This is a genomic window from Hymenobacter negativus, from assembly GCF_017571495.1.
Classification (GTDB): Bacteria; Bacteroidota; Bacteroidia; order Cytophagales; family Hymenobacteraceae; genus Hymenobacter; species Hymenobacter negativus.
Window position 1 is genome coordinate 57,383 of record NZ_JAGETZ010000017.1, and the last position, 57,671, is coordinate 115,053.

Sequence of the window (57,671 nt, forward strand, 5' to 3'; positions counted from 1 at the left end):
CACGCAAAAGCTGGTGGTAGAGTAAGCACAGCGAAGAGTCTGCGCACCTTACGCCAACGGCATGGCGTAGAGGTCGAAAGGGAGTAGGGGAGGGCCAAGACGTCGTGCATCTTTACGCGTTACGTTTGTCCTTCAGCTTTTCACTTTGCCTGGCATGCCCTACTTCTACTTCCGGAAAAACACGTTCACCTCTCTTTGGGCCACGGCCTGGCTGCGCGGGCTGTGGCTGGTGCTGCTGACCCTGCTGCCGACGGCACCTTGCGCCCCGGCGCCAGCGGCTCCTTTGATGCCCGCAACTTCACGGTGGGCACTGCGCCCGATGGCCGGCCGGTGTTTCGGCCGACCAGCACCGCAGGGGCCGATGACTACAAGTGGCAGGACGGTTTTGGGCTGCCCGAAGGCGTGAGCAGCAGCCCCGTGGGCGGCAACGTGAAGGCGGTGCTGCAAGTGGGCAGCGACATTTATATCGGCGCCTACACCGTGCGGGTGGGCGCCGCCGGCGCGGCCGTCGGCCAGCAGCTGGTAGAGGAATAAGCCTGCCCGCCGGCCGCCAACGCACCGGCTTGTATAAAAAAAGAGCCCGCAACAGCGGGCTCTTTTTTCTGCGAGACTTACAGCGACTTTGGGGCTTTCGGGGGCTGCGGCGAGTCGTTTACGGTGAAGCCGTAGTCGCCCATCTCGCGCAGGCGATTTTTGCCCAGGTTGCCTTGCAGGGTTTTCGAGGCGCGTTGGTTCAGGGGCACGCACACGGCCACGGCGGCATCGCGTTTTTCGTAGAGCTTTTCGAGCTGCAGTTCCAGCTTTTTGGCTTCTGCGTGTGCCGCTAGGGCATCGGGTATTGCGGCGGCAGCTGCTTGTAGCTCGCTGGCCAACTCGCCGGCAATCAGCGAATCTTTGCCCTTTTCGGCAATGCCTTTGGCCACAGCGGCCGTAAGGGTGAGCGTTCCGAGGGGGTCGGTAGCGCCTGGGATGGGAATGCGGGCTTGCGCCATGAGGGGTAGCCGCCGGAGAAAGTAAATCCGGTAGAAATCAAATATAGTAAGCTCGGCTATATTATTGAACGCTAACACCAAAATTGGATGGCCCTCTCCAAGCGTTGGGCGATGCCCGTCAATTCTCTGCGGGCCTTGCTCAAGCCTTTGCCGACCCTCCTCAAAGGCTAAAGGGCCTGCCTTGAGTCTTTGAGGTGCCCCGTCAGGCCTTTGAGTACCTTCCTTAAACGCTTGATGCCCTTCCTCAAAAGCCTGCGGACCCTGCTCAAGCCTTTGCCGGCGCCTCTTAAACGTGTAAGGCCCCCGTTAAAAGCTTGCAGGCTCCTGCTCCAACGAGCAGGCCCGCCTACTGCCGGGGCGGGCGGTGCTCGTGGTCCTGGCTATCGGTCAACCACCCGCGGGCAGCGGTTTCGTCATGGAAAAAGTAGGGATAAAACTCGTGCTCGGCCTGCTGGCGGAGCAGGGTTTCGGTGCTGATGCTCTCTATTTCGGCGCGGTGGCTTTCATCGGCCACGCACGCCATGAACACCGGCGAGCCCAGCACCGATACCACTTGCTGGGCTAGCAGCTTGCCGAGCCACTCCAGAAGCAGGGGCGAAAAGGCGTCCTGGGTGCGCATGTCGAGCAGCCAGAACCGGCAGTTGTTGTGGTGCAGAGCGGCGCTCAGCAGTTCCTCCTGCGGGGGCAGCAGGCTGCGGTCGGGCACCTCGCGCAGCCAGCGGCCCACCAGCAGGTTGGAGGCGTGCTCGTACTGAAGGGCAAATACGTCGGAGATAATCGTATTCATAAAAAGTGCTTGAACGAAGGAGAAACGAAGGTAGAGCCGGCCAGGCGCCGGTTGTGCGGGGGGTATACGGCGCAGCGGCTTCGATGTCGGCCCCACCCGGCTCAAGCGGAGCCCGCCGAACCCGCCGTACCTTTGCCCCATGACGCTCGCCGCCCAAATCGACCATACCCTGCTGCGCCCCGATGCCACCGAGGCCCAGATACTCCAGCTCTGCGACGAGGCCGCCGCGCACGGTTTCGCCACCGTGTGCGTGCCGCCCTGCTACGTGGCCCTGGCCACGAGCAAGCTGGGAGGCACGCCTGTGGGCATCTGCACCGTGGTGGGGTTTCCGTTGGGCTACTCGGCATCCAGCGTAAAGTTTAAAGAGGCCGAAGTAGCGCTGTATGATGGTGCGACCGAACTGGACATGGTCATCAACGTGTCGGCCCTGAAATCGGGCAAGACCGAAGCCATTCAGGCCGAAATCCTGGATTTGGCCGATTTGTGCCACGTCCATCAGGCCTTGCTCAAGGTCATTATTGAAACCGCTTTACTTACAGAAAAAGAAATTGAGCTGGCCTGCCGCCTGTGCTTAGAAGGGGAGGCCGATTTTGTGAAAACCTCCACCGGCTTTGCCAGCCGGGGCGCTTCCGTGGCCGACATTGAGCTGATGCGCCGTGTGCTGCCTGCTACCATGCGCATAAAGGCCGCCGGCGGCATCCGCACCCGCGCCGCCGCCGAGGCCCTGATTGCCGCCGGTGCCGACCGCATTGGCTCTTCCAATAGCATAGCCCTGATTTCTGAAGCCGATGAATCGACCACTGCTCAATAGCCTGCTGGCCTCGCTGCTGTTCGTTATGGCCGCCTGCGCCAGCACTGCCCAGCAGGCCCCGCAAGCCAGCGCCCCCCCCGATACCGCCGTGCGCAAGTCCGCCACGCCCCCCATGCCCGCCGAGGACGTAACCAAATACCGCCCGGTATTTGCCGCGCCCAAAGCCACGCCGCTGCCCGCCACTGCGCCCGTCAAAACAACCGTGCTGCCCACCAACCAGGTCAATACCCAGATGGAGCAGCGTCTGCGCGACCAGGCCTACACCAACCAGAACGTGAAGTACGCCCAGGGCTACCGCGTGCTGGTGTATTTCGGCACCGAGCGCGACAAGGTGATGGCCCTGCGCCGCTCCATCATCGGCCGCTACCCCGATGAGACGGACTACATCGTGTTCAAGTCGCCGGTTTACCGCCTTTACATCGGCGATTACCTCACCCGGCTCGACGCTGCCCGCGGCATGGCCCGTCTGCGCCCGTTCGTGCCGAAGCCCGAGCTGGAACCCACGCAGGTGCTCCTGAATAAGAACCCGTAGTTAGGCACCGCCGCTCATCTACAAAATCCGTGAAATCCGATAAATCCGCCGAATCCGTGGTTCAGACAATCCAGCGCCTCGCCGCCCAGTTCGCCGCCGACACCGTGGCCGTACGCCGCCACCTGCACGCTAATCCTGAGCTCTCCTTTGAGGAGGTGAACACGGCCGCCTTCGTCACAAAGGAGCTGGAGAAGCTGGGCCTGCGCCCGCACCCCATCGCCAACACCGGCGTGGTGGCCCTTATCGAAGGCCTGCCCGGCGGCCCCACCATCGCCCTGCGCGCCGACATGGATGCGCTACCCATCCAGGAAACCAGCGATATCCCCTACAAATCAACCAATCCCGGTGTGATGCACGCCTGCGGCCACGACGTACACACTGCTTCCTTGCTGGGCGCGGCCCGCATTCTGAATGAGCTGAAAGGCCAGTTCAAAGGCACTGTCAAGCTCATGTTCCAACCCGGCGAGGAGCGGCTGCCCGGCGGTGCTTCGCTCATGATTAAGGAAGGTGTGCTGGAAAACCCGGCCGTGGGCCAGGTGCTGGGTCAGCACGTATTTCCGCACCTGCCGGCCGGCAAAATTGGCCTGCGCCCCGGCCGCTACATGGCCAGCACCGACGAGCTCTACCTGACCATCAAAGGCAAGGGCGGCCACGGCGCCATGCCCGAAATGAATCTCGACCCGGTGCTGGTGGCCGCGCATCTCATCGTAGCCGCTCAGCAGCTGGTGAGCCGCCGCGCCAGTCCCAAAATTCCTTCGGTGCTGAGCTTCGGCAAAGTCATCGCCAACGGCGCGACCAACGTCATCCCCAACGAAGTGTACATTGAAGGCACCTTCCGCACCCTCAACGAGGAATGGCGCGCCGAGGCCCATCAGCACCTGCGTCGCCTCTGCGAAGGCCTGGCTGAAAGCATGGGCGCCGTGTGCGAGCTGGAAATCCGTCACGGCTACCCCTACCTCGAAAACGAGCCCGCCCTCACCGCCCGCGTCCGCGCCGCCGCCGAAGAATACCTCGGCTCCGAAAACGTGGTGGAGCTCGACCAGTGGATGGCCGCCGAGGACTTCGCCTACTTCTCCCAAGCCGCGCCGGCCTGCTTCTACCGCCTCGGCACTCGCCACGAAGACGGCCGCTTTGCCGCCTCTGTGCACACGCCCACGTTTGATATCGACGAGCAGGCGCTAACTACTGGCCCGGGCCTCATGGCTTGGCTGGCCATCAAGGAATTAGGAGAATAGCGCTGTAGCGTGGACGCTGCGAGCCTGCGTATTGACCGAATAACGCGCCGACTCGCAGAGTCCACGCTACTTTATCATCATGAAACGACTTCTGCCCCTTGCTCTGCTTTTGGCCAGTTTGGCTGCCCAGCCTGCTGCCGCTCAAACCCGGCGCGCCCTATCCGGCCTGCAGCTCTGGCCCGAACTACAGGCCGAGCTGGCGCTGCCCGACAGCGAGAGCGACTACGTGCTGCTGGCCGTGCGCGGCCAAAACAACACGGACAACAATGGTTTCGACGACCCCAACCGCTTCCTCGGATTCGATGAGCGGCGCGTGACGCTCAACTTTGAGCATTTCTGGAACGAGCATTGGAGCGGCGGCGGCGGCTTGGGTTACTTCTCGGCCAACAAAGCCTACGTGCTGATTCCCGAAGTGCTGCTGCGCCACCGTAGCAATGTGGCCTCGTTCACCTTCGGCCAGCGCCTGAGCTTTGAGCGCACCTTTCCCAGCCCTGCCAACGCCAAAGGCCAGACCAATGCCCGCCTGCGCGCCGACTTGGAGAAAATATTTCCCCTCACCGCCAGCGTGGCCCTGCGCCCCCGGCTGAGCTATGAAGCTGCCACCCATTTCCGCCTGCTAAAGTCCGACACCGACCCAGATGAGCGGTTCATCCAATTCACCAGCCTGCGGGCTGAGGTGGGCTGCCGCGTCGGCAGCAACTTCGATTTTACGCCTTGGTTTGCCTACCAAACAAACTACCTCGTCACCCTGCCGCAATACGACAGCATGGGCAATCAAACCTCCGGCGGCAACCTGAACCTCGTGAGCCCAGTGCTGGGCATTGACCTGCGCTACACCATTCTGCAGGGGCAGGACGCAGCCAAACGCAAGCAGCTACCAACGCAACACTAGCGTCTGCTGATGTAATAGAGATGATTGGCTGCCAAAATGGCCGATGCGTATTCTGGCTAAATATTGTCAATGCGTACTACTGGTGCTGTTTTGTCAAGATTGGTGGCAATGTTCTAATCGCATAACTTTAAAATTTAAGACAATTTGTCGCAATAATTATTGCCAAAGCCGATTGGTATAGATTTTAAGGAAGTGAAGTGTGCCGCAAGACGGCAGTCATTCTTTCACAACTCTTAAACTATCAATATCACCATGGCAACTTTGCTGTATAACCCCCGCCCTTCTCTCCGTCCGAGCCGTGCCTTGAGCGCCATGCTTGCCGACATGCTGCAGGCCCCGCAAACGGCTGCCGCGCAACCCACGCCGGCCTTCGTGCCCGCCGCCGATATCCTCGAAACCGCTGAAGGCTTTGAATTGCACTTGGCCCTGCCCGGCGTGAAAAAAGAAGCCGTCAACCTGGAATTCCTCGATGGTGAGCTCGTGGTATCCGGCAACCGGTCGAACCCGGCTGCCGCTGCCAAGGAAGCCGCTGCTACCGCTACCGAAGCTGCGCCGGTTAATGAGAATGCCTCGGAAAACACGTCTGCAGTAGTGGTCCCCGAAGCTCCGGCCGTGCCCAAGTTCCGCCGCACCGAAACCAACTACGGCAGCTTCTCCCGCAGCTTCCGCTTACCCGAAACAGTGAACGTGAAAGCCATCTCTGCCGAGTTGACAGACGGTATCCTGCGCGTAACGTTGCCCTTCGACACTGAGAAAGTGACCAAGCAGCATATTGAAATCCGCTAATTGCGGGTCGCTCTGTAAAAAAGGCACCCCACGGGGTGCCTTTTTTGCCGAACGGCGTGTTGTATTCCTGACAGCCCTGACTTGGCCTGTTTTCTGCTAAAAGCAACCTTCAGAGACGAAAGCGAATCATTAGCGCGTTGTTGAAAATAACCTGACCTAGCTCATGCGGTTTTCATTCGACCGTTTTTAAATTAGGCCCGTCGTTCACCCCATTAATCCTTTTTCATTTTTCCCTTACCCATGCAAGCAAAACAAATGATGCTCGGCCTGCTCGGTTCTGCCATTCTTGGCGGCGGTGTGGCCGTGGGGGGGTACAAACTGCTGGAGCCGGCCCCCTCGGTGCAGCAGGCTGTAGCCGCCGACCCCCAGGTGCGTTACACTTCCGAGATGCGGAGCTCGCCTTATACGGTGCCCGAAGGCTTGAACTTCGTAGCCGCTGCTGCCGCTGTGACCCCCGCTGTGGTGCACGTAATGACTGAATACGCCGCGCCGTCCGTCGACCAGCGCCAGCAGCAGATGGACCCCTTCCTACGCCAGTTCTTCGGCGACCAGATGGAGCAGTTCCGGGGCCAGCAGCCCCAGGGCGGTGGCCAGGGCTCGGGCTCGGGTGTAATTATTGCTGCCAACGGCTACATTGTGACCAACAACCACGTTATCGACAAGGCCTCCAAAATTGAGGTGGTACTCGACGACAAGCGCAAGTTCGACGCCGAGCTGGTAGGCGCCGACCCCAACACCGACCTCGCGGTACTGAAAGTGAAGGCTGACAACCTGCCCTTCATCAAGTACGGCAACTCCGACGATGTGAAAGTAGGCCAGTGGGTGCTCGCCGTAGGCAACCCTTTCAACCTGAACTCAACCGTGACGGCTGGCATTATTTCGGCCAAAGGCCGGAACATCGACATCCTGCGCCGTAAGGACAACATGGGCATCGAGTCGTTCATTCAGACTGATGCTGTGGTGAACCCCGGCAACTCAGGCGGTGCCCTCGTCAACCTCAACGGCGACCTCATCGGCATCAACTCGGCTATCGCTTCGCACACCGGCAGCTACGAAGGCTACTCGTTTGCTATCCCCAGCTCGCTGGCCAGCAAAGTGGTCGATGACCTATTGAAATACAAAGTAGTGCAGCGCGCCTTGCTCGGCGTACAGATTCAAGAAGTGGATGCCAAGCTAGCTTCTGAGAAAAAGCTGAACACCCTTAATGGGGTGTATGTGCAAGGCCTAAGCGAGAACAGCGCCGCCGCCGCCGCCGGCCTGAAAATGGGCGATATCATCACCCAAATCAACGGCGTAGCGGTAAACACCTCCTCGCAATTGCAGGAGCAAGTGGCCCGCTTCCGCCCTGGCGATAAGATTAAAGTGAACTACCTGCGTAGCGGCGCTGCCGGCGTGACGGAGGCCGTTCTGCGCAACGCTACCGGTACCACCGCTATTGTGCGCGAGGATGCCGCTGCGGCGTCCATCAAGTACGAAGGCGCAACCATTGCCGCCGTGCCGCCCCGCGACTTAGCCAAGCTGGGCCTGGAAGGCGGTGCCAAAATCAGTGGCATCAAGGGCAGCAACTTCCGCGAAACGGGCATGGCCGATGGCTTCATCATCACCCGCATCGACAAGAACCAGGTGAGCAAGCCAGCTGACGTGAAAAATTACCTCGACCAGGCCCGTCAAAATTCGGGCGCGCTAGTCGAAGGCGTATACCCGGATGGTCGCAAAGCCTACTACCCCATTGGGCAGGAGTAAGTAGTATCTTTTGCTTAAAAAAAGCCTCTGCCGCCTCGGCAGAGGCTTTTTTTTTGGCGGTAATTGGACAGGAGCATTATCCCATTTCGGGACATAAAAAGGCTGCATTATAATTGTCCAAATACCCTTGTTTGAATAGGGTGATGAGATTAAATATACGACTGGGAATCAGGGTAGATAAATTTGATAATGCAGTAAAAAAGGCTGCATATTTAAGGCCGAATGACGGATTGCTTCGTAAATACTTTTCCCAGGTCGGGAGCTTGTTGACGTGGAATTATCAACTGGCTCACTCCCCCGATTTGGTCCGCCTTCGTTAGTGCATGGAAAACGTCATCAACACCCTATACATCCAGAATTTTAAGTCGATTCGGAGTGCCATCCTGCACCCACGGCGAGTGAATATCATCATTGGCGAGCCCAACGTGGGCAAATCGACGGTGCTGGAAGCCATGAGCCTGCTGGGCAGTTTCCCCTACGAGCAGAAGAAAAAGTTTATGCGCAGCTTTATTCGCTACGAAAAGCCCGCGCAGCTCTTCCACGATAGCCTGATGACCAGCCCGATTCGGGTGGAAACCGACCGCGACGTGTGCTTGCTGGGACGGGTGAACCAGAATGGGGAAAAGCGCTTCAAGTACGCGGTATTCAGCCAGACAGCTTACCTGTTGTTGCGTGCCCAGCTGGGTTTGCCGTTGCTGGAGGGCCGCGGCAAAAACCGCACGAGCGATGATGCCCAGCTATTGGGCCGCATCTACGACCACTTAGCCAATGCCGGTACGCTGCCCGAACCGGGTTTCCTCTATACCGAGTTCGACCGTGATGGCTACGTGGACCAGCCGGGAGCCGGCGGCCACTACCTGACCTCTGTTCCGGCTTGGCAGCCGCGGGCGGTGAAATCGTACCGCTTCAAGCACAAAGGCCACCTCGACCGCCGCTACTCCGATGCCTCGCTACGCCCACCCCACGGCAACAACCTGGTGCAGGTACTGGAAGCCAACGTCGATTTACGCCAGGAATTTGCTACCCTGTTTGAAAACCACAACCTACGCCTACGTGTGCGGCCCGACACTCGCCGCTTCGAGGTAATGAAGGAAGTGGATGGGCTCAGCTTTGCCTATCCGTACTCCAGCAGCGGCGATACGTTGCGACGCTACGGCTTCCACCTGGCCGCCATGGAATCAAACCGCAACACGGTTATTCTGCTGGAGGAACCCGAGGCTCATTCTTATCCGCGCTACGTGAAGCAGCTGGCTGAACGCGTGGCTACGCAGCAGACCAACCAGTATTTCGTGACCACTCATAGCCCACAGTTCTTTAATGAGCTGTTGGAAAACATGGTGCCCTACGAAAACCGGGTGCCAGAGCTTGCCGTGTTTATAGCATACTACAAGGACTTTCAAACCAAAATCCGGCAGCTGTCGGATGAGGAAGTACGCGGCCTGCGGCGTGATAGCCTCGACGTATTCAACGACCTGAGCCAACTGGCCCAGGAGCCCGTGGGGCGTAAGGTATAGTAAAGCTTTGCCGTCATCCCGAGCGTAGCAAAGGACCTTGTCACGACTCAGTGGCTTGCGATAATCCTGAAAATGCAGACGTGACAGTGTTCAAGGTGACAGATGTTGGGTCAGAATGAATAGGGCTGACGCGCCAGCCCGCCGTCAACTCCCCGGCAAACCGTAGCTTTGCCCCTGCATCATCCCACCTCATTTTCCCATGAAGCAGGCCCTCGAAGAAGCTACCGCGCCCGACGTAACCGTAGCGCATCCCCACCACGACCCCCACGGCATTCAGGACGTACTGCGCCAGTTGGGTGTAGAAGACGATAATGCCGCCTACAGCACCGGCCGCAGCTGGGGCGTCAGCGCCAACGCGGAGCGCCGCGTCGTCAACGCGCCCGCCGATGGCCGCCGCATTGCCAGCGTGGCCTTTGCCACTGCCGATGACTACGAAACCGTTGTAAAATCTGCTCAGGAAGCTTTCAAAACCTGGCGTTTGATGCCCGCACCGAAGCGCGGCGAAATCGTGCGTCAGATTGGCAACAAGCTGCGCGAGTTCAAGGAGCCGCTGGGCAAGCTGGTGAGCGCCGAGATGGGCAAAATCCTGCAGGAAGGCCTGGGCGAAGTGCAGGAGATGATTGACATCTGCGACTTCGCGGTGGGTTTGAGCCGGCAGCTGCACGGCTTCACCATGCACTCGGAGCGCCCGGCGCACCGCATGTACGACCAATACCATCCGCTGGGCATCGTGGGCATCATTTCGGCCTTCAACTTCCCGGTGGCCGTGTGGAGCTGGAATGCCATGCTGGCGGCCGTGTGCGGCGACGTGAGCATCTGGAAGCCCTCGGAGAAAACGCCCCTCACGGCCGTGGCCGTGCAGCACATCATCAAGGACGTGCTGGCCGAAAATGACATTCCCGAAGGTGTGTTCAGCGTGGTGATTGGCGATGCCAGCATTGGCGCGGCCATGGCAGCTGATAAGCGCATTCCGCTGGTTTCGGCCACGGGTAGCACCCGTATGGGCCGGAAAGTGGGCGAAGTAGTGGGGGCCCGCCTGGGCCGCGCCCTGTTGGAGCTGGGTGGCAACAACGCCATCATCGTCACCAAAAACGCCGACCTCGACATTGCCATTCGCGCCATCGTGTTTGGAGCCGTGGGTACGGCGGGGCAGCGCTGCACCAGCACGCGCCGCGTTATCATCGAGGACAGCGTATTTGAGGAGGTGAAAAACCGCCTGCTGGCCACCTATCCGAAGCTGCCCATCGGCCATCCCTTGCAGGAAGGCACACTGGTGGGCCCACTGATTGACGCTGACGCAGTGAAGACGTTTGAAGACGCGCTGGTGCGTGTGCAGGCCGAAGGCGGCAAGCTGCTCACCGGCGGGCAGGTGCTGAGCGGCGCCGAGCTGCACGGCGGCCACTACGTGCAGCCTGCGCTGGTGGAGGTCGAAAACCATTACCACACAGTGCAGGAGGAGACGTTCGCGCCCATCCTTTACCTCATTAAGTACAGTGGCGAGGTGCAGAATGCCATCGACATTCAGAACGACGTGCGGCAGGGCTTGTCAAGCAGCATCTTCACCCTGAATATGCGCGAGGCCGAAGCCTTCCTGGCCGCCAGCGGTTCCGACTGCGGCATTGCCAACGTGAACATCGGCACGAGCGGGGCCGAAATCGGCGGCGCGTTCGGCGGCGAGAAGGAAACCGGCGGCGGCCGCGAATCCGGCTCCGACGCCTGGAAGGTGTACATGCGCCGCCAGACCAACACCATCAACTATTCGACGGAATTGCCGCTGGCGCAGGGCATCAAATTCGACATATAGCGCAAGGGTTTATGTGTCAAAAAAGCCCTTTTCAGTTGCGAGAAGGGCTTTTTTGATGCGACTGCTGAGGCTAGTTGACTTTAATGTCGCCGTGCCCTTTGTAGTAAAGGGTAGTGCCATTGTAGAGCACATAATAGATTCGGTAACGCTTCCCTTTTGGAAATGCATTGAGGTCGAGGGGGAGCACCAAATTGCGAGCCGGAGTGGAAAAAGTCTGCAGGTAATACGACTGGTAGGTGTCGCCTACTACAATTATTTGGCACTTCACTGCATCTGGTGTGTCGTAGCGAAAAGAAGTGGCAGTCGTGGCCGGGTTAGGATAGGCACTGATGTCGGAGGCAGTGCCCTGCGCCGCGCCGTTCAAATTGAGGCCAAGCGAAGCAAACAGGCTTTGTTCGGGTTCATTCCACGTGCGGTCCAGGGTCCAGTCGGAGGGGTCTTGTGGACCAGTAGCAACGTTTTGGTCCGTGCGGTAGCTGATGCCTTCGTCAGGCCCAAAATCAATAGTTTCAGGCAGGGGTGGATTTTTATTCAATTGGCAATCACCAAAAACGAGGGCACTACAAAGCACCGCCAGTACCAGCAGTTGCCACTGAAACGGTTTCTTTTTCACCATTGCCGAAAAACTTGTTATTCAGACAAGTTACGGCTTTATATAAGACGGCGCAAAAATAGTAAGGCTACAGCAGCTTGCGCAATGCCCAGAGGCTCCAAACGATGACCATCAGGCCGACGCCCACAAACATCCAACGGGTAGGGAGGCGGCCGGCGAGGCGGGCGGCCAGCGGCGCGGCGGCCACGCCGCCCACGATGAGACCGGCCACAATCTGCCAGTGCGACAGGCCTTTCATGGCGAAAAAGGTGAAGGCGCTGGCGAAGGTGACGAAGAACTCCACGAGGCTGACGGTGCCGATAACGTAACGCGGGGTGCGCCCGTTGGTGATGAGCGTGCTGGTAACCAGCGGGCCCCAACCGCCGCCGCCGAACGAATCGAGAAAGCCGCCGGCCCCGGCCAGCCAGCCGGCGTTTTTCACCTTGCGGCGCTTTTCGCGCTGCTTGCGCACGGCCTTGCTGATGATGCGGATGCCCAGAATGAGCAGGTACGCCGCCAGGAGGGGCTTGACGTAGTTGGCGTACTCCTCACCGAAGCGCGAGAGTAAATAGGCCCCGCCAATGGAGCCGGCAATGCCCGGCAGCAGCAGCACCCGAAACAGGCGCTTATTCACGTTGCCGAATCGGTAGTGGTGGTAGCCCGAGGCCCCGCTGGCAAACATCTCGGCCGTGTGAATACTGGCGCTCACCGACACCGGACTCAGCCCTAGAGACATCAAACTGATGGCCGAAACCACGCCATAACCCATGCCTAGCATGCCATCCACGAGTTGGGCGATGAAGCCCACGGCCACGAACGTGTAGAACGTGCCCGACGAGCGCGCCACGTCCCAGACCTGCTGCCAGGTGAAGTAGTAGGAGAGGATGTTGAGGACGATGAAGAACGCAAACGTGGCCAGTGCACCCGTGGCCACGCGTCGCCAGTAGGTGGTGGCGGGCGTTTCGTAGGCGGGGCCGTTGGCCAGCTCGGCGGTCACAGCGTTCAGGGATTTTACTTTTTGGGTGAAGTCGCCTTGCAGGCGGCTGCGGATAACGGTCATCTGGCTGAGCACGTTGGATAGCTCGGCGGGCAGCACTTCGGCCAGTACTTCGCGCAGCCGCTTGCCGATAGTGGGCGACTTACCATTGGTGGAAATGGCAATTTTTAGGTCGCCCTTTTGCAGCACCGACGAGAGGTAGAAGTCGCACAGCTCGGGCGTATCGGCTACGTTGGTGAGGAGCTGGCGGGCGGCGGCGGCGCTGCCGATGTAGCGGTGCAGGGCCACGTCGTCGGTGGCCAGAAACAGGATGTCTTTGCCGTCGAGGTCAGAATCCTGGTAGGGGCGCTGGTGCAGTTGCACTTTGGGGTGGCGGGCAGCCAGCTCGCGCAGTTCGGGGCGGATGTGGGGGGCCACGACGGTAACGGCCGTGGCAGGGCTGTTGCGCAGAATGGCACCCAGCTTTTCGAGGCCCACGTTGCCGCCGCCCACCAGCAGCACGCGCATGTTCTCCAGCTTCAGGAAGATGGGAAACAAGTTGTTGGCCGGTGGCCCGGACCCCGGCGCAGTAGTTGCCGCCGGGGCCGTTGGGGTCGTGAGGTCAGAGTTCATAGCTCAGAAAGATACAAATGGGTAGGGGTTCGTTGCTAGTCTTCGAATCGCCTTATGGGCAAGGTTCCGACTAATGGAACGTCATGAATGAAAGTCCAGCCCGTATTGCGTGGCTTTCACAACGCCGGTGCGGACTACAAAGTCGCCGAAGCCTTCGCCGGTTTGGCGGTTGGTGGCATAGGCGGCGAGCAGGGGAGCGAGCTCGCGGAGGATGCCGTCTTCGTCCAGCATTTCGCGGTAGAGCTTGTTGAGGCGCTCGCCGGCGTGGTTAGCGCCGAGATAGAGGTTGTAGCGGCCTAGGGATTTACCCACGAGGCCGATTTCGCCGAGGTAGGGGCGGGCGCATCCGTTGGGGCAGCCAGTCATGCGGATGAGGATACCAGCCTCGGCCAGGCCATGGGCGCGGACGACGGCGTCGAGCTTGTCGAGCAGCTGAGGAAGGTAGCGCTCGGCCTCGGCGAAGGCCTGGGAGCAGGTGTTGAGGGCCACGCAGGCCAAGGCGTTGCGGCGCAGGGCGGTAAGCTGCTCAGCTTTGGGGGCCGCGCCGTGGGCTTCGAGAATAGCCTGGACGCGGGCGCGGTGGGCGGGCTCGATGTTGGCCAGAATCAGGTTCTGGTTGCCAGTGAGGCGGAAATCGCCGGTGTGGAAGGCGCTGATTTCGCGCAGGGCGGTTTTGAGGCGGTAGCCGGGGCGGTCGAGCACGCGCCCGCCTTCTACGAAGAGCACAAGGTGGGAGGGACCGTCGGCCGGGCCGGTCCAGCCAAAGGCGTCGCTGGAACTGTGGAACTGGTAGGGGCGGTTTTCAGCTAGTGCATAGCCCAACCGCTGGTGCAGTTCGGCCACGAAGGCGGTTAGGCCGGCGCGGTCAATAGTGTATTTGAGGCGCGAGAGCTTGCGGTTTTCGCGGTTGCCCCAGTCGCGCTGGATGGTCACGATTTTCTCGCACACGTCCACCACGTTTGCGGTGGGCACGAAGCCGATGAGGTCGGCCAGGCGGGGGTAGGTTTCGGGCTGGCCGAAGGTCATGCCCAGGCCGCCGCCCACGGCCACGTTGAAGCCCAGCAGCTCGCCGTTTTCCTCGATGGCGATGAGGCCGATGTCGTTCGAGAAAATGTCCGAGTCGTTGTAAGGCGGCAGCGCCAGGGCAATCTTAAACTTGCGCGGCAGGTAGGTTTTGCCGTACACCGTCTCCGCGTCGTCCGTCGCTTCGGTGGTGTTTTGCAACTCGCCGTCGAGCCAGATTTCGTGGTAGGCGGTGGTGCGCGGCGTGAGGTGGGCGCTGATGGCGGCGGCCACGGCCTGCACCTCGGCGTGTACCTGCGACTCGTGCGGGTTGGTGTTGCACATCACGTTACGGTTCACATCACCGCAGCCCGCGATGCTGTCCAGCAGCGCATCGTTGAAGCCCTGGATGGTGGGGCGCAGGTCACGCTTGAGCACGCCGTGCAGCTGGAAGGTCTGGCGGGTGGTGAGCTTGAGGGTGCCGTTGCCGTAGGCGTCAGCCAGGGCATCCATGCGCTGCCACTGGGGCGCGGTAGCTACGCCGCCGGGCACCCGCACCCGAATCATGAAGGAAAACAGCGGCTCCAGCTTCTGGCGCTTGCGCTCGGAATCGAGGTCGCGGTCGGTTTGCTGGTAGGAGCCGTGGAACTTGATGAGGTGGGTATCGTCGTGGTTCAGCGCGCCGGTGAGGCGGTTGCCGAGGCTCTCGACGATGGTGCCGCGCAGGTAGCGGCTGGCGATTTTGACGTGCTCAACTTCGGAGAGTTTCTGCGGAGCGGTGGTTTCGGACATAATGTTCTGGCGGGTAACCTCACCCCCCGGCCCCCTCTCCCGCGGAGAGGGGGAGCCACGGCGGCGCGGATGTAACACATGTGCTAACTTGTGTAGTGAGGAAAGTAAATCAGTTGGAAAAAGCACGAACTGAAAAACAGGCGCTGCAAATCGTTTGGCTCCCCCTCTCCGCGGGAGAGGGCCGGGGGGTGAGGTTAATTGTGAGGTTAATGCAGCACCGTAGCGTCGAAAACCACGCTCACGTAATACAGCGCGCCGATGGTGGGACCGGCGGCGTATTGGAAGTAGCGCTTGTTGAGGATGTCGGTGCCGCCGAGCTTGACGGTGGATTTTAGGGTGGGCACGCGCAGGTTCACCTGGGCATCGAGGGTGGCGTAGGCGGGGACTTGACCGTTGGCCAGCGGGCTTTCCCAGTAGAAGGAGTCCTGCCAGCGCCAGTTCACGTTGAAGCCGAAATTTTTCATGACTTCGCGGTTGCCGATGGACACGTTGGTGGCCCATTTCGGGGTGTTGAAGCCGGTCACGAACACGTCGGCTTGGTTGTTCTTCGACAGGGCGTTGTAATTCACGTTGCCGGCCACGGTGAACTTCTGGTAGAAGTTGTAGGTGAGGCCCAGCGTGGAGCCGTAGCTGTGGTAGTCCTGGCGCGAGTTGGTGTACACGCGGTAGCGGTCCTGGCGGGCGTCGCGGTTGCTGCGCAGGGCAGCCAGGGCGGCGGCATCGGAGCCCACGGCTACTTGCTGGCCGTTGGCGTCCTTGGGCACACTCACTTCCACCTGGCCGAGGAAGCCGGAGTAGACGTTGTAGTAGGCATCGGCGTCGATGGCCAAGCGGTTGTCGAGGAGCACGCTGCGGTAGCCCACTTCATAGGCGTTGATTTGTTCGGGCTGCTCGGTGGGAAGATTGGCGACTTGCAGCAGGGCGCGGTTCTGGGGCAGAACGGCGGCCTGAGCGGCGGTGCTGCCGGCGTTGGCGGCCAAGTAGGCATTCACGGCCGCGTTGAACTGGTCGATGCTGGTGCGGGTGTAGGAGTTTTGCAGGTAGTTCAGGCCCTCGTTCACGCGGGCCAGGCCGCCCACGCGGCGCACATTGCCGTTGTTCACGAACGACAGCGCCTCAAACAGGGAGGGAAAGCGCCAGCCGTTCTGGTAGGAGGCGCGGAAGTTGTGCTTCTCGGCCACGGTGTAGACGGCGGCCAGACGCGGGTTCACTTTAGCGGTGAACTCGGGGTTGTAATCCACGCGCAGCGAGCCGGTCAGCTTCAGCTTGTCGGCAAACAGCAGCTTGGTGCCCTGGGCGAACGCGCCGTATTTCTTGTAGTACACATAGCCGCCGCCGGGCTGGTTGCGCTCGGCCAGCGGCAGGCTGAAATCAACGAAATTGTTGCCGTCGGGGATGATTTGGTACACGCGGGCATCGGCCCCCAGTACCACGTCCAGGAATTTGATGCGCGGACCCAGATTCCAGAGGCCCTCGGTGTGGTAGGTGCGGCTGCGCTGGGTGAGGGCCGCGCCGCCGGGGATGGGCGCGCCGGCCACGTTCACGCCGCTGTCCCAGTTGTTGGTGTTCACAATCTGTGCTTTCAGGTCGTTGAAGGCCGGCGTGCCGGGCTCGGCGCGGCCGGCATCGGCGGCGGCGCGGGCGGCGGCCATGGCGGGCGCGAGGGCGGTGCCGCCGGCCAGCTGGCTTTGCAGGGCGGTGCGGAACTTGTTGCCCCACACGGTATTGGAGCCATTTTGCAGGTCCAGGTTCAGGGCCAGCGGGTTGAGGTTGTAGGAGTTGCCGGTGTTTTCGAGCAGGGTGTAGGCGCGCACCACGAAGTCGCTGCCCTTCAGCTCGAGCTTGTGGTTTTGCACGGTCACGCCGTCGAGCTGAATCTTGTTGCCGCGCTGAAACACGCCGTCCATCAGCCCGAAGCGGTAGCCGTAGCTCAGCTCCAGCTTGTCGGTCAGCTTGTAGTGCAGGCTGCCGTCTGCCTTGATGTTGCGCACGATGGGGTTCACCAAATCCCTCTCGTAGTAGCCGGTGCGCGTCACGGTGAAGGTTTGGTTCTTGCCCTGGTAGGGGATGGTGATGGACAGCGAGGAGTTGGTGTCGTCGCCGTAGCGGTTCCAGAGGTCGGCAGCGGGGTTGGCGGCACCCGCCAGCTCCGGGAAGCCGGGGTTGGACGTGCTCAGGCCCTGGGGGTTCTGGTCGGTTTGGTTGTTGGCCAGCCAGTCGGTGCCGCGCAGGTAGTCCACGTTCACCTTGTAGGCCCAGCGGCTGCCCAACGCCTGGGCGTAGCGGATGGCCGTTTCGGTGAGGGCGCTGGTATTGCGGTCGGCGGCGCTGCCCACGTGGTTCACGCCCACTTTCTGGTACACGCTCAGGCCCTGGTAGGTGAAGGGGCTTTTGGTGGTGAGGTTGGCCATGCCGTTGATGGCGTTCATGCCGTAGAGGGCCGAGGCCGCGCCGGGCGTCACTTCCACGCTGGCAATGTCGAGCTCGGTGGGGCCGATGGCGTTGCCCAGCGGCACGCCCAGCGTGGCGGCTTGCATGTCCACGCCGTCCACCAGCTGCATGAAGCGGAAGTTGTTCGGAATATTAAATCCCCGGGTATTCGGCACTTTAAAGGTGAGGCTGCTGGTGAGCATCTGCACGCCCTTCACGTTCTCCAGCGCGTCGTAGAAGCTGGGCGCGGGCGTCTCCTTAATGGCTCGAATATCGAGCTTCTCAATGGCCACTGGCGATTTCAGCCGGCTTTCCTCCACTCGCGAGGCCGATACCACGACCTCGTTGGTGAGAATGCCCTTGGCTTCCAGCGTGATGTTAAGCGGCTGGCTGCTGCCCACAATTTGCAGCTCGATGGGCTCGTGCCCCAGGGCGTTAAAAACCAGCGTAAACGGATAAGCCAGCTTGGCTTTCAGCTCAAACTTGCCTTCAGCGTCGCTCTGGGTGCCGGTGCTGGCCCCTTTCACGCTGACGCTTACGCCGGGCAGCGCCTCGTTGGTGCCCTTCTCATGCACCACGCCGCTGATGGCAATGAGCTGGGTTTGGGCAAAGGCTGCGCTGATGCTAGCCAGAAACAGCAGGAGAAAAAGGAGGAATGAGGGGTAATAGGATTTCATGAATTGGGGTGGTTGAAGTCGATGGGAGAGGACCGGGGTGAGGGCGCAAGCGACAACAACAAGGGGTATTGAGCGTTTTCATAGGCTCTAGTGGGGGCCTCACCCCCGGCCCCTCTCCGATGGAGAGGGGAGCCGCGGCGGCGCGGAGGCAGATGTTAAAAGTTTATAAAGAGTGCTAGAACGTTTTCGTTGAATCGTCAGGCTCCCCTCTCCATCGGAGAGGGGCCGGGGGTGAGGCCCCAACGTCAGGTCCTAATACACGTCTTCCAGATAGCGGCGCTGCTTCTTGAGGTTCTTCACGTAGGCCGCCGCATCCTCGGCCGAGAGGCCGGCTTCCTTTTGCACGACTTGCGTGAGAGCCGCTTGCACGGCGCTACCCAGGCGGGTTTTATCGCCGCACACGTAGAGTTGCGCGCCATTCTCGAGCCAGCCGAACACGTCGCGGCTGCTTTCGAGCAGGCGGTCCTGCACGTAGATTTTCTCGGCTTGGTCGCGGGAGAAGGCTACGTCGAGCTTGGCGAGGCCGCCTTTTTTAAGGTGCTGCTGCCACTCGGCCTGGTAGAGGAAATCGGTGGTGAAGTGCGGGTTGCCGAACAGCAGCCAGTTGCGGCCGGCCGCGCCCAGCTCCACCCGCTCCTCCACGAAGGCACGGAACGGCGCGATGCCGGTGCCCGCGCCCACCATGATGATGTCGGTGCCGGGGTTCTGGGGCAGCTTGAAGTACTCGTTGTGCTCCGCGAACACGCGGGCCTCGTCGCCCACCGCCACGCGGTCGGCCAGGAACGACGAGCAGGCGCCGTGCTTGCGGCGGCCGTGGGCCTCGTAGCGCACGGCCCCCACGGTGAGATGCACCTCGTCGGGGTGGGTGAGGAGGCTGCTGGCTATGGAATAGGCGCGGGTGGGCAGCGGGCGCAGCGTGTCGGCTAGCAGTTGGGCGGTGAGCTGGTCGGTGGGGAAGTCGGTGAGCAAATCGGCCACGTCGCGGCCGTAGAGGTAGGGCTGGAGGCGCGAGGTGTCGGCCAGCAGCCCTTGCAGCTCGGCGTGCGGGGCTAGGATGGCGTAGCGCTCCAGCACGTCGCGGGTGAGCACAGTAAGTTCGCGGCGGCTAGCCAGGGCGGCGGCCAGCGGCAGGCTTTCCGCGCCCAACTGTACCGGGGCCGAGTCGGAGAGCCGGGCGGCGCGTAGCACTTCTTCCACCAGCGGGTCGTGGTTGCGGGGGCGTACGGCCAGGGAATCGCCGGGGGCATATTGCAGCCCGGAGCCCGCCAGGTCCAGCTCAATGTGGTACGTCTCCTTATCCGAACCGCGCCCGTTCAGCTGAATGCTTTCTAGCACCCGCGCCGGCCAGGGGTTTTCCCGTGTGAATGAGGGACTGAGTAGCTGTGTGACGGAGGTGGTGACACCAGCTTCCGAAGCAACTGAGGCTGTAGAAGTGACGCCGGCTTCAGCAACCGTTGCGCCGGCAATCTTCGCCAAAACGGCCTCAATCCATTGGCTGGCGGCGGCTTGGTAGTCCACGTCCGTATCCACGCGGTCGAGCAGGCGGGTACCGCCCAGGGTGGCCAGCTGCTGGTCGAAATCCTTGCCGGTCTGGCAGAAGTGCAGGTAGCTGGTATCGCCCAGCGCCAGCACGGCGAAGCGCAAATTCGGTAGCTTCGGCGCCCGGCTGCCCCGGATGAACTGGTGCAGCTCCTCGGCGGCCATGGGCGGCTCGCCCTCGCCGTGGGTGCTCACGATGACGAGCAGGTTTTGCTCCTGCGCGAGCTGCCGGGTGGGGTAGTCGTTCATGTCGCGTACCTCCGCCGGGAGTCCGCGCTGCTTGGCGGCCTCGGCGGCTTGCTGGGCCACTTTCTTGCCGTTGCCGGTGTGCGAACCGTAGAGGAGGGTCAGCTTCTCCACCCGGGCAGCGGCCATGGCGGGGGCAGGCGCGACAGCTGCAACTGCCGCGCCGCCGCCGGTGGCCTGTCCGTAGAAATAGCCACTCAGCCACACCAACTGGTGCGCCGATAGCCCGGCGCTAAGCTGCTGAAGATGTGCCTCGTCGAGGTGAGGGGGGAGGATGGGGAGCGTAGACATAGTTGTTCTGGTGGTTCACCTCACGGGACCCCTTCGGGGCGGCCCCTCTCCCTAGGAGAGGGGAGCCACGGCGGCGCGGGTGAAGTAGCGTGGACTCTGTGAGTCCGCGCATTGTGGGTTCGATGTGGTTTGTTTTAGGCAAGCGCGGACTCGTAGAGCCCACGCTACAGTCATTAGGCTCCCCTCTCCTAGGGAGAGGGGTCGGGGGTGAGGTTATGCCACCTGCGCGTAAGGCAGCAGTTCCGCCGGTACTTCCGCGGCCGAAGTGGCCGACGGCTTCATCAACCTCACTACTTCGCCCAGCACGATAACCGCCGGGGCACCCAGACCAGCCGCGTCGGCGCGTGCGGCGATGTCGGCCACAGTGCCGGCCACGGCGCGAGCATTGGGCAGTGTACCATTTTGGATGACGGCCGCCGGAACCGCCGCCCCACCGTAGCGGGCAAACAGCCGGGTGATTTCGGCTAGGCGGCTCATGCCCATGAGGATAACCGTGGTAGTATGGGGCGTCTGGGCGGCTTCCAGCAGGGCGGCGGAAAGCTGCTCATCGGCGGTGGTGGCCGTCAGGACCCGGAAGCCTTCGCTCAGGCCCCGGTGCGTGGCCGGGATGCCTAGGCTGCCCGCCGCCGCCACCGCGCTGCTAATGCCGGGCACGTAGTCCGTAGCCAGGCCGTGCGCCTCGGCGTACAGCATCTCCTCGCGGCCCCGGCCGAAGATGAAAGGGTCGCCGCCCTTGAGCCGGACTACGTGGCCGTGCCGGTAAGCCTGCTGCACAATCAAGTCGTTGATGCCTTCCTGGGTATAAGCCTTGAAGCCGCTGCGCTTGCCCACAAAAATCAGCGGGACGCCGGGCCGGACGTGGGCCAGCAGCGCATCATTCGCTAGCGCATCGTAGAGCACCACGTCGGCAGCGGCCAGGGCCTTAGCGCCTTTCAAGGTCAGCAGCTCCGGGTCGCCGGGGCCTGCGCCCACTACGGTCAGGCGGGGGATGAAGAGAGAGGAATCAGCCATGATTAGTTGTCAAGTTTTATTGGGGCCGTTATGCAGCGCGTAGTGAAGCATGACGGACTCTAGAACCGATAAATCAGATAGAAAACGCCGCTTCAGCTGGCACTTCCTCCGTGAAATACTCCCGGTCGGTAGCAGCGACGAGGCCAGCGGCAAGGGTGGCTCCGGTCTGCTCATCGACTAGGATAAAAGCGCCGGTGACACGGTTTTGGCGGTACTCATCCACCACCAGCGGGAGGGCGGTTTTCAAGCGCACCCGCACGATGTCGTTGAGCTTGGCCTCGTCGGTACCCTGGCTTTCGAAAGTTTCAATGTTGGTTTTTTGCAGGATGGTGGTCACGGCAGCTTTCACCATGGCAGAATGGTGCTGGACCAGCAGCTTGCGGCCGGCACGCAGGGGCCGCTCATCCATCCAGCACAGCGTAGCTTCCAACTCGCGCACCACGGCCGGGTGGGCGGCGGTGGGCACGATGGTATCGCCCCGGCTCACGTCCACGTCGTCGCGCAGGCGTAGCACTACGCCCTGCGGCGCGGTGGCGCTGGCTACTTCCTGCTGGTTTACTTCGATGGCCTCAATCACCGTTTCCAGGCCCGAGGGCCAGATGCGTACCCGGTCGCCGGCCTGGTAGGTGCCGCTCTGGATGCGGCCGGCGTAGCCCCGGTAGTCGGGCAGCTCCTCGGTCTGGGGCCGGATGACGTACTGCACCTGGAAGCGCGGCTCGTTGGGGTTGGCATCGGTGGCAGCAGGCACGCTCTCAAGATGCTCCAACAGGCTGGGACCCTGGTACCAAGGCAGGAAGCTGGAGCGGCGTACCACGTTGTCACCGTTGAGCGCGCTGAGCGGAATGGCCACCACGTTCGGCAGTTTCAGTTGCTCCGCAATGGCCTGGTAGTCGGCCACAATTTTCTGGAAAATCACTTCCTCGTGGCCCACCAAATCCATCTTGTTCACGGCCAGCACGAAGTGCTGAATGCCCAGCAGCGAGGCCAGCAGCGTGTGCCGCCGGGTCTGTTCAATCACGCCCTGGCGGGCATCCACGAGCACAATGGCCAGGTCGGCATTGCTCGCGCCCGTCACCATGTTGCGGGTATACTGCACGTGGCCCGGCGCATCGGTGATGATGAATTTGCGGCGCGGCGTGGTGAAATATTTATGCGCTACATCAATGGTGATGCCTTGCTCGCGCTCGGCCTTGAGGCCATCGGTGAGCAGCGCCAAATCCACATCGCCGCCGGTGGTGGCGCGGCGCTTTTCCAGCGTCGCCAGCACGTCGAGCGAAACGGAGTCGCTGTCGTAAAGCAAGCGGCCGATGAGTGTACTCTTGCCGTCGTCGACACTGCCGCAGGTGATAAATCGGAGAAGGTCCATTGTGGTATTAGGTTGCGGCTGGCGGGCAGGTGGCCCCATACGGGTTAACCTTACCCCCGGCCCCTCTCCCTACGAGAGGGGAGCCAGTCGATTATTTTTGATTAATGTTGCTTACTTACCCTCCGTCGTTAGGCTCCCCTCTCCTGGGGAGAGGGGCCGGGGGTGAGGTTTTTGCCTAGAAATACCCGTTCCGCTTGCGGTCTTCCATCCCCGTTTCGGAGAGGTTGTCATCGAGCCGGGTAGCGCCGCGCTCGCTCACTTTGGCCAGCAGCAGGTCCTGGATGATGTCATCGACGGAGGAGGCGTCGCTTTCCACGGCGGCTGTGCAGGTAGAATCGCCCACAGTGCGGAAGCGCACGCGGCGGTTCACGATTTCGTCGGTTTCATCGAGGTTCAGGTGCTCGCTGAAGCCGAGGAGTTGGCCGCTGGGCAGCACCACGCACTGGCGCTCGTGCGAGAAATAAATCTCGGGTAGCTTGATGTTTTCGCGCTGGATGTAGTTCCACACGTCCAGTTCAGTCCAGTTGGAGATGGGGAATACGCGCACGTTTTCGCCCTTCTGAATGCGGCCGTTGTAGATGTTCCACAGCTCGGGTCGCTGGCGCTTAGGGTCCCACTGGCCGAAGTCGTCGCGCACCGAGAAGATGCGCTCCTTGGCCCGGGCCTTCTCCTCATCTCGCCGCGCCCCGCCGATGCAAGCGTCAAACTCGAATTCCTCAATCACGTCGAGCAAGGTGTAGGTTTGCAGCGGGTTGCGGCTGGGGTATTTGCCGCCCGGCTCACGCAGGCCGCGCTCCCGGATGGTGTCCTCCACCTTGCGCACAATCAGCTTTTCGCCCAGGCGCGCCGCCAACTCATCCCGGTAGTTGATAATTTCCTCGAAGTTGTGGCCGGTGTCGATGTGGACCAGCGGGAACGGAAATTTGCCGGGCCGGAAGGCTTTTTCGGCCAATCGGGTAAGGGCGATGGAGTCTTTGCCGCCCGAGAACAACAGCGCGGGCCGCTCGAACTGGCCAGCTACTTCACGTAGGATATGAATAGCTTCGGCTTCTAAACGGTCGAGATAATCGAGATAATGAGCGGTTGGCATGGGCAATAGAAAGTCAGGGCCCGAAAAAATCGGGCGAAATGGAACAGCAGGAAAAGGATGGGTGGGATAAGGCCCGCGGGAGGTGCCTTTGGGGAAGGATGTGGTGCGGAGAGTCGGAACTCGCTTTGCTCGTCGCGAAATGAAATTTCGCGGTATTCCGCCTAGCCAGGCATTTGCTCCACTACCGGGTCGAGGCCCTGGTGGGCGGCGGTGGTGTGCAGTCCGCACTCCTTAGCGGCGGCATCTTCCCACCACCAGCGGCCGGCGCGGAAGTCCTCGCCCGGCGCGATGGCCCGGGTGCAGGGCGCGCACCCAATGCTCACAAAGCCCTTCTGATGCAAAGGGTTAACCGGGATGCCGTGGACTTGCGCAAAATTCCAAGCTTGTTCCCACGTCCAGTCGAATAGCGGGTGCACTTTGATGAGCTGGTGGCCGGCGTCCCACTCGGCCGGGTGCATGGTCTGGCGGTTCTGCGACTGCTCGGCGCGGATGCCCGTCACCCACACCTGCTGGCCGGCCAAGGCTCGCGCCAGCGGCTCCACTTTGCGGATGTTGCAGCATTCCTTACGGTTCTCAATGCTCTCGTAGAAGCTGTTGGGGCCCTTTTGGCGGGTCAGTTCCTCAATAGCCGCGCCGTTGGGCGCAAATACTTCGATGGACTTGCCGTAGCGCAGCAGGGTCTTGTTCCAGGTGGAATAGGTTTCCTGAAAATTGCGGCCCGTGTCGAGCGTAAACACCCGGATGGGGAGGTCGTTTTCGAAGATGAAATGGGTGATAATCTGGTCTTCCAGTCCGAAGGAGGTGGAAAACGAAGCGCGGCCCGGGAAGTGGTCGGCTAGCAGGGCCAGGGTTTCGCCCACTGAGTGTTCGGGCAAGTAGCGGCGCAGGTCAGCGACCTGGCTTTCAAGGGGTAATGCCATGATAAATAGGGGAGTTTCTTTCCGAAGAAAAAACCAGGATGGGCCGCGAAGGCCGCAAAAACCCGCTACGCGTCGCGCAATGAATCAATCACCACAAAAGGGGAAGCGGGGTGGCCGCCGCAGCAGCCGCAGGAAGAAAAGCCCTAGCTCAACAACCAGCAATTGCCCCCAGCATACAGGCCAGAGGACACGGCATGCAACAACACAGCTGGCGCGATGCGGCAGAGGTGGCAAGTTGCAGACGGCGGTTGATGGAAGTATTCACGGCGTTTTTATATGTCAGGACTTGGCACCGTTCCAACTATGTGGGGGTTGCCGGCGTTTCGTCGAGCCTGTCTCTCCGCGCCTCTGTATAAAATTTGCAGCAATCCGGATGGAATTGCAATTGCAAAGATAAAGATTGAATCTGCGAAATGCCAAAATTTTATTTCGCGGTGTTGTAACTGGGCAGAGGAGGAAAGGTTTGGCGGGGCGGAGAAATAGTGGCCGTTGTGCAGCACATAGTGCAGCGTCTCGTTCGCGTTGCTTGACGCCGGAACCTCACCCCTGGCCCCTCTCCCGCGGAGAGGGGAGTCTAACGATTGCAGACAACCGCACCACTTTGGCTCCCCCTCTCCGTGGGAGAGGGGCCGGGGGGAGGCCCATGCAAGACTGCTTCTTGCTACATCCTCTCTGCTGCGTAATTTGCCGTGCAACCCCTGAACCTAGCCGGTAGTCTATGGGTTGCTTAAGCACTTCTAAGACCTCGTTTTCTGCATGGAAGCCCTGTCCATTTCCGCCTACGTTGATATCAATGCGCCACTGGTGGAGCGCTGCCGCCTCAACGACCGCCAAGCTCAGGCCGAGATATACCGGCGCTATTCCAAGGCCATGTTCAACGCCGCCCTGCGCATCACCGGCGACTATGCCGAGGCGGAAGATGTGCTCCAAGAGTCGTTTCTGAGCGCTTTTCGCGAGCTCAGTAGCTACAAGGGCGACTCCTCGTTTGGGGCTTGGCTAAAGCGGATTGTGGTGAATAAAAGCATCAACTGCTTGCGGCAGCGGCGGCTGGCGCTGGTGCCGCTGGGCGAGCAGCACCACGAAGAACCAGCCGAAGCCATCACTTCCTCGCCCGAGGACGAAGCCGACATGCACTACCGTGCCGACGTGCTACGCCGCTGCATTCAGGAACTACCCGACGGCTACCGTGTTGTCCTCAGCCTGTACTTGCTGGAGGGCTACGACCACCTCGAAATTGCCGGTATTCTGGGGATTTCCGAGTCCACTTCCAAATCCCAATACAGCCGGGCGCGCGTCCGGCTGCGCGAACTGGCTGCCCAGCGCGGCCTGAGTTAGTGCTTGGTTGTGGATGCCTGATGCTTGGTTTTAAAACGATAATAAACCAAGGGTAAGCACCCGGCACCAACAGCCAAGCACCAATAAAACCTATCCAATTATTTAATTAACCGTTCAACTACCCTTCATCCTCTTTCGCCCGGCCGCGGTTTTCAAGATAGCCCCGCAGCCCTTTGAACCTGGACGAACCGTGCGTCTGCTACTCATTCATGGATACCCCGAACAATAAATCTCTTGAAACTTTTGTCGAGCGGCACCGCGCCGATTTCGATACCCATGAGCCACGCCCCGACCTGTGGGCCGCGCTGGAGGAAAAGCTGAATGCCGCCACGCCCGAAGCGCCGGTAATGCGGCTGGCTGATGAGGCAGCTGCTGCGCCTGTTGCGACGGTTGCTGCTACCACACCGGCAACCCGCCAAAACTGGTTTCAGCGCTATGGGGTAGCAGCGGCGCTGGCCCTGCTGGTTTTTGCGGCCGGCGCCAGCGAGGCCTGGAAATCCCGCCAAGCGACCCCGGAGGTAGCAGTAGTTACCACCAGCCCTGCCGCCAGCACCTTAGCTGCAAGTGCCGATGACGCGGCGCTGTATCAGGGCGGCAACCCGCTTTCCCTGACCGCTGCCGAGCACACCACCGGGGCCGACAGCCAGCTGGTGCGCGCCGTGCGTGGTATGGAAGCGTACTATACCAATCAGCTGGCCCGCCGACAGGCCGAATTAAGCCAGCTCAGCGGGCCCGGCATGGCGGCCATGAATGCCGACTGGCAGTTAGAACTGGCCTCGCTCGACTCGAGCTACCGCGAGCTGAAGCAGCAACTACTACACCACCCGCAGCCTGACGCTGTGCTCACGGCTATGAACCGCAACCTGCAAGTGCGCCTCGATATTCTGGACCGTCAGCTTAACCTCGGCAACGACCGTACGGTGGCCGACGACCGTAGCACCGGAGCCTACGTACTGGCCGACAGCCGCCACTTGGGAGAATGAAAATGACCCTGGCGTTTCGGATAGGGCAGGTGCTGGGCCTCGTCGGTGTGTTGGCCGGGCTGCTGAAGCCCGCGCCTGCGCAGGCTCAGCAGGGCTTGTGGGTGACGGTAGACCGCGGCATGGCCATTCGGGTACTCACGCCCGAAGCTCGCCGCGCCGAAGAATCGTTATTTCGTTCAAATGAGCGGGAGCCGGGCCCTGACCAGCCCTGCCAAAATCCCCAGAATCCGGCCCAAAACCCACTCATCGACCAAGCTGATGGACAGCCCGGCAGCGCCTTGCAAGTAGAGCAGCGCCGCCGCATCAGCCGCAGCTACAACGTGCCGAAAGGCGGCCGCCCCTTCGCGTTGGATACCCGCTACGGCCGGGTGCAAATCAATACTTGGAGCAAGCACGAAATCAAGGTAGATGCCGAACTGGTGGCTCGTGCCGAAACCGACGCCGGTGCCCGCGTAGTGCTCGATGCGCTGGGTGTGCAGTGGCTGGACTACGACTGCAAAACCGGTGGCGTAGCTGTGAGCACGCAGTTTGGCCCCGCCTTGCGCGGACGGGCTGGCGGCTGCCGCTACGAGGTGAACTATACCATATGGCTGCCCCGCACCACGGCCCTGAAAGTGTATAACAGCTTCGGTGAGGTAACGCTGAATGGCGACACCAGCGGCCCCACCGAACTAGCCGTGGAGTACGGCACCTTGCGCACTGCCCGCCTCGAAGGCCCGCACAACCTCGTGCGGATTGGCAACGGCAACTGCCGCATTGCCTTCGCAGGCCGGGCCAGCATTGATGCCAGCTACTCCCAGTTGCGCCTTGATACCGGCACCACGGTAGACCTGCGCAACAATTATTCCGATGTGGACATCGGAACGGTGCAGGACCTGACGGTGCACAGCAAGTACGGCGACGTAGCCCTGGGTACCGTGCGCAACCTGCGCGGCTCGTCGGGCTACTCGCGCTTCACCATCGACAAACTGGACGAGGCCCTGGATATGGCCCTGCGCTACTGCCCCGATTTCGTGGTGCGCGACATGGGTGCCAACTTCCGTCAAGTGAATCTGGATGGCGGTTTTAGCACCATCCGGCTGGGTTTTGCCGAGGCTCCGGGCTTCCGGTTTGATGTGAGCACAGAGCAGGGGCAACTACTGGTTGATAAGGAACTGGTGCGCGTGCTTTCGCAGGAGAATGGTCCGCAGACCAGCGACGTGCTGGGCACCTTTGGCGCTGTAGCGCCGGCGCGCCGGGCTGGAAACGTGAATATTAAAGTACGCTACGGTACGGTGCGGTTTAGCAAGTAGGAGCGGAGGTAAATAGAACTTTTGATGGAAGCTATTAAAGTTGGCCCGTCTGGCAGTAAGCCAGGCGGGCCGCTTGGCTTTGGAGGAGTTTGCGGGAAAAGGCGGAGGTATGACTCAGCTGGTAAAACTGGCCGCTTGCATATAGGCCAGTCTATTATCGAGCAAAATCGCGTTTTCAACCAGAATAGAGTGAGAACGGGCTTGGTGATGTTGCAGAAGGGTAAGGATACGATAAATTGCTGACTGCCCTCTTTGATTTAGATAAGCGGTTGGCAGTTGGTCAATTATCACAGCACTCACTTCTTTCATTCTGGTTACCTTTTTTTGCCGCCTTTTTTATGATTAAACCATTACTTGCTGAATTGCAGGCGTTGCGGCCCACCACTGTGAGGCTAATCCGGCTCCTGATTGTAATGCTGCTGAGCCAGGCGGGCGACGCTTGGGCACAGCTATCGGGTACTAAAACCATTCCAGGCGATTATGCTACCCTGACCGCCGCCGTAAATGCCGTCAACGCGCAGGGTATTGCCGGCTCGGTGGTGCTGGAACTGCAGAGCAATTACTCAAGCGCCGGCGAAACATTTCCCATCAACTACACGCTGGTGCCGGCCGGCGCCAGCACCGTTACCATCCGTCCCGCAGCCGGCGCCAATGGCCGAAGCCTCGCAAGCTCTACCAACAGCGGCGCGATGATAGGAATTGTTGGGGGCAAAAACCTAGTGATTGATGGTCGGCCGGGCGGGTCTGGCATGCCTGTGACGGGTGCCACAGACCCGGTGAACGACCTCACCATTGCTAATAACAACACCGGACTCAGTTCCTGCGCGGTGGCCTTCACCAACGACGCCACCTTCAACACGGTGCAGCACTGCCAGCTACGGGCGGCGCCGGTGGGCGCGGCTGGGGGCGGAGTAGTTGTGTTTGGTTCGACTACTCCCAATGTGCTGGGAAATAGCAATAATACCGTGCAGTACAATGACCTGCGTGAGTCATCGGGAGGAACGCCCACGGTGGGGATTTATAGTGGAACTGCTAAAAACGCGGCTAACACCGTGGCCAACAACAATATTTACAACTTTTTTCGAAACTCGGCCAGTGACTGCTACGGCATCTACTTACTCAGCGCCGGCAACGGGTGGGTGATTTCGGGCAACAGCCTGTACCAAACCGCCAGCCGCACCGGCCCGGGCAATGCCAACATGTACGGCATGAGCGTGGCGTCGGGCAACAACCACGTTATTTCCGGCAACTTTATTGGTGGCCAGGCTGCTGGCTGCGGCACAGCCGGTGCACCTTTGCTCGTCAATGGCACTGTGTCATCGTACAAGTTTGTAGGAATGCTGCTGGGTGCTTCATCCACCACGGGCTACAGCGTGCAGGGCAATACCGTGGCTAATATTGACTGGCTGAGCAATTCGGCAGGCACGACCAGCACCGGCGGGCTGTTTTCAGCGATTTACGTAGCCGGAGGTAGTGTCGACCTGGGCGGCACCGCGGCAGGGGGCATCGGCAACAACATCGGGACTCCAACGCTGCCAATCATCGTAAGGCCGACAACCAATAGTGGGGGGTTCGTGAGCGGCATCAGCACGAATGGCAGCAATGTGACAACGGTGAACCTCTACCGGAACACCGTCCAGAACATTACCGCCATTGGCTCGACCACTTCGGTGGGGGCCTTGGTGCGGGGCATCTTTATTCAGAATACGTCGGGAGCCGTGGCCACCGTGTCGGGCAATCGAATTGTGAACTTGGCCAGCACGGTCGCGACCAACACGGCGGCCATCTGCTACGGCCTCGACTGCCAGGCCCCCAGTTCGGTCATCACCAATAACCTCATCGGCGACCTGCGAGCCCCAGCCGCTAACAGCAACACCAACGCGGTGATTGGCATTACGCTTTCGACGACCAGCACCGCCAACGTGTACTACAATACGGTGAGCCTCAATGCCAGCAGCACGGGCACAACCTTTGGCAACTCGGCGCTGTCGGCCTCAACGGCCGTGGTGCTGGACCTGCGCAACAACTTGCTGGCCAATAATTCGACGCCGGGCAGCACGGGCCTGGCGGTGGCCCTGCGGCGTAGCGGCGCGGCCACGACGGCTACCTACCTTGAAACCTCAAACAACAACCTGCTCTACGCCGGTACGGCTGCGGCCAACCGGCTGCTGTATTCGGATGGTACTGCCGCGGTGCAGACCATAGGCGCACTGAAAAACCTGCTGACAACGGCGGCCGGACGCGACCTGTACTCGGTGACGGACCAGCCCGTTTTCCAGTATACGACCGTGACTGATGCTGCATCGCAAGCCGGTTTTCTGCATTTGGCCACTGGTACGCCCACTCAGGCTGAGAGCGGGGCCCAGCCCCTGGCAAGCCTGACGACGGACGTGGACGGCGACGTGCGGGCCGGCGACTTCTCCGATATTGGGGCCGACGAGGGGACCTTTGCGGCCAACGATAAAACCCAGCCCTACATCCGGTTTACGGCCCTGGGCAACGGCCCGGTGACCACTTCGCGGGCCCTGGCCAACGTGGTGGTAGCCGACCCCAGCGGCGTGGGCCTCGACAACAGTGGCCCGGCCACCGCCGGACCCTACATATACTACCGGAAAGGCACTACCGGAACCTTCACCCAAGTCGCTTACACCAGCGTGAGCGGAACGGGCAATACACGCAGCTTCGGCTTCACAATCGACTACTCGGTGCTGGGCGGCGTGGTAGCAGGCGACGTTATTCAGTATTACGTGGCGGCGCAGGATGCGCTGGCTACGCCCAACGGCGGCACATTTGCCCCCAACGTGGGCAACATTCTGACCAATGCTAACCCGCCCGGTACCACCAGCAGCGCCACCTATACTGCCTTGCCCAACCAGTACACCGTATTGCCCACCATCCCAGGCACGGTGTACGTGGGGGTGGACCCCGGCATTCCGGGGGCCACGTTCTATGCGTCCATTACAAAAACGGGTGGCTTGTTTTCAGCGCTGAATGCGGGCTTCCTCAACCAGAACGTGACGGCCATTGTGAACGCCAACCTTAGCGGCGAAGACGGCAGCAATGCGCTCGGCGCTTTCAACACCGATGGCAACGGCACCACCAATACCAGCTACACGCTCACCATCCAATCTGACGGCCCGGCCCGCACGGTGATAGGCACCGGCGTGGCCACCACCAACGTGGGCGGGCTCATCCGCTTCAACGGGGCGCTGAATGTGACCGTGAACGGGGGCACCGGCCCGGCCCGCAACCTGCTTTTTCGCACCACGACGACAACGGCCGTACCGGTTTTTAGCTTCTACAACGATGCCCGCTTCAACACGCTCAACAACCTTACCCTGGAGAGCAACAACGTGGCTGGCTCCTTCGGGGTCAACCCTGGTACGGTGGCCTTCTATTCGGGAGCATCGGGTACGGGTGGCAACCGCAACAACCTGATTGACAACTGCGACATTCGCAACCGCAGCGATATCGCAACGGCCACTGGCACGAATCCCGCCGTAGCCATATACTCGGGCTCCAGCACGGGCAGCAACAGCAACAACTCCCTGCGCAACAGCAACGTGTTCGACTTCCAAGCCTCTGGGCTGTACCTGGCCTCGACGGGTGGCGGCGACAACTGGACTGTGGGGGGCAGCAGCGCCGGCAACAACTTTTACCTGACCACGGCCAGCACCAACAACGTGAGCCCGGTGAATATCAACGGCGGCTCGGGACTGGCCATCAGCTACAATAACTTGTACACGACCGGCAACCTATCGGGTGGCTACACGGGCATTAGCATCTCTACCAGCGGCAACGGTGTAGTAGTAGCCAACAACACCATTGGAGGCTCGCAGGCCGGGGCCGGTGGCAACCCGCTTACAGCCACTGGTACGGCATTATTCGCCCCCATTTCCGTGTTGGTGGGCACCGGCACCGTAGCTGCGCCTTACACGCTGGTGCAGGACAATATTATCAAAAATGTGGCCCAGATCAATACGGGCAATAGCTCGGTATACGGCATCTATGTGCTGGGCGGGGCCACAAATGTGAGTAACAACACCATTGGTGATGCCAGCCCAACCAGCCCGGCGGTGGGATTCAATTCTGCTTCGACCACGGTGGGCATCTATCTGGGCTCTTCGGCGGCCCCTTCGCTGGTGACGGGCAACACCGTTGCCGGCTTCCGGCTGCTCGGCGTCACGGCATCCAACAGCTTTCTCTCGGGCATCAGCACCCAGAGTGGCGGCCATGCCATCGATGGCAACACCGTGAGCACCCTGAGCATCAGTAGCGGAACGGGTGCTTCGCCCACCGTGCAAGGCATCGTGCTGAGCGGCACACCGGCCGGTGTGGTGCAGAATAACACCGTGAAGGGCTTGCAGCTGGCCAGCGGAACGGGCACCAATGGTACGCTACTCGGTATCACGACCAGCCTGGCCGCCCACCAGATTCTAAACAATGTTGTGGGCGGCACGGCCAGCGCCGACGGGCTGCTCAACGCCTCGGCCAACAACAGCGGAACTGTGCTCACGGCCGCTATTCAGGGCTCGGGTGCCACGGCGCTGGTGGCGGGCAACGTCATCACCAACGTGGGCAACACCAGCTCGGCAAATACCAGTAGTACCAACGTAAACGTGGTGTACGGCGTGTCGGCGGTGAATACGACGGGCCTGCTGGCCCGCAACAACCGCATCAGCAACGTGTATAGCACCAGCACGGCGAACTCCTTCGGTGGGGTGTTGGAGGGGGTACATGGCATGGTTCTGCGGGGCACGGCTACTAATACCACCTTCTTGAACAACCAGATTGCATTGGTGGGTAGCGGAACGGCCGGCATTGCGGTAACGGGCCTCTCGAACGCGGTTAATAGCGCCGCGGGCATCGGCAATGCCTTCTATTACAACTCGGTGTATCTCAGCGGGACCACGGGTGCAGGCGTTAAAACCTTCGCCCTGCGGCACCAGACTACCGTGGCGACGGCGGGCCTGCTGCGGGTGCGCAACAACGTGCTCGTAAATGCGCGCACGGGCGGCACCGGCAACTTTGCCATTGGCGTAGCCTCCTCACTGGCTACAGCGGCCGCAACGGCCACGGTGGGCACCACCAGCGCGGCCTCAGTCGATACGGACTACAACGACCTTTTTGTTGTGGATAATGCGACTCGGGTGGGCGAAAACGGCACCGCTGCTTTCGCCTTCGGCACCGTGACGCCTGCAGCCGGGTGGCGTGGCCAGACCGGTAACCCGGACGCCAATTCCAGAAACGTGAACGTGAAGTTTATCAACGCAGCCACTGGCAACCTCAACCTTGATGCCACTACCAACTGTGCACTCGACGGTGCAGGGGTAGCCCTGAGTGGCATCGACGGCGAGTACGACAATGCTACCACCAGCCGCCAGACCACGCCCGACCTGGGCTCCGACGAGTTTAGCAGCGTGCCGCAAGCCGCCGCGCTGGCCAGTAGCACCGCGCAGGTGGTGTGCCCCGGCAGTAGCGGCACTCTCACGCTGAGCCTGGCCGGCAACGGTGGGCCTTTCACGGTGGTGTACACCGATGGCACCACGCCGACCATGGTGAACAATGCCACCAGCGGCCAAACCATTGCTGTGCCGCTGGTGGGCATCAGCACCACCTACACCCTAGTGAGTGCCACCGACGCCTATGGCTGCGCCCTAAACCTGACGCCCGGCAGCAGCTCGCTCACCCTGAACGAGGCCACTACCACCACATGGGCCGGCACCGCCTCGGCCGACTGGTTTGCGGCGGCCAACTGGACCAATTGTGTGCCCACCAGCACCATGGATGCCCTGGTTCCGGCGGGCCTGACCACCTACCCGGCCCTGACTACCACGGCCACCGCTGCCGTGCGCACCCTCACCATTGCCAGCGGGGCCAGCCTCACCCAAAGCGCCGGCACACTGAATGTATACGGTAACCTGAGCAATAGCGGTACCACTACCCTGACCGGTGGCACGGTGGCCCTGCTGGGCAGCTCGCCGTTGTTGACGGGCCTGAACGCGTTCTACGGCCTCAATGTGAACCTGGCCAGCGGTGTGGTATTGCTGAACAACCCGGCCAGCGTCAGCAGCACTCTGACCATGACCCAGGGCCTGCTCAATACCAATGGCTATGCCCTGACGCTGCCCAGCGGCGCCACCCTGGTAGAAACCGATGCCAGCTACGTGCTGGGCACCGTGAGCGTGCCCGACCGCAGCCTGACGGCTGGCAGTGCCGAGAGCTTCAGCGGCATTGGCCTGGTGCTGACGCCTGCTGTGGGCTCGGTTAGCCCCGGCCTGACGCCGGTGGTGCGTACCACCGGCACCGCCCTCACCGGCGCGGGTACCAGCGTCAGCATCAAGCGGTACTTCGACATTCAGCCCGCCGTGAATACCGGTTTGAACGTGACGATGGACCTGACCTTCCTCAACCACGAGCTGAACGGAATTCCGAGTGCCGGCCTGGCCCTGTTTAAGTCGGTGACGACCACAGCGGGGCCCTGGGCTAATCAGTCGCCCATCAGCGTGGCCGGCAATACGGTGACGAAAGCCGGCATCGCCGATTTCTCCCTTTGGACCCTCGGCAACAGCGCCAACCCGCTGCCCGTGGAGCTGACAGCCTTTACTGCTAGCCGCACCAGCACCGATGCCGCTCTGGCCTGGACCACTGCCAGTGAAAAAAACAGCCGGGGCTTTGAGGTGCAGGTGAGTACGGACGGCCGCAGCTACCGCGTGCTTGGTTTTGTGGCCAGCCCCACAGGCGCCAGCACCGCCGTGCGCGAGTATAGCTACCGCGACCGCGAAGCCGGCAAAGCTGGCCTGCGCTACTACCGCCTGCACCAACTCGACCTGGATGGTACGGCTACCTTTTCGCCCATCCGCACACTCCGCTTTGAGGGCGAGGCAACAGTGCTTAGCCTAAGCGCCGCGCCGAATCCCTTCCGCGAGCGCCTCACGCTGGCCATTATGCGGCCCGCCGGACTGGTTGGTACGGCTGCCCAGTTGCGCCTGACCGATGCGGCCGGCCGCACCCTAAGCCTGCAGCATCTGGAAGCCCTGCCTGCCGGGCCTAGCGAAGCGACCCTGCCCGAAGCAGCCAAGCTGAGCAGTGGCGTGTATTTTGTGGAGCTGGCCGTGCCCGGTCAGCCCAGCCAGCACCTGAAAGTAGTGAAGGAATAGCGCTGCTGCTTCGGTCTGTTCAAAGCCTCCCGGTGTTTTTCGGGAGGTTTTGTTTTTTGTCCTGTTTCTATTCAAGTGCTGTTGGTAGCTGCGCCTCATGTTGAGCACCGCCGAAGCATGACGATATTTTCGGTATGACGTTCTTTGGGGGATGTTACTTCGACTCGCATTCCTTCTGCTGGCTGGCCCTGTGCTGGCCCAAACCCCGCCCGCCGTGCCTGCTGCCCAGCATTCCGCCCTCAAAACCTACGCCCTACGCCTAAAGCCCGGCGATGACTTGCGCCAGCAGCTCGCGGCCTTTGTGCAGGCCAACCACATTGTGGCGGGCACCATGATTACCTGCGTGGGCAGCCTCACGGTGACCACGTTGCGGCTAGCCAACCAGGAGGGGCCCTCGGTGTACAAAGGGCATTTCGAAATCGTGTCGTTGGTGGGTACGCTTTCCACCAATGGCTCGCACCTGCACCTGGCGGTGTCGGATAGCACCGGGCGCACCATCGGCGGGCATTTGCTGGATGGCTGCCGGGTGTACACCACCGCCGAAATCGTGCTGGGCGAGCTGCCGCAGCTGGAATTTCGGCGTGAGAAAGACGACACCTTTGGCTACCAGGAGCTGGTGGTGAGGCCCGCCATCGGGCCACCCGCGAGCCCAGCGGTTGTGCCCTCAAAAAAGCAGAAGCAGGCACCAGAAAAAAGATGAGCGAACAGTGAAGGCATAGGCAGGTATATGCTTATTATTGTGGCAATGCAGACGATGCTGCCACGGCCGGAAGCCGGGAAATTGTCTGCTCTGCGTCCTTCATCTTCACTTTATGTCGACTGTAATTCGCGGTGCCGCGCTGGCGCTGCTGCTGGCTGCCCCACGCCTGGGAGCGAGCCAGCAAACCCCCGTGACCTGGCCAAAACCCGGCCAGCTGGTGAAAGAAGGAGTGGAGCTCCACGATAAGGAAGACTACGCCGGGGCCGTTGCCAAATACCAAGCCGTGACGCCCGGCGATTCGTCCTATGCCACGGCCCAGAGCGAGCTGGCACTCTCCCTGCACACCTCCGGCAAAAACGAGGAAGCTGTGGCCGCTGCCCGCCGCGCCATTGCCCTCAACCCGTTTGAGCCCCAGACCTACAACACCCTGGCCTATTCCCAGCAGCAGCTCAAGCAGGTAGAAGCCGCGCAAGCCACTTACCAGCAGGCGCTGCACTTGTTTCCCTACAGCCAGAACCTGCACTACAACCAGGGGGTGATGCTGCTGGAAACCGGCCAGCATGCCGCAGCACTGGCCAGCCTGGAGCACGCACTGGAGCTGAACCCTATGCACCCCAACTCACACCGCTTGCTGGGCTTGCTGGCGGCCCAGCAGGGGCAAACCGCTCACGCCCTCATGAGCTGGCTGCTATACCTGGCCTTGGCCGATGCTGGCACCAACAGCCACAACATGCTGGTGCAGGCCGAGCGCCTGTCGCAGGGCGTGCCGGTGGTGGAAGACAAGGAAAAAGAGAAGCCCTTTGTCACCAATGAGGCCTTTGCCGAGCTCGACCAGCTGCTGGAGAGCAAGGTGGCGCTGCAGAAAAACTACGTTTCGAAGGTAAAATTCGACGCGGCCGTGGTGAAGCAGACCCAATTACTAGTCGAGAAATTTCCCACGGAAGGCGCGGCCGATGATTTCTGGGTCCGGGTATACGGACCGGTGGTAGCGGCACTGCGCAAGGACGATAACCTGACAGCCTTCACCTACCTCGTCCTGCAATCGGCCAACGACACCAAGGCCACGCAATGGGTGAAGTCGAACAAAAACAAGGTGGAAAGTATGCTCCGGGCCATGCTGCCCCCGCTGCTGGCCCTGCGGGCCCAGCAGCAAGTGGCAGGTGGCAGCGCCGGCCAGCGCCTGGCCGCCTGGTACAACGACGGCAAACCTGAAGGCCTGGGGCCGGGCAGCACCGAGAACGACAAGTTCAAACACGTAGCCGGCGACTGGATTTCGCTCGATACCCAAGGCTCCGTTGATGCGACGGGGCGCTATAATGCCGCGGGCCAGCGCGTGGGCCTGTGGAAGGTACTGCGGCCCGATGGCACCATCGAGAAAACCTTCCTCTACAACGAGCAGGGCGAGCGCGAAGGGCTGGCGCGGGAATTCCACGCCAATGGCCAGCCCTCGTACGACATCCCATATCGCGCGGGCAAGGTGGAGGGCACCGTGACCGTATTCAACGAGTGCGGAGCCCGCGTTAGCACCCGCAGCTTTAAGAACGACCAGTTGGATGGGCCCTACGCAACCTACTACGACAACGGCCAACTGCAGAAGCGCGCCACCCTGCACAACGACAAGATAGATGGGGTGGAAGAAGGCTTTTACCTGGACGGCACGCCCGAATACACCACTACGCTGGCTAATGGTGTGAAACAGGGCGCTTTTGCTACTTACTTCTCGGATAAGACGCTGGAAACCAAAGGCAGTTATGACAAGGGTGAGTACGAAGGCCCCTACATTGCCTACTTCTCCAATGGCACCGTGCGTGAGGAAGGCAAATACGCGAAGGGCAAGCGCCTGGGTGTTTGGAAAACTTACTTCCGCAACGGCAAGCTGAGCGTAGAGAAGAGCTACGACGAGGCCGGCGAACTCCATGGCATCTACCACGACTACGACGAAACCGGCCACCTCTACTCCGATTTGGACTATGCCCACGGCCGCGTAACCCGCCTGCGCTACTACGATCACACCGGCAAAACCCTGAGCGACCAGCCCATCAAGAAGGGGCTGACGGCCATACAGTCGCTGGACGAAAACGGCACCAAGTACGCCTCCGGCAGCTACCTCGAAGGCCAGATGACGGGCGAGTGGAAGTGGTTTTACCGCGACGGCGCGGTGCGCGAAATCAGTCAGTACGCCAAGGGCGACAAAACCGGTAAGTCGGAGTACTTCCACCACAATGGCCAGTTGGAGCGCCGCGTGCGCTACGATGCCAATGGCGACGAGGACGGCTACTACGAGCAGTACACCAAAGACGGCCAGCCCGTAACCACAGGCTATTACTTGGCCGGCCAGCGCCACGGCCAGTGGAAAGACTACTACGCCAATGGCCGCGTGAGCGAGGAGTACGAGTACTTCAAGGGCGAAACTAATGGCCCGGGACGCAGCTTTGAGCCCGGCGGCAAGCTCACCCAGGAGCGCCTCTCGGAGTTTGACAAGTTGCGCCGCATCACCACCTACGATTCGACCGGCAAGGTGCTGACCGTGGTGGAGCTGAAGCCCGATACCAAGGAATTCAGCTTCCGCTACCCCAGCGGCAAGCCGCTGTATCAGACGGGCATCACCTGCTACAACAGCTCCGGCCCCTCTACCTGGTACCGGGCCGACGGCAGCATTGAATCGACCTACACGCAGGTGGACGGCCGCCGCAACGGGCCCTACAAATCCACGTTCCCCAACGGCAAGCCCGACCGCGTAGGCGAATTCCGGGCCGGCCGCAGCCACGGCGAATGGCTGCTGCACTACCCCAACGGCCAGCTTCTGCAGAAGGGCAGCTACCGCGACGGCGAAGAAGAAGGCGAGTGGACCAGCTACTTTCCCAACGGCCAAGTGGAGTGGGTGCAGCACTACGACGCCGGCGAGCTGCACGGCCTCAGCCGCCGCTTCAACCCTGCGGGTGAGCTGCTGGTGGAGAAAACCTTCGAGCACGGCGACTTGGTGAGCTTCCGGGGCCCCGATGCGCAGGCAGCCTTTCAACCCCTGGCCAACTTGAGCGGCCCGGTAGCTACCACTTTCCCCAACGGCAAGCCCGCCTCCTCCGAAACCTTCGACCACAACCTGCCCACTGGCTCGGCCACATTCTACTACGCCAGCGGCGAGGTGTTTCGGCGCACCAGCTTCCAGAAAGGCGTGCGTACGGGCTTGCTGGAAAGCTTTTATCCCGGTGGCAAGCGCATGGAAGAAGAGCATTACTTGCACGGCGAGCTGAACGGCCGCTGCCGCTACTACCGCCCCGACGGCACCCTGGAGCGCGAAGAGTCCTACCGCAGCGGCGAGCGCAGTGGCCCCACCACCTACTTCAACGCTGCCGGCAAACCCCAGCGCACCGACGTGTACTGGAATGCCATTGTGTACGACGGGAAGAAGTAGCAAAGACTAATCAAGCAACTGTACCAGGTCGTAGCGCGAACTGAAAGTTCGCGCTACTGAACTGCTTGGAGCAGCAGCTCAGCCCTCCCTTTCTAGTCCAATTCCTACTCTCGCGCCTACGCTAGGCTGAGTCTACACGAAGTGTACACTTACTGTACACGGCTAATTCCGCCGCCACCCGCCCGTCGCCATGGCTGAATCCTATTTTACGGCTTCCTACCTCAGACGCGAAGCAACTGCATAGCAGCAGGAGCTTAGAGAAGCAGAAACACTGTAAAGCATCGGCCGGGAAAACGTTAGGTAAAAGCCCGCTTTCGTGGATTTATTCCCGCATTCCTATCTAACTTTAGTCCGCATCCTCGTTTTCCTATTTCCGGTATTATTTCATGTATTATCCCAGGCTATTCTTACCATTATTATTCCTTACCGGGCTGGCGGCTCGCGCCCAGGCGCCCAGCCAGCTGGTGATGGACCTGAAGAAGCAGTACCCCGGCGAAAAAGCCGTGTACCTGGAGCTGCGCCAGGACCTGACCGTGGAAATCCGCAACGACTCGGTGCAGGTAGTAGCCAAGCATCACGCTGACATGCTGCACCTCGATGAGCAATCGGCCATGTACGCCAACGACCGAGTGTATAGCTCGCACTTCAACCGCCTGCAAAAGCTGGAAGCCCGCACGATGGTGCCCAATGGCGAGAAGTTTCGGACGGTAAAGGTGAGCGAATTCAAGGACAAGTTTGAAATTCAGTCGGGGGTATTTTTTGACGATACCCGCTCCGTGTCGTTCTCGTTCCCGGCCATCACGCCGGGTGCCCGCACCGTGAGCGACTACACCGTGCGCCACGTCGATGCCCGGTTCGTGATGCCTTTTTTCGTGGGCTCCTACGTGCCCGTGAAGCACGCTGAGCTCACCATAACAGCGCCCAAGGGCGTGCGCATCGGCTACAAAACCTTCCACGCCGAAAATACGCCCATCAAGTACACCAAGGAAGAAAAAGGCAGCACGGTGGTCTACCACTGGACGGCCGATAACCTGCCCAGCCCGCCCCGCGAGGAGGACAGTCCCGAGTCGAGCTATTACTTGCCGCACATCGTGTTTTTTGTGGAGGAAGCCACCGTGGCCGGGCAGCCGCGCAAGCTCCTGGCCGGCGTGCCGGAACTGTACACCATGTACGCCGACTTCGTGAAGCGCATCGACCGGCAGCCCAGCCTGGCCCTGCAGCACCGCGTCGATTCGCTGATGGTGGGCGCCAAGACCGAGGAGGAAAAAGTGCGCCGCGTGTACTACTGGGTGCAGGACAATGTGAAGTACATTGCCTTCGAGCAGGGGCTGCGCGGCTTCATTCCGCACGATGCCGGCCTGGTGTATGCCCGCCGCTACGGCGACTGTAAGGACATGGCCAACCTCACCAACGAGATGCTGCACCTGGCCGGCGTGAAAACCGCCTACCTCACTTGGGTGGGCACCCGCGACCTGCCTTACAAGTACGCTGAGCTGGCCACGCCCGGCGTCGACAACCACATGATTGCTACCTACGAGCCCACGCCTGGCAAGTACGTATTCCTCGATGCCACCAGCAAGCACACGCCCTACGGCATGCCCTCGGCCATGATTCAAGGCAAGGAAGGCCTGCTCGGGCTCGATGAAAAAAGCAGCCGCGTGGTCACCATTCCCGCCATGGACAAGGGCCGCAGCGGCACCGACGACGCCTCCGTGCTCACCCTGGACGGCACCACTCTGCGCGGCACCGGCAAGCTGAGCATGGCCGGCTACACCAAAGTCACCCAGAGCTACGGCCTCGACGGGCTGGACCGCACCGACGAGCCCAAATACATCAAGGCCCTGCTGGAGCGCGGCAACAACAAGTTCTTCGTCGACAAATACAGCATCGCCAACCTCGACACCCGCGACCAGCCCCTGAGCATCAGCTACGACTACCGGCTGCAGGACTACGTGCAGCAGGTAGACGACGAGGTGTACGTAAACCTCAACCTGGAGCGCCCCTACGCCACCGACCGCATCGATTCGACCACCCGCAAGCTGCCCCGCTACAACGAGTACGCGCACACCGACCACACCCGCACCGAGCTGGTGGTGCCCGCCGGCTACGAGGTGAGCTACCTGCCGCCCACCGTGCAGGCCCAGGGCGACGCCCTCGGCTTCAAGGTGAGCTACGAGCGCCAGGGCAACAAAATCATCCAGGACCGGGAGCTGTACGTGAACTACCTGCTGCTCCAGCCCCAGCAGTTCGGCCGCTGGAACGCGGTGGTCAACAAGCTGGGCAGCGCTTACCGCGAGGTGGTGATTTTGAAGAAAAAGAAAAGCTAGCGCCTGTCATCCTGAGCGCAGCAAACGACCTTCTCACCTCCCACTATTTACTTTTGCGGGAACGCTGTCGAGCCTCCCAACCAAAGGTTAGCGACGCAAACGCCGGGACACGAAGTAGCCGCGTAGCAGCGGCAGGCTTGTAGAATATTCTTAGCTAGCGACGGAACAAGCCGCGTAGCGGTGACAGAAATGCCAGAACAGTTGTCACTGCCACGCGGCTTTACTTGTTTATGCCCCTGGTGCTACAAGCCAGCCGCCACCACGCGGCTACTTTGCAACTTGGGGTATAGCCCGTTTTATAGGGCAAAGCTGCAGGGGAGGAGCTTGCCCCTACAGCTTCTGAATCCGAAACTCCTCTAATGCACCACCGACAGGTGGCGGGTGAGGGAGCCGTCGGCGGTGTGAATTACCACGTTATAGAGTCCGGTGGCCAGGCCGGCCGTATTCAGGCGTATGTGTTGCAAGCCCGCGCGCAAATTCCCATTCGTGGGCATGGCAGCTACGCGGCCCAGGGCGTCCACCAAATCGACCCGCACAGTGCCGGCTTGGCGGAGGTCAAACGAAAGTTCGGCTTCCAGATTGGTCGGGTTCGGCGCCAAGGCAATGGAGGCCGGGGACACTGCATCCGTTACAGCCAGGGGCGTCGCCCGGATTGTCACGTCGTCCAGGTAAAAGTTGTTTCCATAGCCGCTGGTGGCCCGGAACGCCAGCATGGCATTCCTCGGCACGTTCCGCAGGTCCACGGTCTGCAGCGCCCATTGCGACTGCGTTGGGACGAAGGCCCCCATCGCAAACGTCATCGATGGAGCGGTAGCCAGGGCGGCACCACCCTGGCCCCACAACGAAACCCAGGATGCGCCACAGTTAGTCGAATACACTACTTCCAACAAGTCGCTTATGGCAAATAGCTGCGCATAGGCCACGTAAAAGTCCAGCACTTTCCCGCCGTTGGGCAGGTTGGCCGCCGCAATAATGGCGTAGTTCACTTCTCCGGCGAAGAAATCAGCGTTGCTGTGCCGCAGGGCGTACGAGCTGTTGTTATGGCCGACGTTTGCCAGGGTCCAGTTTTGGCCGTTGGCGTTCGCATCATACAGAAGCCAGTTGGGCGGCAGCGCTCCGGCATTCTCGAAACTCGCGGTTGTGGGCAGGGCCGCCCTGGCCGTATTATACAGCACCACAGTGGCCCGGGACATATTGTTGCCGCCGTTTACATCGGGTGCGCCGTTGGGCAGGGCCACCGAATCGGTCACAACGTGCGTGCCCGGGGCAACCACCAGGGCGGGCAAACCCACCAGCGTGGTGGTTTGGGCGGGCAGCGCACCAGTCCAGGCATACGTTAGCCAGGCCCCGGTATCCAGCCGGTAGTAAATGCTGGCCGAGGTAAGCGGCGTGGAAGCCGCATTCGTTAGGCTGACAACGGGATAGAGCGTGGTGCTGGCACTGTCGCACACGAAAGGCCCCGGTAAGAGCAGCCCGGTCGAAGCGATGTCCATAGGAAGGGGGATGTAGGCCGATACCGCCGCTTGCGCGACGGTCTGGTCGGTGTCGTTCTGCACCCACGCCACGATGCGGGTTTCACCATTGGGGGCTTTGTTGACATAAGACGGCACCCGGCCGGTGAGGGTGAACGTCTGCGATTGGCCCGCCGTCCAAGCATTCGGCAGCTGGGTGCCGCCCGCGTCAGGATACATCTCGCGTACCACGTTATGGAAGTCGGTTTCGCCGTTGGTGCCAGGCGCGGTAGCGTAGTGCAGGCGCTCAATCAGGGCTACCCGCAGCTTCAGGTTGGCCCCGCTGGGAGCGTAAGCACCAGCGGCCGTGATGGTGATGGTTGCCGTTAGCGAGTCGCCCGCTGGCCGCCACTGATGTGCTGCGCCGATGGTGAACGGAGCGGCAGTAGCCGCAGCCGCATCAATATCGCTCTGTAGTAGGTTGGCAACGTGTCCGGGGCCGGAGGGTACCGCCGTTCCGGTGCCCAGGCCCGTGCCATCGAGACGGCCATAGGGGGCAAACGGCACATTGTAATACTGGGAGCGCGCATCGGTGACCGTTCGGTAGGCGTTATAGATAGGTCCCGCGAATGGAATGGGACTCTGGTAGCTGAGCGCCACAACCTTGGTAGAATTGGCGCCAAGCAGGGTCCAAAGGTCCGGATTGTAGACGGCGCAGGGGCCGCAATTTTCGCCGGTAAATTCTTCGTAGAGCGCAAGGTGTTGCTGGGCGCGTAGCGGTGCGCTGCTGAGGGCAGCAAGGGTAAGGGACAGTAACAGTTGTTTCATTGCAAAAGAGCGATTGATGGATACTCCGCACAGGACAGGCCAAGATTGTAAAAGGCTTCCGGCGTCGTAAGCCAGCCGCTGCTAGCGCTAGTAGTATTCACCAGTTTCTCCGCATGCAATTGCCGCTAAAAGCCCTTTCAGGGCTGATTTAGGGCCGCTAAAGAATAGCTAAGCCTGGTTGTGGCACCGGTTTGCCGCAAGGCACCAGGCAAGCCAGGCGCGGTATTGTAGCGCGAACTTTTAGTTCGCGCTACGGCCACGCATTGACTTAGAAACGGCGCTAACCATCCGGAATTTTTCTCCTGCGGCGCAGTTTAAGCCGGCCGGCAGCTACAAATTGGTCGCCGTTACGCGGCTATTATGCAACTTGGGCTAACTTACTGGAAAGTTGTTCAGCAGTGAGAAGGTCTGGGCACGCCGGCTGCAGGTTCGCAAGCTTAAGATGACAGAATTGCCCAAGACAATAGAATTAATAACCCACCCCTAATGCGTCCTTTCCTACTCCCCGTTTTTCTGCTTTTTACCGCTGCGGCCTCGGCCCAGAAGCTGCCAACCGACCTCGTACACGCCGGCTACGACTGGGACGCCAAGCGCCACCAGCGCTTGCCCATCACGGTTGAGGAAGAGGCCCTGCCGGCCGTGATGCTGCGCGATTTTACCAGCATCGAATACTATTACGACAAGGCCCTGAAAGACATGCGGCTCTTTGCCACCGAGCACCGCATCGTGCGCGTGAACTCGTCCGATGGTATCGAGCGGTACAACAAGATTGTAGTGCCGGTGCTGGAATCGGGGGCGCCGGTCGACATCAAGGCCCGGACCATCAGCCCTCGTGGGGAGGTGCACGAGGTGAAAGCTGCCGACATGAAGGAGCTGAAGGACCAGGAAGGCGGCCGGGGCTACCGCATTTTCGCCGTCGATGGCGTGGAAAAGGGCAGCGAGGTGGAATATTACTACACCCGCGAGCGAAATTTCAACCACTTCGGCAATGAGATTCTGCAGGGCGAAACCGCCGCGCACGACGTCACCTTCGAGCTGATTTCGCCCGAAGCCCTCACCTTCGAAACCCGTACCTACCATGGCCCGGCCGCGACCAAGGACACCACCGTGGCCGGCCACCGCATCCTCCGCCTCACCCAGAAAAGCATCCCGGGGCTGCGCGATGAGGCTTTTGCCAACGTGGCCGCCCAGCGCATGCGCGTGGAATACAAGCTGGCCTATGTAGCCAGCAAGGGCCAGGTGCGCCAGTTCACCTGGGCCGATGCCAGCCAGTACATGTACCGCACCATGACCAGCCTGGGCAAGGACGACGTGAAGGCCGTGGCCAAGGTGCTGGCCGCCGCCAAGCTGCCCGTGGGCGGCCCGCTGCCCGAGCGCATCAGGGCCGCCGAAAACTACGTGAAGCTCAATTTCAACCTTGAGGAAGGCGCCAGCCCCGCCCTGGCCCAGGTGGTGGCCACGCATAATGCCCCGGAGGCCGGTCTCACCCACCTGCTGGCTGCCATCTACCGCACGCTGGGCGTGGACTATGAGCTGGTGGTGACCAGCAGCCGTGAAGCTTCGCCCTTCGATGGGACCTTTGATACCTGGGACTACCTCGACCATTTCGCGCTTTACTTCCCCGGCACCGGCCAGTTTCTGGCCCCCGGCCGGCCCGACATGCGCTACGGCATGCTGCCCGCGGAGTGGACGGCCGGCTCGGGCCTGTTCATCAAGGGCGTGACACTGGGCAGCATTGAGTCGGCGGTGGGCAAGGTGAAGGACATTCCCGCCCTGCCGGCCGAGCAAAGCCCGCACGACATTGACGTGACCGTGGCCTTCTCGCCCGACCTGGAAAAGAGCACCGTGCAGCTCCGCCAGACCCTGGGCGGCTACCCCGCCGCCCAGATTCAGCCCTTCTGGGCGATGATTCCCGAGGCGAAGCGCACCGAGATAATGCAGGGCTTGCAGAAGTCGGTGGTGCCCGATGCCACCAACTTTCAGAAGATGGAAGTGCGCAACGTGGAACGCGGCGTGAGCCCTCTGGAAAAACCTTTCATCATTGAAAGCCAGCTCGAATCGGCGGCGCTCCTGGACAAAGCGGGCCCGCGCTACCTCTTCAAAATCGGCACCCTGCTGGGCCAGCAAACCGAGCTATACCAGAAGGAGGAGCGCCAGTTCGACGTGGAGAACGACAATAACCGCCGCTACCTGCGCACCATCCGCTTCGATGTGCCGGCGGGCTACGCCGTGCGCAACCTCAACGACCTGAACGTGGACGTGAAAGCCGGACCCGACGCCACCAAGCCCGACTACGACTTCCATTCCTCCTACGTGCAGCAGGGCCAGACCATTACCGTGACCGTAGCCGAAAACTACCGCCAAATCCGCTGGCCCAAAGCCGATTTCGAAGCCTTCCGCACCGTGGTAAACGCCGCCGCAAACTGGAATAAGGTGGTGCTGGTGCTGGATAAGAAGAGCTGACGCCGGCCGCTGGAGGAGGCACATCCAGCACCCTGAGCACAGCGCCGCGTAACGACAAAACGTACCTTCGCTTCATGATGCCCACCACCGACTCCCCGCAGGCCGCCGCTTTCCGCCGCCAGGTCCTCAGCCCCGCAAAGCTGTGGCTCTTCATGTTGCGCAAGCTGCCCATGGCCTGGCTGGCGGGGCTGCGCCTCACAGCGCTCACGTCGGAAGCGGCCACGGTCACCATCCGCTTCAAGTACCTTACCCAAAACCCGTTTCGAAGCATCTATTTTGCCTGCCTGGCCATGGCGGCGGAGCTGGCCAGCGGCATCCAAGCCATGATGCACGTGCAGGCCGGCGGGCCCGTGTCCATGTTGGTGGTGAAGCTGGAAGGTGATTTTACCAAAAAAGCCGTCGGCCTTATCCGCTTCACCTGCCCCGATGGCCCGCAGATAGCCCAGGCCGTAGCCGAGAGCCGCGCTACCGGCGAAGGCCGCACGGTGGTCTGCACGAGTACTGGCCTCGATGAGGCCGGCGACGTGGTAGCCGTATTCCGCCTTACTTGGTCGTTTCGGGCCAAGAAGTAGGGCAGTTCGTTAAGTAGCCGTTGTAGTGCAGCTGTTGGGAAACGAAACCGCATTTCTGCTCCACCGCGTATGAATATTCGGGCGTTTCTGCGGACCTTGCCGGTTTGTGTGTCGTGGCTTATTATGTGTTTGTCAGTAAGAATAACATTGTTGTTTGTTGGATTGCTACTTGGTCAGACGGCCTGGGCTCAGCCCACCGGAACGGGCCCAGTTCCTAGCGTTCCTGCATTACCCGATTCGTTGCGGGCGCAGCTGCGCCGCCCTGGCCAGCCCGACACCGCGCGGGTAATGGCATTGATTGGCCTCAGCACCTTCTACATATCAACTGACCTGGACAGCGCCCGCCGATACAGTGGACTGGCCCTGGCCTTGGCCCGCCGGCGGCGGTTTGGCAGGGGCGAAGTGCAGGCCCTCAACAACCTGGCGGCAACCTACTACTACAGTTCCGACTACCCCGCCGCACAACGCACCTTTGAGGCCGAACTACGGGTGGCGCAGCGAATGCACGACCTGCGAAATCTCGGCCATGCCTACCTGGGCCTGGGCAACGTGGCAACGGCCTTGCAAAACGACTCGCTGGCCCGCACCTATTTTACCCAGGCGCAACGGGCCTACGCGGCCTGCCGGCCCCGCAACGTGCGCGGCGAGCTGCTGGTGCTACATAACCTGGCCAACGGTTATCTGGCCGACGATGCCAGTGCCCGGCAGCTCCGGCAGGCGCGAGCTCTGGTAAAGCAGGGCCTGGCTCTGCTACCCCAGCCCGATTCGCCCTTGCTCACCAAGCTTCAGCTCCAGCTGGGCACCATTCAGATGCTGGAACACCAGCCCGATTCGGCTACTGCTACCTGGCTGCGCGCCCTGCGGGTGAGCCACGCCCAGGCCGATTTTCAGACCGAAGGAGAAGCCTGGCTGCACTTGGCCGACCTCGCCCAGCGGGAGCGACAGCCGCAGCTGGCCCTCGACCGGGTGCGGCAAGCCACCACCTTGTTTCGGCGGCTAGGCGATGATGCCTCGGTGGCGCAGGGCCTGGACATGACTGCCGCGCTACTGGCTACCCTGCATCGGCCCGAGGCCTACGACACCCTGCGCCGCTACACCGCCCTGCGCGATACCCTCCTCAACCGCGAGCGCCTCGACGCCGTGGCCACGGCCCAGGCCCGCTTTCAGCAAACTGAGCAGCAGGCCCGCATCCGGGCCCTGGAGCAGGAGCGCCGCATCGCGGAGCTGGAGGAAAGCCAGCGCACCGTGCGCACCCGGGTGCTGCTGGGTGGGGTAGGAGTGGGGGCGTTGTTGCTGACCGGGGCCGGAATAGGGGCCTACCGCCGGCGCCAGCAGCGCCGCGAAGCCGCTCTGCGCAACCAACTGGCCGCCGACCTGCACGACGACGTGGGTACCCTGCTCAGCCAGATTGCCCTGCAAACCGACCTGCTTCAGGAGGGCCTGGCCCCCGCCCACGAGCAGCCTGCGCTCTGGGCCGGGGTGGCCGACAACAGCCGCATGGCCGTGCGCCAGCTCAACGATGTAGTGTGGAACCTGGATGCCCACAACGATACCGTACCGAACCTGCTCGACCGCCTGCGCGACTACTCCCACGAGGTGCTGGTGCCCGCCGGCCGCGACGTGCGCTTCGTGGTGGATGCGCCCTCAGAAAACCCTAGTCTGCCCGCGCCGGTGCGTCGCCACCTCTACTTCATCTACAAGGAAGCGCTGCACAACATCCTGAAATATGCCCCGGTGCCGGCCACCGTGACCGTGAGCCTGCACCGCCAGGGCCACCTTCTGGTACTGGAAATCGTGAATGACGGCCCCGTGCTCCGTACTTCGGCCACCCCGGGGCGCAGCTCTGGTCATGGCCTGCGCAACATTCGGACGCGGGCCCAGGCCATGGGCGGCAATGCCACGGCCGCCGCGCTGCCAACCGGTGGCTTTGCCGTGCGAGTAGAAGTGCCCGTGGGGTGACGACAGCCGTATGGTGCAAGTAGCCCGCGCTCCGTGCTTTGGGGTACTTGTACCACACGGCTGTTTCGCCTCAAAAAACTTGTCTTGTCGCATCAAAATGCGCTATCGGTGCTTTTCCGGGGCCGGTAGTTTTGCCTTATGCAGAGCACCATTCCCCTTGCCATCATTGAAGACCAGCCGACCATTCGGCAAACCTATGCCACTTACCTCTGCGCGCAGCCCGAATTTGACTGCGTGCTGGTAGCGGGCTCGGTGGAAGAGTTTCTGGCTGAGCTGCCAAGCACCCGTCGCCAACCCCGCCTCATTCTTTCCGACATCGGCCTGCCCGGCCTGACGGGCATTGAGGGACTGCCGCGCATCAAACGAGTGTTGCCCCAGGCCGAAGTCGTTCTCATCACCGTTTACAACGACGCCGAACGGCTATTTCAGGCCCTGTGCGCCGGAGCGGTGGGCTACCTTTTGAAAACCACCCTACTGCGCGACGTGAAAGCCAGCCTGCTGGAAGTAATGGAAGGTGGCTCGCCGATGTCGCCGGCCATTGCGCGGCACGTGGTGCGCCACTTCCAGCCCGTGCCGTCCCTGACGCAGGTGCTCACGGCCCGCGAGATGCAGCTAGTGCAGGCCATCGAAGAAGGCTTGAGCTACCGCCTGGTAGGCGAGCGCATGGGCATCACCCTCAACACCGTGCGCACCTTCATCCGGCGCATCTATGATAAGCTGGAAGTCACCTCCAAAGCCGAGATGCTGGCCCGCCACCGCGCCGGCCGCAGCTGAAAAGCCCTGCAGTTGCTCTCCGGGCAACGACAACTGGTTCGACAGCGGAACCGTCGGACCGTTCCGTAAGTCAAACGGATGAGGCCATCGCGCAGCTAATGGCGGCCGATGTCCTCGTCATTGGGGTACCGTTCTACAACTTCACTATCCCATCTTCGCTCAAGTCGTGGCTCGACCACCTCACGCGGGCGGGTATCACGTCCCGCTACACTCCTACCGGCCCGGAGGGGCTGATAACGGGCAAAAAGGTATACTTGGCGGTGGCAAGCGGTGGCATCTAATCCGAAGGCCCGCAGTAGTCCGCCGATTTTGCCACGCCCTACCTGCGCTGGATGTTGGGATTCCTGGGCCTCAGGGATGTCACTGTAGCCCGGGCCGAAGGAGTCAAACTGCCGGATTTTCAGCCCACCGCCTTGCAAAAAGGTATCGATAGCATAGCCGTATAAAACAGAACGGCAGCGACCAGTCCCGGCAATAGCTCTCCCTGGCGGGGCGGACGTTTTGCAGCGAACTGCTGTCTGGAAAGACCTTCCAACGCAACCGAAGCAAGGCGTAAGTGGCAACTTGTTAGTGGTGCATACTTGTCTAAGGCCTGCGTCTGTGGTGGAGCAGAGCGTCGGCAGCACGAGCATTGCCCTAAAAGGGGCGGGCCAGTTGGCTCGCCCTTTTTGCTGGTTACTACATTCTGCGCACAGCTAGCAGGTTGGGGCAAAATGGCCATCGCGGACAGCCCACCCAATCGGCAGCCTTTGCCAGAGATATTTAGTAGAATAGTATAATAAAATGTTTTATCTGTACTCTTGTTATTTGCTCAAGTATAAGCTGGCTTATCTGTTGATATAATGGGTTTTTACCTGGCAGTAGGGCAGGGGGTAGCTCTGAAAAACAACATGTTTATGTCATACCGCAGCTTTGTTCTACGGTTGACCTTTGCGCTAGCATGCAGCCGGTCCAAATGACTTCTATTGGGACTTGTAGGCTGGTGTGTCGCCTCGGTTGCCGTTGGAGGTCTGCTTGACCTGAAAATCGCACCAGGAAGCCTATTTCCATAGCAATACTAACCCCGTTCAATTTGATGAAACACTTTTACCCGATTGCCCACCAAGGCACCACCAGTCGTGCTGGCTCATACATGGCGGCCCGCGTGGGCGGGCCCGTATCCTTTATATTTCAGTTGCTGCTGGTGTTGCTGCTGGCCGCCGGTGCGGCCCACGCTACCAACCCCGTGCTCACCATTCAGGGCACAGGCAATGGCGGTGGCGACGTGACAGCCTTTGTCGACCAGGTGCAGATTGTGCAGGTATCGAATAGCGCCGTGATTGGCAGCGCCATAGCCAACGCCGGCTTTGAAGCACCTACCGTGGGCGCCGGCAACTATCAGTATAACCCAACTGGCGGAACCTGGGTGTTCAACGGGGAGTCGGGCCTCAGCCAAGCAGGCGGTGGTTTTAGCCCCCCTACGCCCCTCGAAGGGTTTCAGGTGGCCTTTATGCAGCGCACGTCAACTATTCAGCAGACTTTGGTGCTGGGCACCGGCACCTACCAGGTGAAGTTTTTAACCACCCAGCGCACCAACTGCTGCGGTGCCCCTTACAACCAGCAACTCAACGTGTACATTGACGGTATACTGGTAGGCAGTATTACGCCGCCCAGCAACAACACCTACACGCAGTTTACGTCGGCTTCGTTTACGGTGGACCCGCCGGCTGTAACCAGCCTTTCGCCCACGCGTAATAGCAAGGTAGCTGCGGCGAACAGCAACGTGTTAATCGGCTTTTCGCAGAGTATTGACAACACCACGGCTGGTAATATCAAGGTGTACTCGGGGCAGGCTGGGGGTAGGAAGTCCGGCAGCTACAGCACCAGCGGTGGCACTGTCACCTTCAACCCAATCACCGACTTCAAAGCAGGCGAAACGGTATTTACCACCATTCCAACTGCGGTAGCCAGCACTGGCGGAGCCACTACGACCAACAAGCAGGTGTACCAGTTTACGACCGCCGTAAGCGGCACGGGACGGGGCAACTTTCTGCCCGGCAGCACCATCGCCGCGGGCGGTGGCGGCTACGAGGTAATCGCGGCTGACTTCAACGGGGACGGCACGCTGGACCTGGCCGATACCGGCGGCGGCCTGACTATTCGCCTAGGTACGGGCGGCGGTAGCTACGGCGTCGGCACGGCCTACGCCAGCGCCGGCGGGGGCTTCTCGCTCACGGCCGGCGACCTCGACAGCGATGGCGACCTCGACCTGGTGGTGCCTACCAGCGGTGGCTCCATCTCGGTAATGCGTAACAACGGCAGCGGCGTCTTCACCGCTCTGACGGCGGCGAATAGCAGTGGCAACGACCCACGCAAAGCCGCTCTGGGCGACCTCGACGCCGATGGTGACCTCGACCTAGTAGTGCCCGTTTCGAGCGGCGGCGGAGCAGTGGGCATATATTTCAACAACGGCAGCGGTAGCTTCACCGCCCCGACCACTTACACGGGCTCGGTTAACTCGACCTACGTGGTGCTCGGCGATGTAGACAACGACGGCGACCTCGATTATGCCGTGGCCGACTACACCAACTCCGTTGTGGTGGTGCGGCTCAACAATGGCAGCGGCGTTTTCTCGGGCGGCTCGAGCGCGGCCGTTGGGGCTAACCCCAATGGCTTGGCCTTGGCTGATGTGAACAACGACGGTGCTCTGGATATGGTGACGGCCAACGAGGGTGTGGCATCGGTATCGGTACGCTTGAACAACAACAATGGCACAGGCAGCTTCGGGGGCAACAGCACCTACACCGTGCCTACTACTGCCTCGGGCTTGGCTGTGGGCGACGTAGACGCCGATGGCGACCTCGACCTGATGGCCGGCAGCCGCGGTGGCACTGGCTTCTACCTGTTATTGAACAGCGGCAGTGGCACTTTTGGCGCTGCCAGCAGCATCGCGGCAGCTAATGCCATGTTCTACCTGACCCTGGCCGACCTCGACAATGACGGCGACCTGGACCTGGCCGGAGCCGCCAATAATGGCAGTGCGCTATTCGTGCGACTGAACCAGCCTCCCGTTCCTACCATCGCGAGCTTCCTGCCAACGACCGGAGCCGCCGGCACCAGCGTGACGCTGACCGGTACCAACTTAACGGGCGCGACCGGTCTGAGCGTAAACGGCATTGCCGTGACGCCTACAGTGATAAACAACACCAGCCTAACCTTCGCAGTGCCGGCCGGGGCCAGCAATACGCAGAGCATTACGGTGACCACTCCCGGCGGCACCAGCGCGGCCAATACAACCTTTACAGTGCTGCTGAACGTGGCCAGCGCCAACCCGGCCGCCAACACCCGCACGGCGCCCCTGGCCAACTCGGCCACGGCCGTCACCTTTACCGAATCCGTAACGGCCGCTTCGGCAGTCAACCTGAAAGTCTTTTCGGCCCAGGCCGGCGGCCGCAAAGCTGGCACCGTGACGGTGGCTGGCAGCACAGCCAGCTTCGCGGCTACGGCCAGCACGACGGTTACCTCCTTTAAGCCCGGCGAAACCGTGAGCGTAAGCGTGCCCGCTACCGTGCTCGGCGCGGGCGGGCTAGTGGCCGCGCCTTTCGTATACCAATTCACCACGGCCACCACGACTGGTGCCGGCACCTTCGCTGCTAAAACCGACTACGCCGCCGCTAACAGCTTCGGCGTGGCGCTGGGCGACCTCAATGCCGACGGCCTGCTCGATATGGTGACGACGAACTACGGCCCTATTGGCTCGGCCAACGGTACCAACGTGTGGGTGCTGCTGGGGACCGGGGCCGGCAGCTTTGGCTCGGCCACGTCTTACACCTGCGGCACTGGCCCCGATGCCGTAGCCATCGGCGACGTAAACAACGACGGCAAACTCGACGTGGTGACAGGCAATTATAGCACCAGCAACGTTTCGGTGCTGCTGGGCTCGGGCACTGGTACATTGGGAGCAGCCGCTAGCTTCACGGCCGGGACCAACGTCTACAACGTAGCCCTGGGCGACGTGAACGGCGACGCCAACCTCGACATTGTGACGGCTAATGGCGGCAGTAGCAACGTATCGGTGCTGCTGGGTAACGGCGCGGGCAGCTTCGGCGTCAGAACTGACTTCACCACCGGCACCTTCCCCATCGGCTTGGCCCTGGGCGACGTAAACGGTGATGGCAAGCTCGACATCGCCACTGCCAACAATAGTGGCAATAATGCCTCGGTGCTGCTGGGTACCGGCACCGGCAGCTTCGGCACTAAAACCGACTACACTACTGGTGTTAACGCCAACTGTGTGGCGCTGGGCGACCTGAACGCCGATGGCAAGCTGGATATGGTGGTGGGCAACAGCAACCCCAATATGGCCTCGGTGCTGTTGGGCTCGGGTACTGGCACCTTTGGGGCCGTTACCAACTTTACCATCGGCAGCAACGTGCGCAACCTTGCCCTGGGCGATGTAAACGGCGACGGTGTTTTTGACATCGTGACGGCCAACTACGGCGCGTCTTCGGCCTCGGTGCTGCTGGGTACCGGCACCGGCAGCTTCGGCGCTACAACCGACTACACTACCGGAAGCAACTCCACTGGCGTGGTGCTGGGCGACGTGAACAACGACGGCCGCCTCGATATTGCCACTGGCAACAACGGCGGCAACAATGCCTCAGTGCTGCTGGGCATGCCCTTCGCGCCCACCATCAGCAGCTTCGCGCCCAACCCGGCCCTGCAGGGCCAGGCCGTAACCGTAACCGGCGCCAACCTGACCGGCATCACGGCCCTAACGGTAAACGGCGCCACCATAACCCTGGCCAGCATCGCGAACAATACCGGTACCAGCGCCACCTTCCGGGTACCGCTGACGGCCGCTACCGGCTTGGGCACCACCAGCCTGACCACCGCCGGCGGCACGGCTAGCAACGCTACCCTGAGCGTGAGCGCCGCCCTGACGCCGCCCGGCAACGCCCTGGCATTCGACGGTGCGGACGACTTCGTGGCCTTCGGCAGCACCCCGGCGGTGAACAACCTGGGCCCCGGCTCCTTCACGATGGAGGCCTGGGTGTACTACGACGGCGGCAGCGGGCCCGAGTCGATTATCCGCAAGGACGGCGACTACAACCTGTACCTCAACGGCAACACCCTGCACGCCGAAGTGTGGTCCGCCGGCACCGGCAGCAGCACCTGGCAGCGCACCGACGGCACGGCTACTTCGCTGCCCGCCAACCGCTGGGCGCACGTGGCAGCCGTATGGAACGGCAGCGCCATGCAACTGTATATAAACGGCGTGCCGGAAACCAGTACCTCCACTACCAGCAGCATAGCCGCCTCAGCCAACCTCACGCTAGGCAAGTCGCAGGTTTACACCAACCTGCTAAACGGCCGCCTCGACGAGGTACGCATCTACACTACCGCTCTGACCCAGGCCAATATTCAGGCCGACATGCGGAGCACGGCGGCCAGTGTGCCGGCCAGCCTGAAATTCTACGTGAACTTCGACCAGGGCACGAGCGGCGGTACCAACACCGGCCAGACCACGCTCTACGACCAGACCAGCACCGCCTACGCCGGCACGCTCACCAACTTCGCGTTGGCGGGCACTACGACTTCGAACTACCTGGAGAGCTACGCGCTGGTTGTGCCCACCGCCACAGCGGCCAGCATCATTGTCGGCACCAGCTTCACGGCCAACTGGACGGCTCCGGCCCTCGGCACCGTGGATAACGGCTACCGGGTGGACGTGTCGACGAGCAGCACCTTTGCCTCGGTTATCAGTGGCTCGCCCTTCACGGTCGCCAGTGGCACTAGCTTGAGCATCACTGGTCTGACTAGCAACACGACCTATTACTACCGCGTGCGGGCCGACAAAACGTCGGTGACCAGCCAGGGCGGCAACTCTAACGTCATCAGCCTGACAACCCTGCCCGTTCCCACCATTACGGGCTTGAGCCCTACCAGTGGGGTAGTGGGCACCCCGGTGGTCATCACCGGTACGGGCTTCACCGGGGCTACGGCCTTGGCCTTCAACGGCACGGCGGCTAGTGGCTTCACGGTGAACTCGGCCACCCAGATTACGGCTACCGTGGCGGCGGGCACCACTACGGGCACCGTTTCGGTAACTACGCCCGGCGGCACGGGCATCAGCACCGGCACCTTCACGGTGCTGCTGCCGCTGAACGTGACGGCCCTAAGCCCGGCCCGCAACGCCCGCGCGGCGGCCACTGGCACGGCCGTGGCCGTCACCTTCGACCAGGCCCCGACGGCGGCTTCGGCCGCCACCATCCGGGTGTTCTCTGGCCAGTACAAGGGCTTGCGCACGGCTACCACGGCCGTGAGCGGCAACACGGCCACCCTCACGCCCACCGGCGGCAATTTCCTGGCGGGCGAGTTGGTGAGCGTGACGATTCCGGCCACGGTGCAAAGCAGCGCCGGGGCCCCGACCAATAAGCAGGTGTACCAATTCACCACGGCTACCAGCGGCGCGGGCCGGGGCACCTTCGCGGGAGGCTCCGACCTGGTGATGGGCTCCCGGCCCTATAGCGTGGCTACCGGCGACCTCGACGGTGACGGCGACCTGGACTTGGCCGTGGCCAACTATAGCTCCAGTAATATCAGCATCAGTCTGAATACTGGCAATGGTACCTTCAATGCCCCAACCACCGTAGCGGGGTCTAATAACCCGTACAGCGTGAAGCTGGGCGACATCGACAGCGACGGCGACCTGGATATGCTGGTAGCCAACGTGAACAGTAGCGTGATAAGTGTGCGCCTAAACCAGGGCAACGGCACCTTCGTGAACGGTACCGACCTGACCACCGCGTGCCAGGAAATAGTGTTGGGCGACGTGGACGGCGACGGCGACCTCGACCTGCTGGGGGCTACTTTCGGCAAGATTATCGTGCGTTTCAACAACGGCAGCGGCTTGTTTACCACCAATGCCGACATCACCTTGGCCAGCACCGCCACCTACGGATTGGCCTTGGGCGACATTGACGGCGACGGTGACCTGGACTTTGTGGCGACCAACGGTGACGTGAACCAAGTACGGGTGTTCAGCAACAATGGCGCAGGCACCTTTACCAACAGCGCCACGCTGAACGTGAGCAGCCCTTACAACGATGTTGCTCTGGCCGATACTGACGGCGACGGCGACCTGGACCTGCTGGTAAACAGCTTTTTTTCGATTGGCGTTTACGTGTATCCCAACAGCGGCCTGAACACCGGCACCTTCCCCACCGGCACCTTAGTGAACGTGGGAGCGGGCAGCAGCTATCCCAACAGCTTGGCCGTGGGCGACGTGGATGCCGACGGCGACTTGGACTTTCTGACCGCGAACGCCAATACTAACACGGTGGCCGTACGCCTGAACAACGGCAGCGGAGTCTTTTCAGCCAGTGCTAACCTGACCGTCGCCGGCTCACCATCGTCGCTGCGGCTAGGCGACCTTGACAACGACGGCGACCTCGACTTCGTGACCGCCAACTTCACCGTCGGCGTCAATACGGCCAGCGTGCGCCTCAACTTTGCGCCGCCTGCTATCAGCAGCTTCTCGCCCAACCCGGCGGGCGCGGGCATTCCCGTCACCCTCACGGGCACGGACCTAAGCGGAGCCACCAGCCTGACCATCAACGGAGCAGCGGCTACTATCCTATCCAATACGGCTAGCAGCATCACCTTCAAGGTGCCGGCTGGGGCCACGGCCACCGGCAGCAGCAGCGTGACCACGCCCGGCGGCACGGCCAGCAGCACGACCTTCACCCGGCTGCTGCCTCCCGGCAATGCCC

Annotated in this window: 35 protein-coding genes and 1 riboswitch (2 of these 36 running past the window's edge); of the genes, 23 read left to right on the top strand and 12 right to left on the bottom strand. The window is 61.4% G+C overall.

Features of this window, described 5'->3' with window-relative positions; all coding sequences use genetic code 11:
- Together J4E00_RS25510 and J4E00_RS25515 are read left to right on the top strand one after the other, a co-directional pair.
- Nucleotides 1-25, top strand: the 3' end of a protein-coding gene (locus J4E00_RS25510) for a T9SS type A sorting domain-containing protein (protein WP_208178175.1). 1,622 nt of this gene lie to the left of the window's left edge; 25 of the gene's 1,647 nt are visible here — the last part of the coding sequence; the start codon falls outside the window, past its left edge; the stop codon is at nucleotides 23-25.
- A gap of 170 nt (nucleotides 26-195) precedes the next feature.
- Nucleotides 196-534 carry a hypothetical protein gene (locus J4E00_RS25515; RefSeq protein WP_208178176.1) on the top strand — a complete coding sequence of 113 codons (339 nt, stop codon included), beginning with the start codon at nucleotides 196-198 and terminating at the stop codon, nucleotides 532-534.
- Between the two features lie 77 nt (nucleotides 535-611).
- On the opposite strand, the gene J4E00_RS25520 is transcribed toward J4E00_RS25515, so the two are convergent.
- Together J4E00_RS25520 and J4E00_RS25525 are read right to left on the bottom strand one after the other, a co-directional pair.
- The gene (locus tag J4E00_RS25520) at nucleotides 612-992 is read right to left on the bottom strand and encodes a hypothetical protein (RefSeq protein ID WP_208178177.1); all 381 of its coding nucleotides are present in this window, start codon (nucleotides 990-992) and stop codon (nucleotides 612-614) included.
- Between the two features lie 346 nt (nucleotides 993-1,338).
- Entirely contained in the window at nucleotides 1,339-1,779 is a 441-nt protein-coding gene (locus J4E00_RS25525) for a hypothetical protein (protein WP_208178178.1), read from the bottom strand.
- Between the two features lie 139 nt (nucleotides 1,780-1,918).
- Here J4E00_RS25525 and deoC point away from each other — a divergent pair, with 139 nt between their 5' ends.
- From deoC to J4E00_RS25565, 8 genes are all read left to right on the top strand, one after another.
- A complete protein-coding gene (deoC, locus tag J4E00_RS25530) occupies nucleotides 1,919-2,590 on the top strand; it encodes a deoxyribose-phosphate aldolase (RefSeq protein ID WP_208178179.1) in 672 nt (223 codons plus the stop codon).
- Nucleotides 2,568-3,122, top strand: a complete 555-nt coding sequence (locus tag J4E00_RS25535) for a hypothetical protein (RefSeq protein WP_208178180.1) — start codon at nucleotides 2,568-2,570, stop codon at nucleotides 3,120-3,122. Before deoC ends, J4E00_RS25535 begins: the two co-directional genes overlap by 23 nt.
- A gap of 56 nt (nucleotides 3,123-3,178) precedes the next feature.
- Complete coding sequence (locus tag J4E00_RS25540) at nucleotides 3,179-4,357, top strand: M20 family metallopeptidase (RefSeq protein ID WP_208178181.1); 1,179 nt, start codon at nucleotides 3,179-3,181, stop codon at nucleotides 4,355-4,357.
- A 79-nt stretch (nucleotides 4,358-4,436) separates the two neighbouring features.
- On the top strand, nucleotides 4,437-5,249 hold the full coding sequence (locus J4E00_RS25545; protein ID WP_208178182.1) for a hypothetical protein: 813 nt from the start codon (nucleotides 4,437-4,439) through the stop codon (nucleotides 5,247-5,249).
- A gap of 252 nt (nucleotides 5,250-5,501) precedes the next feature.
- A complete protein-coding gene (locus J4E00_RS25550; protein ID WP_208178183.1) occupies nucleotides 5,502-6,035 on the top strand; it encodes an Hsp20/alpha crystallin family protein in 534 nt (177 codons plus the stop codon).
- 240 nt (nucleotides 6,036-6,275) lie between these two features.
- A complete protein-coding gene (locus J4E00_RS25555; RefSeq protein ID WP_236050151.1) occupies nucleotides 6,276-7,778 on the top strand; it encodes a Do family serine endopeptidase in 1,503 nt (500 codons plus the stop codon).
- Nucleotides 7,779-8,101: 323 nt separating this feature from the next.
- On the top strand, nucleotides 8,102-9,292 hold the full coding sequence (locus tag J4E00_RS25560) for an AAA family ATPase (RefSeq protein ID WP_208178184.1): 1,191 nt from the start codon (nucleotides 8,102-8,104) through the stop codon (nucleotides 9,290-9,292).
- A gap of 199 nt (nucleotides 9,293-9,491) precedes the next feature.
- Nucleotides 9,492-11,096, top strand: a complete 1,605-nt coding sequence (locus J4E00_RS25565; protein WP_208178185.1) for an aldehyde dehydrogenase family protein — start codon at nucleotides 9,492-9,494, stop codon at nucleotides 11,094-11,096.
- Between the two features lie 70 nt (nucleotides 11,097-11,166).
- Here J4E00_RS25565 and J4E00_RS25570 read toward each other — a convergent pair whose 3' ends face one another.
- From J4E00_RS25570 to J4E00_RS25610, 9 genes are all read right to left on the bottom strand, one after another.
- Nucleotides 11,167-11,631, bottom strand: coding sequence for a hypothetical protein (locus J4E00_RS25570; protein ID WP_208178186.1), 465 nt, complete (start codon nucleotides 11,629-11,631; stop codon nucleotides 11,167-11,169).
- Nucleotides 11,632-11,776: 145 nt separating this feature from the next.
- Nucleotides 11,777-13,297 carry a TSUP family transporter gene (locus tag J4E00_RS30115; protein ID WP_208178187.1) on the bottom strand — a complete coding sequence of 507 codons (1,521 nt, stop codon included), beginning with the start codon at nucleotides 13,295-13,297 and terminating at the stop codon, nucleotides 11,777-11,779.
- Nucleotides 13,298-13,378: 81 nt separating this feature from the next.
- Nucleotides 13,379-15,091, bottom strand: coding sequence for an NADPH-dependent assimilatory sulfite reductase hemoprotein subunit (locus J4E00_RS25580; RefSeq protein WP_208178188.1), 1,713 nt, complete (start codon nucleotides 15,089-15,091; stop codon nucleotides 13,379-13,381).
- 206 nt (nucleotides 15,092-15,297) lie between these two features.
- Nucleotides 15,298-18,198 carry a TonB-dependent receptor gene (locus tag J4E00_RS25585; protein ID WP_208178189.1) on the bottom strand — a complete coding sequence of 967 codons (2,901 nt, stop codon included), beginning with the start codon at nucleotides 18,196-18,198 and terminating at the stop codon, nucleotides 15,298-15,300.
- A 252-nt stretch (nucleotides 18,199-18,450) separates the two neighbouring features.
- Nucleotides 18,451-20,274, bottom strand: a complete 1,824-nt coding sequence (locus J4E00_RS25590) for an assimilatory sulfite reductase (NADPH) flavoprotein subunit (RefSeq protein ID WP_208178190.1) — start codon at nucleotides 20,272-20,274, stop codon at nucleotides 18,451-18,453.
- Between the two features lie 213 nt (nucleotides 20,275-20,487).
- On the bottom strand, nucleotides 20,488-21,285 hold the full coding sequence (gene cobA / locus J4E00_RS25595) for a uroporphyrinogen-III C-methyltransferase (protein WP_208178191.1): 798 nt from the start codon (nucleotides 21,283-21,285) through the stop codon (nucleotides 20,488-20,490).
- Between the two features lie 73 nt (nucleotides 21,286-21,358).
- Nucleotides 21,359-22,651 (bottom strand): sulfate adenylyltransferase subunit 1, encoded by a 1,293-nt coding sequence (locus J4E00_RS25600; RefSeq protein ID WP_208178192.1) that lies wholly within the window; start codon nucleotides 22,649-22,651, stop codon nucleotides 21,359-21,361.
- A 175-nt stretch (nucleotides 22,652-22,826) separates the two neighbouring features.
- Nucleotides 22,827-23,741 carry a sulfate adenylyltransferase subunit CysD gene (cysD, locus tag J4E00_RS25605; protein WP_208178193.1) on the bottom strand — a complete coding sequence of 305 codons (915 nt, stop codon included), beginning with the start codon at nucleotides 23,739-23,741 and terminating at the stop codon, nucleotides 22,827-22,829.
- A 161-nt stretch (nucleotides 23,742-23,902) separates the two neighbouring features.
- Nucleotides 23,903-24,661: a phosphoadenylyl-sulfate reductase gene (locus J4E00_RS25610; protein ID WP_208178194.1), complete on the bottom strand. Its 759-nt coding sequence runs from the start codon at nucleotides 24,659-24,661 to the stop codon at nucleotides 23,903-23,905.
- 269 nt (nucleotides 24,662-24,930) lie between these two features.
- Nucleotides 24,931-25,020, bottom strand: a riboswitch (SAM riboswitch).
- A gap of 397 nt (nucleotides 25,021-25,417) precedes the next feature.
- Here J4E00_RS25610 and J4E00_RS25615 point away from each other — a divergent pair.
- From J4E00_RS25615 to J4E00_RS25645, 7 genes are all read left to right on the top strand, one after another.
- Entirely contained in the window at nucleotides 25,418-25,996 is a 579-nt protein-coding gene (locus tag J4E00_RS25615; RefSeq protein ID WP_208178195.1) for an RNA polymerase sigma factor, read from the top strand.
- Nucleotides 25,997-26,205: 209 nt separating this feature from the next.
- Nucleotides 26,206-26,979: a hypothetical protein gene (locus J4E00_RS25620; RefSeq protein WP_208178196.1), complete on the top strand. Its 774-nt coding sequence runs from the start codon at nucleotides 26,206-26,208 to the stop codon at nucleotides 26,977-26,979.
- Entirely contained in the window at nucleotides 26,976-28,271 is a 1,296-nt protein-coding gene (locus J4E00_RS25625) for a hypothetical protein (RefSeq protein ID WP_208178197.1), read from the top strand. Before J4E00_RS25620 ends, J4E00_RS25625 begins: the two co-directional genes overlap by 4 nt.
- Nucleotides 28,272-28,609: 338 nt before the next feature.
- Entirely contained in the window at nucleotides 28,610-35,431 is a 6,822-nt protein-coding gene (locus J4E00_RS25630) for a beta strand repeat-containing protein (protein WP_208178198.1), read from the top strand.
- A gap of 151 nt (nucleotides 35,432-35,582) precedes the next feature.
- Nucleotides 35,583-36,131 (top strand): PPC domain-containing DNA-binding protein, encoded by a 549-nt coding sequence (locus J4E00_RS25635; RefSeq protein WP_208178199.1) that lies wholly within the window; start codon nucleotides 35,583-35,585, stop codon nucleotides 36,129-36,131.
- A gap of 112 nt (nucleotides 36,132-36,243) precedes the next feature.
- Entirely contained in the window at nucleotides 36,244-39,543 is a 3,300-nt protein-coding gene (locus tag J4E00_RS25640) for a toxin-antitoxin system YwqK family antitoxin (RefSeq protein ID WP_208178200.1), read from the top strand.
- A 386-nt stretch (nucleotides 39,544-39,929) separates the two neighbouring features.
- The gene (locus J4E00_RS25645; RefSeq protein ID WP_208178201.1) at nucleotides 39,930-41,870 is read left to right on the top strand and encodes a DUF3857 domain-containing protein; all 1,941 of its coding nucleotides are present in this window, start codon (nucleotides 39,930-39,932) and stop codon (nucleotides 41,868-41,870) included.
- A gap of 356 nt (nucleotides 41,871-42,226) precedes the next feature.
- Here the strand turns inward: J4E00_RS25645 and J4E00_RS25650 are convergent, their stop codons facing one another.
- A complete protein-coding gene (locus tag J4E00_RS25650) occupies nucleotides 42,227-44,149 on the bottom strand; it encodes a choice-of-anchor J domain-containing protein (protein WP_208178202.1) in 1,923 nt (640 codons plus the stop codon).
- 486 nt (nucleotides 44,150-44,635) lie between these two features.
- On the opposite strand from J4E00_RS25650, the gene J4E00_RS25655 reads away from it, so the two are divergent.
- The 6 genes from J4E00_RS25655 to J4E00_RS25680 all read left to right on the top strand — a co-directional run.
- Nucleotides 44,636-46,612, top strand: a complete 1,977-nt coding sequence (locus J4E00_RS25655) for a DUF3857 domain-containing protein (RefSeq protein ID WP_208178203.1) — start codon at nucleotides 44,636-44,638, stop codon at nucleotides 46,610-46,612.
- Between the two features lie 74 nt (nucleotides 46,613-46,686).
- A complete protein-coding gene (locus J4E00_RS25660; protein ID WP_236050153.1) occupies nucleotides 46,687-47,184 on the top strand; it encodes a PaaI family thioesterase in 498 nt (165 codons plus the stop codon).
- Nucleotides 47,185-47,424: 240 nt separating this feature from the next.
- A complete protein-coding gene (locus J4E00_RS25665; protein WP_208178204.1) occupies nucleotides 47,425-49,143 on the top strand; it encodes an ATP-binding protein in 1,719 nt (572 codons plus the stop codon).
- 138 nt (nucleotides 49,144-49,281) lie between these two features.
- Nucleotides 49,282-49,917, top strand: coding sequence for a response regulator transcription factor (locus J4E00_RS25670; RefSeq protein WP_208178205.1), 636 nt, complete (start codon nucleotides 49,282-49,284; stop codon nucleotides 49,915-49,917).
- Complete coding sequence (locus J4E00_RS29900; RefSeq protein WP_208178232.1) at nucleotides 49,914-50,198, top strand: NAD(P)H-dependent oxidoreductase; 285 nt, start codon at nucleotides 49,914-49,916, stop codon at nucleotides 50,196-50,198. The genes J4E00_RS25670 and J4E00_RS29900 overlap by 4 nt, the downstream gene beginning before the upstream one ends.
- A 794-nt stretch (nucleotides 50,199-50,992) precedes the next feature.
- Nucleotides 50,993-57,671, top strand: partial view of an FG-GAP-like repeat-containing protein gene (locus J4E00_RS25680; RefSeq protein WP_208178206.1) — the 5' portion only. The gene runs 3,275 nt beyond the window's last position; only the first 6,679 of its 9,954 coding nucleotides appear in the window; it begins with the start codon at nucleotides 50,993-50,995; the stop codon falls past the right edge of the window.

Bases quoted from the DNA above. Each gene is read 5' to 3' on its own strand.
- J4E00_RS25650 (WP_208178202.1), bottom strand. From the start codon at position 44,149: ATGAAACAACTGTTACTGTCCCTTACCCTTGCTGCCCTCAGCAGCGCA.
- J4E00_RS25560 (WP_208178184.1), top strand. From the start codon at position 8,102: ATGGAAAACGTCATCAACACCCTATACATCCAGAATTTTAAGTCGATT.
- J4E00_RS25525 (WP_208178178.1), bottom strand. From the start codon at position 1,779: ATGAATACGATTATCTCCGACGTATTTGCCCTTCAGTACGAGCACGCC.
- J4E00_RS25590 (WP_208178190.1), bottom strand. From the start codon at position 20,274: ATGTCTACGCTCCCCATCCTCCCCCCTCACCTCGACGAGGCACATCTT.
- J4E00_RS25620 (WP_208178196.1), top strand. From the start codon at position 26,206: ATGGATACCCCGAACAATAAATCTCTTGAAACTTTTGTCGAGCGGCAC.
- J4E00_RS25610 (WP_208178194.1), bottom strand. From the start codon at position 24,661: ATGGCATTACCCCTTGAAAGCCAGGTCGCTGACCTGCGCCGCTACTTG.
- J4E00_RS25580 (WP_208178188.1), bottom strand. From the start codon at position 15,091: ATGTCCGAAACCACCGCTCCGCAGAAACTCTCCGAAGTTGAGCACGTC.
- J4E00_RS25555 (WP_236050151.1), top strand. From the start codon at position 6,276: ATGCAAGCAAAACAAATGATGCTCGGCCTGCTCGGTTCTGCCATTCTT.
- J4E00_RS25645 (WP_208178201.1), top strand. From the start codon at position 39,930: ATGTATTATCCCAGGCTATTCTTACCATTATTATTCCTTACCGGGCTG.
- J4E00_RS25630 (WP_208178198.1), top strand. From the start codon at position 28,610: ATGATTAAACCATTACTTGCTGAATTGCAGGCGTTGCGGCCCACCACT.
- cysD (WP_208178193.1), bottom strand. From the start codon at position 23,741: ATGCCAACCGCTCATTATCTCGATTATCTCGACCGTTTAGAAGCCGAA.
- J4E00_RS25625 (WP_208178197.1), top strand. From the start codon at position 26,976: ATGAAAATGACCCTGGCGTTTCGGATAGGGCAGGTGCTGGGCCTCGTC.
- J4E00_RS25520 (WP_208178177.1), bottom strand. From the start codon at position 992: ATGGCGCAAGCCCGCATTCCCATCCCAGGCGCTACCGACCCCCTCGGA.
- J4E00_RS25550 (WP_208178183.1), top strand. From the start codon at position 5,502: ATGGCAACTTTGCTGTATAACCCCCGCCCTTCTCTCCGTCCGAGCCGT.
- J4E00_RS25615 (WP_208178195.1), top strand. From the start codon at position 25,418: ATGGAAGCCCTGTCCATTTCCGCCTACGTTGATATCAATGCGCCACTG.
- deoC (WP_208178179.1), top strand. From the start codon at position 1,919: ATGACGCTCGCCGCCCAAATCGACCATACCCTGCTGCGCCCCGATGCC.
- J4E00_RS25655 (WP_208178203.1), top strand. From the start codon at position 44,636: ATGCGTCCTTTCCTACTCCCCGTTTTTCTGCTTTTTACCGCTGCGGCC.
- J4E00_RS25640 (WP_208178200.1), top strand. From the start codon at position 36,244: ATGTCGACTGTAATTCGCGGTGCCGCGCTGGCGCTGCTGCTGGCTGCC.
- cobA (WP_208178191.1), bottom strand. From the start codon at position 21,285: ATGGCTGATTCCTCTCTCTTCATCCCCCGCCTGACCGTAGTGGGCGCA.
- J4E00_RS25635 (WP_208178199.1), top strand. From the start codon at position 35,583: ATGTTACTTCGACTCGCATTCCTTCTGCTGGCTGGCCCTGTGCTGGCC.
- J4E00_RS25660 (WP_236050153.1), top strand. From the start codon at position 46,687: ATGATGCCCACCACCGACTCCCCGCAGGCCGCCGCTTTCCGCCGCCAG.
- J4E00_RS30115 (WP_208178187.1), bottom strand. From the start codon at position 13,297: ATGAACTCTGACCTCACGACCCCAACGGCCCCGGCGGCAACTACTGCG.
- J4E00_RS25585 (WP_208178189.1), bottom strand. From the start codon at position 18,198: ATGAAATCCTATTACCCCTCATTCCTCCTTTTTCTCCTGCTGTTTCTG.
- J4E00_RS25535 (WP_208178180.1), top strand. From the start codon at position 2,568: ATGAATCGACCACTGCTCAATAGCCTGCTGGCCTCGCTGCTGTTCGTT.
- J4E00_RS25545 (WP_208178182.1), top strand. From the start codon at position 4,437: ATGAAACGACTTCTGCCCCTTGCTCTGCTTTTGGCCAGTTTGGCTGCC.
- J4E00_RS25565 (WP_208178185.1), top strand. From the start codon at position 9,492: ATGAAGCAGGCCCTCGAAGAAGCTACCGCGCCCGACGTAACCGTAGCG.
- J4E00_RS25670 (WP_208178205.1), top strand. From the start codon at position 49,282: ATGCAGAGCACCATTCCCCTTGCCATCATTGAAGACCAGCCGACCATT.
- J4E00_RS25600 (WP_208178192.1), bottom strand. From the start codon at position 22,651: ATGGACCTTCTCCGATTTATCACCTGCGGCAGTGTCGACGACGGCAAG.